Annotated in this window: 47 protein-coding genes, 1 tRNA gene and 1 pseudogene; 26 read left to right on the plus strand and 23 right to left on the minus strand. The window is 69.9% G+C overall.

Annotation, left to right across the window (positions count from 1 at the left end):
* Positions 1–182: 182 nt before the first annotated feature.
* The 4 genes from JGU66_14830 to JGU66_14845 all read left to right on the plus strand — a co-directional run bounded on the left by JGU66_14830 (position 183) and on the right by JGU66_14845 (position 4257).
* Positions 183–1127 carry a UDP-3-O-acyl-N-acetylglucosamine deacetylase gene (locus JGU66_14830; GenBank protein MBJ6762046.1) on the plus strand — a complete coding sequence of 315 codons (945 nt, stop codon included), beginning with the start codon at positions 183–185 and terminating at the stop codon, positions 1125–1127.
* A gap of 56 nt (positions 1128–1183) precedes the next feature.
* Positions 1184–2287 (plus strand): thioredoxin domain-containing protein, encoded by a 1104-nt coding sequence (locus JGU66_14835; protein ID MBJ6762047.1) that lies wholly within the window; start codon positions 1184–1186, stop codon positions 2285–2287.
* Positions 2288–2304: 17 nt separating this feature from the next.
* Positions 2305–3540, plus strand: coding sequence for a DUF4388 domain-containing protein (locus JGU66_14840; GenBank protein MBJ6762048.1), 1236 nt, complete (start codon positions 2305–2307; stop codon positions 3538–3540).
* Positions 3541–3675: 135 nt separating this feature from the next.
* A complete protein-coding gene (locus tag JGU66_14845; GenBank protein ID MBJ6762049.1) occupies positions 3676–4257 on the plus strand; it encodes a hypothetical protein in 582 nt (193 codons plus the stop codon).
* A gap of 24 nt (positions 4258–4281) precedes the next feature.
* On the opposite strand, the gene JGU66_14850 is transcribed toward JGU66_14845, so the two are convergent.
* Entirely contained in the window at positions 4282–5859 is a 1578-nt protein-coding gene (locus JGU66_14850) for a leucyl aminopeptidase (GenBank protein MBJ6762050.1), read from the minus strand.
* A gap of 137 nt (positions 5860–5996) precedes the next feature.
* Here JGU66_14850 and JGU66_14855 point away from each other — a divergent pair, with 137 nt between their 5' ends.
* From JGU66_14855 to JGU66_14870, 4 genes and pseudogenes are all read left to right on the plus strand, one after another.
* Positions 5997–6890, plus strand: a complete 894-nt coding sequence (locus JGU66_14855) for a hypothetical protein (GenBank protein ID MBJ6762051.1) — start codon at positions 5997–5999, stop codon at positions 6888–6890.
* 127 nt (positions 6891–7017) lie between these two features.
* Complete coding sequence (locus tag JGU66_14860) at positions 7018–7800, plus strand: sulfite exporter TauE/SafE family protein (protein ID MBJ6762052.1); 783 nt, start codon at positions 7018–7020, stop codon at positions 7798–7800.
* Between the two features lie 107 nt (positions 7801–7907).
* A complete protein-coding gene (locus tag JGU66_14865; GenBank protein MBJ6762053.1) occupies positions 7908–8279 on the plus strand; it encodes a hypothetical protein in 372 nt (123 codons plus the stop codon).
* Between the two features lie 80 nt (positions 8280–8359).
* A pseudogene (locus JGU66_14870) lies at positions 8360–9253 on the plus strand (hypothetical protein).
* A gap of 66 nt (positions 9254–9319) precedes the next feature.
* On the opposite strand, the gene JGU66_14875 reads toward JGU66_14870, so the two are convergent.
* The 3 genes from JGU66_14875 to JGU66_14885 all read right to left on the minus strand — a co-directional run bounded on the left by JGU66_14875 (position 9320) and on the right by JGU66_14885 (position 12889).
* Positions 9320–10189, minus strand: a complete 870-nt coding sequence (locus JGU66_14875; protein ID MBJ6762054.1) for a tetratricopeptide repeat protein — start codon at positions 10187–10189, stop codon at positions 9320–9322.
* Positions 10190–10191: 2 nt separating this feature from the next.
* Entirely contained in the window at positions 10192–11802 is a 1611-nt protein-coding gene (locus JGU66_14880) for a DUF2083 domain-containing protein (protein ID MBJ6762055.1), read from the minus strand.
* Between the two features lie 310 nt (positions 11803–12112).
* Positions 12113–12889, minus strand: a complete 777-nt coding sequence (locus tag JGU66_14885) for an SDR family oxidoreductase (GenBank protein MBJ6762056.1) — start codon at positions 12887–12889, stop codon at positions 12113–12115.
* A gap of 144 nt (positions 12890–13033) precedes the next feature.
* Between JGU66_14885 and JGU66_14890 the strand changes: the two genes are divergently transcribed.
* The gene (locus JGU66_14890; protein ID MBJ6762057.1) at positions 13034–13507 is read left to right on the plus strand and encodes a MarR family transcriptional regulator; all 474 of its coding nucleotides are present in this window, start codon (positions 13034–13036) and stop codon (positions 13505–13507) included.
* Here JGU66_14890 and fabF read toward each other — a convergent pair.
* A complete protein-coding gene (fabF, locus tag JGU66_14895) occupies positions 13485–14723 on the minus strand; it encodes a beta-ketoacyl-ACP synthase II (protein MBJ6762058.1) in 1239 nt (412 codons plus the stop codon). The two genes, JGU66_14890 and fabF, sit on opposite strands and share 23 nt — an antisense overlap.
* 235 nt (positions 14724–14958) lie before the next feature.
* On the opposite strand from fabF, the gene JGU66_14900 reads away from it, so the two are divergent.
* From JGU66_14900 to JGU66_14935, 8 genes are all read left to right on the plus strand, one after another.
* Positions 14959–15483, plus strand: a complete 525-nt coding sequence (locus tag JGU66_14900) for a PaaI family thioesterase (protein ID MBJ6762059.1) — start codon at positions 14959–14961, stop codon at positions 15481–15483.
* An 8-nt stretch (positions 15484–15491) separates the two neighbouring features.
* Positions 15492–16115, plus strand: coding sequence for a TetR/AcrR family transcriptional regulator (locus JGU66_14905; protein MBJ6762060.1), 624 nt, complete (start codon positions 15492–15494; stop codon positions 16113–16115).
* 146 nt (positions 16116–16261) lie between these two features.
* Entirely contained in the window at positions 16262–17482 is a 1221-nt protein-coding gene (locus tag JGU66_14910; protein MBJ6762061.1) for a DUF1015 domain-containing protein, read from the plus strand.
* A 25-nt stretch (positions 17483–17507) separates the two neighbouring features.
* Positions 17508–18914, plus strand: a complete 1407-nt coding sequence (locus JGU66_14915) for a hypothetical protein (protein MBJ6762062.1) — start codon at positions 17508–17510, stop codon at positions 18912–18914.
* Positions 18915–18981: 67 nt separating this feature from the next.
* The gene (locus JGU66_14920) at positions 18982–19605 is read left to right on the plus strand and encodes a YceI family protein (protein MBJ6762063.1); all 624 of its coding nucleotides are present in this window, start codon (positions 18982–18984) and stop codon (positions 19603–19605) included.
* 36 nt (positions 19606–19641) lie between these two features.
* The gene (locus tag JGU66_14925) at positions 19642–19905 is read left to right on the plus strand and encodes a hypothetical protein (GenBank protein MBJ6762064.1); all 264 of its coding nucleotides are present in this window, start codon (positions 19642–19644) and stop codon (positions 19903–19905) included.
* 102 nt (positions 19906–20007) lie between these two features.
* Positions 20008–20856: a DUF692 domain-containing protein gene (locus JGU66_14930; protein ID MBJ6762065.1), complete on the plus strand. Its 849-nt coding sequence runs from the start codon at positions 20008–20010 to the stop codon at positions 20854–20856.
* Positions 20853–21587, plus strand: coding sequence for a putative DNA-binding domain-containing protein (locus tag JGU66_14935; protein MBJ6762066.1), 735 nt, complete (start codon positions 20853–20855; stop codon positions 21585–21587). The genes JGU66_14930 and JGU66_14935 overlap by 4 nt, the downstream gene beginning before the upstream one ends.
* Before the next feature lie 93 nt (positions 21588–21680).
* Here the strand turns inward: JGU66_14935 and JGU66_14940 are convergent, their stop codons facing one another.
* The 6 genes from JGU66_14940 to JGU66_14965 form a co-directional block, all read right to left on the minus strand.
* On the minus strand, positions 21681–23273 hold the full coding sequence (locus tag JGU66_14940; protein ID MBJ6762067.1) for a hypothetical protein: 1593 nt from the start codon (positions 23271–23273) through the stop codon (positions 21681–21683).
* A 155-nt stretch (positions 23274–23428) separates the two neighbouring features.
* The gene (locus JGU66_14945; GenBank protein MBJ6762068.1) at positions 23429–26209 is read right to left on the minus strand and encodes a hypothetical protein; all 2781 of its coding nucleotides are present in this window, start codon (positions 26207–26209) and stop codon (positions 23429–23431) included.
* A gap of 6 nt (positions 26210–26215) precedes the next feature.
* On the minus strand, positions 26216–27292 hold the full coding sequence (locus tag JGU66_14950; GenBank protein MBJ6762069.1) for a carboxypeptidase regulatory-like domain-containing protein: 1077 nt from the start codon (positions 27290–27292) through the stop codon (positions 26216–26218).
* The gene (locus JGU66_14955; GenBank protein MBJ6762070.1) at positions 27292–28935 is read right to left on the minus strand and encodes a caspase family protein; all 1644 of its coding nucleotides are present in this window, start codon (positions 28933–28935) and stop codon (positions 27292–27294) included. Before JGU66_14955 ends, JGU66_14950 begins: the two co-directional genes overlap by 1 nt.
* 3 nt (positions 28936–28938) lie before the next feature.
* Complete coding sequence (locus JGU66_14960) at positions 28939–29715, minus strand: hypothetical protein (protein ID MBJ6762071.1); 777 nt, start codon at positions 29713–29715, stop codon at positions 28939–28941.
* 4 nt (positions 29716–29719) lie between these two features.
* Positions 29720–30295: a sigma-70 family RNA polymerase sigma factor gene (locus tag JGU66_14965; protein MBJ6762072.1), complete on the minus strand. Its 576-nt coding sequence runs from the start codon at positions 30293–30295 to the stop codon at positions 29720–29722.
* Between the two features lie 164 nt (positions 30296–30459).
* Here JGU66_14965 and serC point away from each other — a divergent pair, with 164 nt between their 5' ends.
* From serC to JGU66_14985, 4 genes are all read left to right on the plus strand, one after another.
* Positions 30460–31551, plus strand: coding sequence for a 3-phosphoserine/phosphohydroxythreonine transaminase (gene serC / locus JGU66_14970; protein ID MBJ6762073.1), 1092 nt, complete (start codon positions 30460–30462; stop codon positions 31549–31551).
* A gap of 42 nt (positions 31552–31593) precedes the next feature.
* A complete protein-coding gene (locus JGU66_14975) occupies positions 31594–32157 on the plus strand; it encodes a chalcone isomerase family protein (GenBank protein MBJ6762074.1) in 564 nt (187 codons plus the stop codon).
* Positions 32158–32373: 216 nt separating this feature from the next.
* A complete protein-coding gene (locus JGU66_14980) occupies positions 32374–34506 on the plus strand; it encodes a M13 family metallopeptidase (protein ID MBJ6762075.1) in 2133 nt (710 codons plus the stop codon).
* A gap of 32 nt (positions 34507–34538) precedes the next feature.
* Positions 34539–34787, plus strand: a complete 249-nt coding sequence (locus JGU66_14985; GenBank protein MBJ6762076.1) for a GlsB/YeaQ/YmgE family stress response membrane protein — start codon at positions 34539–34541, stop codon at positions 34785–34787.
* Between the two features lie 6 nt (positions 34788–34793).
* Here JGU66_14985 and JGU66_14990 read toward each other — a convergent pair whose 3' ends face one another.
* The 3 genes from JGU66_14990 to JGU66_15000 form a co-directional block, all read right to left on the minus strand.
* Positions 34794–35831 carry a PA0069 family radical SAM protein gene (locus JGU66_14990; protein MBJ6762077.1) on the minus strand — a complete coding sequence of 346 codons (1038 nt, stop codon included), beginning with the start codon at positions 35829–35831 and terminating at the stop codon, positions 34794–34796.
* A gap of 39 nt (positions 35832–35870) precedes the next feature.
* Positions 35871–36719: a hypothetical protein gene (locus tag JGU66_14995; GenBank protein ID MBJ6762078.1), complete on the minus strand. Its 849-nt coding sequence runs from the start codon at positions 36717–36719 to the stop codon at positions 35871–35873.
* Positions 36720–36953: 234 nt separating this feature from the next.
* Positions 36954–37026 (minus strand) — tRNA-Gly (locus JGU66_15000).
* A 481-nt stretch (positions 37027–37507) separates the two neighbouring features.
* On the opposite strand from JGU66_15000, the gene JGU66_15005 reads away from it, so the two are divergent.
* Positions 37508–39007 carry a hypothetical protein gene (locus JGU66_15005; GenBank protein MBJ6762079.1) on the plus strand — a complete coding sequence of 500 codons (1500 nt, stop codon included), beginning with the start codon at positions 37508–37510 and terminating at the stop codon, positions 39005–39007.
* A 51-nt stretch (positions 39008–39058) separates the two neighbouring features.
* On the opposite strand, the gene JGU66_15010 is transcribed toward JGU66_15005, so the two are convergent.
* Positions 39059–40915 carry an ABC transporter substrate-binding protein gene (locus tag JGU66_15010; protein MBJ6762080.1) on the minus strand — a complete coding sequence of 619 codons (1857 nt, stop codon included), beginning with the start codon at positions 40913–40915 and terminating at the stop codon, positions 39059–39061.
* A gap of 157 nt (positions 40916–41072) precedes the next feature.
* Here JGU66_15010 and JGU66_15015 point away from each other — a divergent pair, with 157 nt between their 5' ends.
* Positions 41073–41912 carry a discoidin domain-containing protein gene (locus tag JGU66_15015; GenBank protein ID MBJ6762081.1) on the plus strand — a complete coding sequence of 280 codons (840 nt, stop codon included), beginning with the start codon at positions 41073–41075 and terminating at the stop codon, positions 41910–41912.
* A gap of 12 nt (positions 41913–41924) precedes the next feature.
* Here JGU66_15015 and JGU66_15020 read toward each other — a convergent pair whose 3' ends face one another.
* From JGU66_15020 to JGU66_15040, 5 genes are all read right to left on the minus strand, one after another.
* Positions 41925–42314, minus strand: a complete 390-nt coding sequence (locus JGU66_15020) for a zf-TFIIB domain-containing protein (GenBank protein ID MBJ6762082.1) — start codon at positions 42312–42314, stop codon at positions 41925–41927.
* Positions 42315–42449: 135 nt separating this feature from the next.
* Positions 42450–43721: a UDP-N-acetylglucosamine 1-carboxyvinyltransferase gene (gene murA, locus JGU66_15025; GenBank protein MBJ6762083.1), complete on the minus strand. Its 1272-nt coding sequence runs from the start codon at positions 43719–43721 to the stop codon at positions 42450–42452.
* Between the two features lie 14 nt (positions 43722–43735).
* Positions 43736–44620, minus strand: a complete 885-nt coding sequence (gene prmC / locus JGU66_15030) for a peptide chain release factor N(5)-glutamine methyltransferase (protein MBJ6762084.1) — start codon at positions 44618–44620, stop codon at positions 43736–43738.
* On the minus strand, positions 44617–45708 hold the full coding sequence (prfA, locus tag JGU66_15035) for a peptide chain release factor 1 (GenBank protein ID MBJ6762085.1): 1092 nt from the start codon (positions 45706–45708) through the stop codon (positions 44617–44619). The genes prmC and prfA overlap by 4 nt, the downstream gene beginning before the upstream one ends.
* A 313-nt stretch (positions 45709–46021) precedes the next feature.
* Positions 46022–47224, minus strand: coding sequence for a CapA family protein (locus JGU66_15040; protein MBJ6762086.1), 1203 nt, complete (start codon positions 47222–47224; stop codon positions 46022–46024).
* Positions 47225–47287: 63 nt separating this feature from the next.
* Here JGU66_15040 and JGU66_15045 point away from each other — a divergent pair, with 63 nt between their 5' ends.
* Together JGU66_15045 and JGU66_15050 are read left to right on the plus strand one after the other, a co-directional pair.
* Positions 47288–48103: a tetratricopeptide repeat protein gene (locus JGU66_15045; protein ID MBJ6762087.1), complete on the plus strand. Its 816-nt coding sequence runs from the start codon at positions 47288–47290 to the stop codon at positions 48101–48103.
* Positions 48104–48115: 12 nt separating this feature from the next.
* Entirely contained in the window at positions 48116–49489 is a 1374-nt protein-coding gene (locus JGU66_15050; GenBank protein MBJ6762088.1) for an HlyC/CorC family transporter, read from the plus strand.
* Between the two features lie 7 nt (positions 49490–49496).
* On the opposite strand, the gene JGU66_15055 is transcribed toward JGU66_15050, so the two are convergent.
* Positions 49497–50189, minus strand: coding sequence for a hypothetical protein (locus JGU66_15055; protein MBJ6762089.1), 693 nt, complete (start codon positions 50187–50189; stop codon positions 49497–49499).
* 311 nt (positions 50190–50500) lie between these two features.
* On the opposite strand from JGU66_15055, the gene smc reads away from it, so the two are divergent.
* Positions 50501–54103, plus strand: coding sequence for a chromosome segregation protein SMC (gene smc, locus JGU66_15060; protein MBJ6762090.1), 3603 nt, complete (start codon positions 50501–50503; stop codon positions 54101–54103).
* A gap of 136 nt (positions 54104–54239) precedes the next feature.
* Here smc and JGU66_15065 read toward each other — a convergent pair whose 3' ends face one another.
* Positions 54240–55463: a hypothetical protein gene (locus JGU66_15065; GenBank protein ID MBJ6762091.1), complete on the minus strand. Its 1224-nt coding sequence runs from the start codon at positions 55461–55463 to the stop codon at positions 54240–54242.
* A 40-nt stretch (positions 55464–55503) separates the two neighbouring features.
* Positions 55504–56889, minus strand: a complete 1386-nt coding sequence (locus JGU66_15070; GenBank protein MBJ6762092.1) for a sigma 54-interacting transcriptional regulator — start codon at positions 56887–56889, stop codon at positions 55504–55506.
* Positions 56890–56905: the final 16 nt, after the last annotated feature.

The raw sequence follows: 56905 nt of genomic DNA on the forward strand, positions 1-56905 counted from the left end.
TCCAAGGGGTTGGTGGACACACCGGCTCGCTCGGGGGCGAGCGGCCTGTCACAGCGGGATGGCATGCTGATTGCTCTTGTGTGCGGCGCGTCAGACCACTGATGAACGGTAGGGCTCCCATCCGGCCCGGAGTCACACCCAGAGAGCGGCAGCAGCGACGCAGCCATCGAGGCGACACCCACATGTCCCAGTCCTTCCACAGCCAGCGCACCCTCTCTCAGACCGCCACTTTCCAGGGAGTGGGCCTCCACTCGGGTACTCCGGTGACGCTCACCCTGCGCCCCGCGCCGGCGGGCCATGGGATTGTGTTCGTGCGCACGGACCTGCCCCGGCCGGTGTCCATCCCCGCGCTGGCGGAGTACGTGGTGGACACGGCGCTGGCCACCTCGCTGGGCAAGGACGGCGTGCGGGTGGGCACGGTGGAGCACCTGATGTCGGCACTGGCGGGGATGGGCATCGACAACGCGCGCGTGGAGCTGGACGGGCCCGAGGTGCCCATCATGGATGGCAGCGCCGCCGTCTTCGCGCAGGTCATCCAGGAGGCGGGTGTTCGCGAGCTGGACGCGCCCCGCGAGTACCTCGTCATCAAGAAGCATGTGGCGGTGGCGGAGGGTGACAAGCAGGCCTCGCTCGCGCCGGCGCGCCGCTTCCGGATCAGCTGCACCATCGACTTCGAGCACCCCGTCATCCAGGGCCAGTCCTTCGACGTGGAGCTGAATGACCGCGGCTTCTCGCGTGAGATTTCCCGCGCGCGCACGTTTGGCTTCCTGCGCGACGTGGAGAAGCTCAAGAAGCTGGGCCTGGCGCGCGGCGGCTCGCTGGAGAACGCCATCGTGGTGGACGAGGTGGCCATCCTCAACCCCGAGGGCCTGCGCTTCCCGGACGAGTTCGTCCGGCACAAGATCCTCGACGCGGTGGGCGACGTGTCGCTCTTTGGTCGGCCTGTCATTGGACACATGACGGCCTACAAGACGGGCCATGCGCTCAATCACAAACTCGTGCGCAAGGTCCTGTCCGACCCCAGCGCATATGAGATTGTCACGGTGCGCCGGCCCGAGGCGGAGGGCATGGAGTTGACGATGCCTGGCCTCTCGGGTGGTCTCGAATTGGAGCCGCTGGTCGCGTAGTTCCATTTGCTTGCCAGCTCTGGGCGCCTCGACTAAGTCCGCGCCTTATGTCCTCTATGCGCCCCACTCGCGTCATTCTGGCCGCCGCACTCCTTGCGGCATCCCTCACCACTGGCTGCAACAAGGAGAAGGCTCCGGCGACTGCTCCGACGCAGGCGCAGACCGCGCCCGCAGCCGGTGAGATGGCTCCGGACGCCGTCGTCGCCACGTACGGCAACGGCCAGAAGGTCACCTTCTCCGAGCTGAACGAGCGCATCAAGGAGCCGCTCGCGAACCTCGACAAGCAGAAGTACCAGCTGCGCAAGCGGGGCCTGGAGGGCCTTGTCACGGAGCGCCTGGTGCAGGCCGAGGCGAAGAAGCACAACCAGACGGAGGACCAGTTCCTCAAGTCGGAGATCGACGACAAGATCCCCGCGCCTTCCGATGACAAGGTGAAGGAGGTCTTCGAGGGTGCCAAGGGCCAGCTTCCCCCGGGCGCCACCGTCGACCAGATGAAGCCGCAGATCGTCGAGTACCTCACCGGTCAGCAGAAGCAGGAGCGCGCGCAGGCGCTCTTCGACGAGCTCCGCAAGCAGAACAACGTGCAGTACCAGCTGCCCGAGCCCCCGCGCCCGGCCGCCGAGCGCAAGCAGGTGGCCGCGACCGGTCCGGCCAAGGGCCCGGCGAGCGCGCCCGTCACCATCGTGGAGTTCAGCGACTTCCAGTGCCCGTTCTGCAGCCGCGCCATCGCGACGGTGGACCAGGTGACGAAGACGTACGGTGACAAGGTGCACCTGGTGTTCCGCAACTTCCCGCTCGACTTCCACAAGGACGCGCAGAAGGCCGCCGAGGCCGCTCAGTGCGCCAACGACCAGGGCAAGTTCTGGGAGATGCACGACAAGCTCTTCGCCAGCCAGCAGCAGGGCCTGGGCGTGGACAACCTGAAGAAGTACGCCGCCGAGCTGAAGCTGGACGCGGCGAAGTTCGACAAGTGCCTGGACTCGGGTGAGAAGGCCGCGGTCGTGAAGGCGGACCAGGCGGACGGCGCGAAGGTCGGCGTCAACGGCACGCCCGCGTTCTTCATCAACGGCATCATGCTCTCGGGCGCGCAGCCGTTCGAGGAGTTCAAGAGCATCATCGACGCCGAACTGGCGGGCGGTCAGAAGGCCGAGCAGAAGTAGTTCTCGGAGGCCTCGCGGTGGTGGCGCGACCCAAGGCCCTTCCGAAAGTCAGCGGCGAGTCGGTTTCGCTCGAACTCGAGCGACCGCTCGCCGCTGCTGTTTCTGGCGATCGTCCCCTCGCGGCGCACTTCCTCGCGCCCGAGGGGCTCGTCCTCCTCCAGGACTCGCCCGCGGTCGCCGGCTTCTTCGCCGGGAGCCTGGGCACGTTGTCCGTGGAGGAAGCCTTCGCGCACGTCCTGTCCGGCATCCGCACGGGGCAGCTCGTGGTGCAGCACGGAGCGGTGCGCCGCTCGGTATCCTTCCGGGATGGGCAGGTGGTGTTCGCCACCTCCACCGAGCCCTGGGAGCGGCTGGGCACGGTGCTGACGCGCCTGGGGCTGGTGTCCGAGGCGCGGCTCCAGGAGGCGCTCACGCGGGTGACGTCGTCGCGCCGGCTGGGGCAGGTGCTGACGTCCTCGGGCTGGGTGACGGAGGCGAACCTCTACAGCGCCATGACGTACGTGGTGCGCGAGGTGGTGCTCAACCTCTTCGAGATGAGGGAGGGCAGCTTCCTCTTCGTGGAGACGCGCGTGCCGGTGGCGGACGCGGTGAAGCTGCCCGAGCGCACGCGCGACCTGGTCCTCGCGGGCATCAAGCGCGCGGAGGAGACGGTCCGCCTGCGCCGCGGCCTGCCGGATGACCTGTGGGTGGTGCCGGGCTCCGAGGGACCGCTGCCCGGGGACGAGGCCCTCTTCGCGAAGCTGGGCGCGGGCACCTCGCTGGGCGCGCTGCGCGCGGTGTACCCGGGGTGCCAGTACTCGTTCTACACGTGGCTCCAGGAGGGCCAGCGCGGACGCAACCTGCTCCTGCGCGCGCCGGAGCCCGTCGCCTCGGCCGGGCCCGAGGTCGAGGGCATGGCGTGGGAGCTGCTCTCCGCCGAGGAGCGCTACAACCTCCTGCTGTCCCTGGTGCACCGCGCGCTGCGTGACGCGGGCAACCCCGTGGACCTGCTGCGTGGCTTCCTGGACGCGCCACCGCCGGGCCTGGAGAGCGCCTACGCGGGCGTGGCGCTCGGGCCGGACGGGCGCGTGGATGTGTCGCGGCTGCGCGCGAATGTCTCCGGCAGCGGCGAAGCGGTGGGGCGCGCGCTCGCGCTGGAGGCTCTGGACGCGCTGGTGGCCTACGCCCTGTTCTCCGCGCGCAACGTGCTGCCCGCCGAGGTGGCCGAGCGGCTGGCGAACACCTACCGCACCCTGCAGGGAAGCCCCACGTAGCGCCGCGCACGGGGCTGCGCGCGCGAGCTTCCTGCGCCTGACATCCCCACGCCATCCCACCCCTCGGGCCCTGGTTGCCCTCTCGCGGTGTGCGCAGCTTGCCCTCCCAACGGCCTGCGGGCGGGGAGCGGCGACATGGGCGCGAAGTGGGTGTTGCGGTGGGGACTGTTGGTGCTGTGCACGGCGTGTGGCGCGACGCGCCAGCCCGTGGTGCGGGCCGACGAGGGCGTGGGCGGCTCGGGCAGCGCGGGACAGTCTGGCGCGCCTCGCCGCTACGTGGATGAAGACCTCGGCTTCGAGATCATCCGCCCCACCGCCGAGTGGCAGCTCGACGAGATGAACGAGCGCACCCCGGAGGGCCTCTCCATCCCCGTCATCCTGCGCCACCGCTCCTCGGGCGCGCAGGTGGTGCTCCAGGTGGCGCCCGGCGTCGCGACGCCCACGCAGTTCGCCGAGCGGCTGACGGAGGGGCTGCGTCAACAGCCGGGCTTCACCACCACGGATCCGCAGCCCATCTCGCTGTCGGACAACGCGGTGGGCTTCAACTTCCAGGTGGGGGACGGCGTGCGTGGCCGGGTCGCGGTGCGCGAGGGCAACTCGGGCCGCGTCCTCATGCTGCTGGCCACGTGGCCCACCGAGGCGTCCGCGGAGGTGCTGCGCAGCGTGGACGCCCTGCTGGAGGGCGTCCATCCGCTGCCCGAGCCCGACCACGGCTGAGCGCCGTGGCCGAGCGGATTCGAGTTAGCGCGCGGCGGCCTTGCGGGAGGCCTTCGCGGGCTTCGGCGCGGGGGCCTCGTCGTGCGTGTCGGCCGCGCGCTGGCGCACCAGCTCGACCAGGGTGCGCAGACCCACGCCCGTAGCGCCCTTGCCGAAGTAGCCGCGCTCCTTGGGGCTGGTGGACGGGCCCGCGATGTCCAGGTGCACCCACGGCGTGTCGCCGACGAACTCCTTGAGGAAGAGCGCCGCGTTGATGGCGCCGCCCCAGCGCTCGCCCGCGTTCTTCATGTCCGCGACCTCGGAGCGCAGCGCGTCCTTCTGGAGGTCCGACACGGGCAGCCGCCAGAACTCCTCGCCGGCGTTGCTCGCGGCCTCCAGCACGGACCACATGGCCTCGTCGTCCTCGCCGAACGCGCCGACGATGTAGTTGCCCAGCGCGACGATGCAGGCGCCCGTGAGGGTGGCCAGGTCCACGACGGTGGCGGGCTTGTGCTCGCAGGCCCAGGTGAGGATGTCGCCCAGCACGAGCCGACCCTCGGCGTCCGTGTTGGTGATCTCCACCGTCTTGCCGGAGCGCGCGGTGAGGATGTCGCCGGGGCGGTACGCCGTGCCGGAGGGCATGTTCTCGCACGCGCCGATGAAGGCATGCACGGGGAAGGGCGGCTTGAGCGCGCCGATGACCTTCATGGCGCCCAGCACCGCGGCCGAGCCCGCCATGTCTGTCTTCATGTCCACCATGGCATCGGCGGGCTTGAGCGACAGGCCGCCCGAGTCGAAGGTGATGGCCTTGCCCACCAGCGCCAGCGGCGGACGCTTGGCGTCCTTGGCGTTCTTGGGGATGTAGGCCACGTGGATGAGCTTGGGCTCCTCCACGCTCCCGGCCGTGACGCCCAGGAACATGCCCATCTTCAGCCGCTCGATCTCCTTGCGGCCGCCGATGGTGGCCTTGAGGCCCGCGTCCTTGGCGGCCTCCTGCGCGGCCTGCGCGAGCCGCGTGGGCGTCACCACGTTGGGTGGCTCGTTGACCAGGTCACGCGCCCAGTTGACGGCCTCGGCCACGTTGCGGGCCAGGGTGACGGTGCTGTCGAGCGCCTTGTCCTTCTGCACGCCCTCGGGCAGCAGCAGCGCGACGCGACCCAGCTTGGGCGCGCCCTTGTCCTCCTTCGCGGAGGCCTTGTACTTGTCGAAGCGGTAGGCGCCCAGCTCCAGGCCCTCGACCGTGGCGCGAATGGCCTCGTCGGCGTGGCTGGTGGCCGGCACCGCGATGGCAAGGCTCGCGACCTTCAGGCGCTGGGCCGTCTTGGCGGCGCGGCCCGCGGCGAGCCGGAGGACCTCGGGGCGGTAGCGCGCGCGGGCTCCCAGGCCCAGCAGCAGCACGCGCTCGGCGCCGAGGCGGCCCAGGGTGTGGATGACGAAGGACTGCTCGGCCTTGGCCTTGAAGCCTTCCTGTGCGGCGGCGGCGCGCAGCTTGCCCTCAAAGGCCGTGTCCGCCGAGGCCAGCGGCTCGGGCGCGCTCGGCCCCAGGTCTCCCTCGAACAAGGGGATGACGAGCAGCTCTCCGCTCGCGCGCGTGGCGTCGCCGGTGAGGAGACTGAATTGCATGGGAGCTTGGACTCCTGAACGGATGGAAAGGGGATTTCGGAGCCGGCGACTGTATCGCCCAGGTTGTTACGCGCAAAGCGATGGATTTCACTGAGCCATTGCATTGACGCGTCGCGCTGGCTAGCTGTGAGGTCGGGATGCCCACCCTGTTGCTTCATCTGACCGCCATCGAACGGTTGGCCGCCAATCCTGGCAGCCTGCCGCCGGACTGGGTTCGCGCCCTGGCAGAAGACCTTCCGTACGCGCGCTTCGGCGCGGCGCTGCCGGATCTCCCGCTGTGCGCGGGCGTGCGCGGCGGACTCGCGGCGCTGTGGCCCGAGCGCGAGCTGCCGCTGTTCGCGCGGCTGTACCACGAGCGCGCGCCAGTGGGCCTGGGCCTGAAGATGGCGGAGCTGGTGGCGACCGGTGCGCTCGTGGGCACCGAGCCCGGCATGGCGCTGCTCGCGGGCTACTTCACGCACCTGTGTCTGGATCGCCGACTCCATCCGGAAGTGGATCGCCTGGTGGCGCGTCACCGGCGGCGGCCGGACAGCGCGCTGGATGCGCACCGCCAGGTCGAGTGGGCACAGACGCTCTTCTACCTGCGCGAGCTGCACGGCATGGAGCTGCTCGGCACGTCGCGGTTGCGCGAGAAGTTCCAGGTGGTGAAGAGCCCCGGCATCCCGTACCGCGGCATCGGTCGCGGCATCTACGAATTGGTGCGGCTGGCCTCGCAGGAGCGCGTGGGGCAGGCGCCGACGAAGGCGGAAGTGGATGGCTGGGTGCGCGGGCTCTATCTGTCGGGCGTCGTGCTCTCCAGCCCGGTGGGCCGCACGCGGACGCTGCCGGCGTACACGCACCTGTCGTTCCAGGAGCTGTACCGCAACGACACCTTCGACTTCGTTCAAGAGGTGGAGGGTGCGCTGGAACTCACGCGCACGCTCCTTCGCCGGCTCCACGGCTACATGACGCGCGGCACCTTCACGCCGCGCACGCGCGCACGCTTCCTCGAGGAGTTTCCCGAGGGCACCATCGGTGCGAACGCCGCATAGTCCGCGCGGCACTCGCCCTGGAGTGCGACGCGGGCCACTCGGCGCGAGCAGCCGGCCGGGCGGGCCCCATTCCGCGACGGGAATGCCGCTATTCGCACGGGGGAACCGCTCCTATCCTCGGTGAGGAATGACGGTGCTTCTGCTCATGGCGGCGGGTGGTTTGGCGGGTGGCTTGGGCGCATTGCTCGGGATTGGCGGCGGCATCGTCCTGGTGCCCGTCCTGGTGCTGGGGTTCGGCATCCCCATGGAGCAGGCGGTCCCCGCGAGCCTGATGTGCGTGGTGGCCAACTCGTGCGCCGCGGCCGCCAGCTACGTGGAGAACAAGCTGAGCGACATCCGCCTGGGCCTCACGTTGGAGCTGGCCACGGTGCTGGGCGCCATCGTGGGCGGGCTCGTCGCGGCCTATGTCGCCGAGGCCACCGTCGCCATCGTCTTTGGCCTGTTCACGCTCTATGTCGCGCTCCAGATGTTGCTCGTGCGCGCGCCTCGGCAAGAGCCGATGACGGCCGCCAACTACGTGCCCTCGAACTACCCGCTGGGCATCTCGGGCTCGTTCGTGGCGGGCGGGCTCTCCGCGCTGCTGGGAGTGGGCGGCGGACCGCTCAAGGTGCCGTTGATGGCGTACGGCATGCGCGTGCCGTTCAAGGTGGCGAGCGCCACGAGCAACCTGATGATTGGCGTGACGGGCGCGGCGAGCGTGGCGGCGTACGCGTGGCGCGGACACCTGGACCTCACGTTGGTGTCGCCGCTGGTGGTGGGTGTGCTCGGGGGCGCGGTGGTGGGCAGCCGGCTCATGCCGAAGGTGCCCACCGCGGTGCTCAAGAAACTCTTTGCCGGGGTGCTGCTCGGCGTGGCGGGGCAGATGTTGTGGAAGGGAGGGGCGGGATTGTGGCCGAGCGTGTTGAGGTGAGTGGGGGAGAGCCCGAACCCGCCGCCCCGCCTGCGTCCGTGACGGCGGCGGTGGTGACGGCTCCGGGAAGGGGAACGCGCGACGTGCTGCTCACGTCCACGGTGGTGATGCCCGCGGAGCTGGTGTCGGAGCCGGACACCGCCCCGGGCGCGCCCGCCCATGAAGCGCCGCTTCCAGTCGGGCGAGCGGTGGCGGGCGAGCGGTGGGTGGCCCGCGTCCTGCGCGCGGGCGCGGTCATGAGCGGTGGGATGTTTCTCTTATCGCTGGTGCTGGAGGCGCTGCCGCGCTCCCAGGCCGTGCACGTGGCCATCGACTTGTTGCGCAAGGGTGCCGCGTCCATGTTGCTCGTGACGCCCGTGGCGCGGTTGGCTGTGGCGGGGACGCTCCTGGGCGTGCGGGGAGAGTGGCGCTACGCGGCCATCGCGGCCGGGGTGCTGGGGCTCCTGGCCGTGGCGGTGGGCGCGGGCTTCCAGGCCTGAGGGCGAAGAACTTCGCGCGGCCTCGTGCGTGGAAGGGAGCGCGGATTGCTTCCGCCTCTCTTCCCATCCCGAGGTGTCTTGTGCGCGCGCTTCGCCCTGTCCTGGCGTGTCTGGCCGTCGTGTTGTCGTCGTTCCCCGCGGGTGCGCAGTACAACCCTGCCGCGGGCGTGAATGCCCCCGTCGAGCGCGTGCGGGAGCAGGTTCGCCGCGAGGACGGCATCATCGAGACGCGCGAGGTGGCGCGCCCCGCCGCGCGCGATGGCTACGGCAACGCCCTCGGGAATCAGAACGACCTCGCCATCGACGGGGCCTTCGATGGCCAGACGGTGGCGGTGCTCCAGCTCTACACCGGCGAGGGCTTCGACTTCTCGCTCCCCAAGGCCGCGCTCAAGGAGAAGGGCTTCTCGGTCTACCGCTGGGTGAATGCCCCGCCGAAGCCGGCGGAACTGCGCAAGGGCCTCCAGAAGGCCTGCCAGCTGTGGATCATCGCGGATCAGGATCGGCACCTGACGGACGCGCACCTGAAGGTCATCCGCGAGTTCTTCGACGCGGGCCATGGCGTCTACATCTGGGGAGACAACGCGCCCTTCTATGCGGACGCCAACCTGGTGGGCGAGGCGCTGCTCGGGGCGCACATGGATGGCAACGTCGGGGGCGACAAGACGGTGGGGCTCCAGGCCGACTCCAAGGGCCCTGGGCTCTTGCGCCGCCACCTGCTCACGACGGGGCTGGAGTTCCTCTACGAGGGCTTCACCATCGCCACCATCGCGCCCAACCCGCACCTGACGCCGCTGATGTACGGCTCGGCGGGCAACCTCGTGGCGGCCTTCTACGATCGCGACCAGAGGCGGGCCATCTTCGACGGCGGCTTCACGCGCCTGTACACGAAGTGGGACACGGCGGGCACGGCGCGCTACGTGAAGAACGCGGCGGCGTGGCTCGCGAACGCGGAGCGCTTCGGCGACGCGGTGGTGGCCCAGGGGGCGCGCGCGGGGGCCTCACCGCAGCCCCCGTCGCAGCCCTCGCCCCAGCAGTGAGCGCTACACGCCCCGCGCCGTGAAGTGCGCCAGCACGTTGCGCACCTTGGCCACCTCGTCGTGGCGTCCCTGCTCCTCGTAGAGGGGCAGCACCGCCTCGAACTGCGCGCGGGCGGCGGGGAAGTCCTGCAGGTAGTAGCAGGACAGCGCCAGGTCCCAGCGCGCGCGGGCCTCGTAGGTGTGGTCATGCGCCTGCGCGTACAGCTCCGTGGCGCGCAAGAGGTGGGGCCGGGCGCCGTCGTGGTTGCCCAGGAGTCCCTCGGACTCGCCCAGCAGCAGGTGTCCGAGCGCGAGCGCGTCCGGATCATCGCCCTGCTCCAGGAGCGGGATGGCCTCCAGGAAGCGCTTGCGAGCGGGCTCGTACTCGGCCTTCTCCATGCGGATGTCGCCGATGTCGAGCAGCAGCCGGGCCATGCGCTCGGTGTTGCGCGACTGGCGGAAGAGGATGAGGGCCTCCTGGTACTTCTCCTCGGCGGCCTCGGGCTGCCCCAGGGCGCGCAGCGACTCGCCGATGCAGGCGCGGGCCGTGGCCTCGCCTTCGCGGTCCTTCGCTTCGTTGAAGAGGAGGGCGGCCTGGGCGATGCGCTCGATGGCGCCGCGGTGGTCCTCTTCCTGGGCTTTGGCCACGCCCAGGCCGAAGAGGGCTTGTGCTTGTCCGGGCTTGTTGCCCGCAGAGCGGAACAGCTCGAGCGCCTCGTCGTAGAACTGGCGGCTCTGGGCGTGCTCCTCCAGCAGGCCGTGCAACTCGGCCAGGCTCACCAGGCCCTGGCCCACCTGGACGGGCGTGCCAGTGAAGCGCAGGGTGGCCAGCGCGTTCTTCTGCTGCTGGATGGCGTCGCGGATGTGGGCGCGTTCGGTGTCGGAGGGGTGCATGGCTAGGCCTCGCCACCCTTGCGGCGCCGGGACGGCTTGTCCAGCGAATCGTGCTTCTCGGTGCCGTCAGCGCCGTTGCTGTGGGCCGGCTCGTGGTGGGGGACCTTCTCCTTCTCGTGCACGAGCAGCGGAGAGAAGAAGCAGTCCTTCTTCGTGTACTCGTCGAACGCGAAGGCGAAGCGGTAGCTGGCCGCCGCGCGCTGGTTGCAGTCCGTGCGCTCGCAGAACCGGCAGGAGATGCCGCTGGGGATGGCGTCCTTGCGCAGGTCCGTGGTGGGCAGGCCATAGGCCAGGTACTTCGCGTTCTCCGCGTGGGTGCCCAGGCCGATGGAGTACGCGGTGCCCTTCACGATGGAGCCTTCAATGGGCTGCAGCTGCACCTTGGCGAAGCAGAAGTACGTGGTGCCGTCCGGCATCATCGAATACTGCCGCGTGAGCTGGGACGGGTTGAGGAAGGCCAGGTGCACCGCCCACTTGGCGCAGCTTCCGCCGCCCGAGGCGAAGCGGATGCCCGTGCCGCTGTAGCGCTTGGAGATGTTGCCGGCGATGTCCGCGCGCAGGAAGTGGAAGGGGATGCCCTGCCGCTTCGGATCCGACAGGTTGCAGATGCGGTGCGCGACCGTCTCGTAGGTGGTGCCGAAGATGTTGGAGAGCAGCTCCACGTCGTAGCGCGTGCGCTGCACTTCCTTGAAGAACTCGCTGTAGGGCAGCATCAGCGCGCCGGCGAAGTAGTTGGCCAGGTTCACCTTGATGAGCCGCTGCGTCTCCGCGTGCCGCGTGCGCCCCGCGCCGAGGATGCGCTCCACCAGCTTCTCGCGGTCCATCACCAAGAGGCCCAGCGACGTGCCGATCTGGAACTTCAGGGGCTGCTCGGTCAGGTCGGGGGACAAGGTGAGCGTGCGCTCGTCCAGGTCCAGGCGCCGCACCACCGACGAGCCGCTGGTCGCGCGCTCAATCTGCACGCGGAAGCCGAAGCGCTCCTCCAACATGCGCGCGAGCTGGCTGCTGGTGAGCTGCCGCTCCAGCCCGAAGTCGCGGCGCAGGGACTCGGCCTGCTCCTCCAGCTCCGGGAAGTAGTTGCGGTGCTTCTCCAGGAAGTCGCTCACCTCGTCGAAGGGCGAGTAGTCGAAGCGCACGCCCGGGGTGCCGTTGGTGCCCGAGCCGTTCGTGCCCGGGGCGCCCTGGGTGCGCGTGCGCTCCTCGACGTTGAGCTGCGAGAGCACGTTCTCCAGCTGCGTGCGCGTGTTCTTGTAGAGGTTGAAGAGGGCCGCCACCGTGCCGGCGAGCTTGGGCTCGGCGGACAGCGACTGGAGCGACTCCGAGTCGATATCCAGGCTCTTGAGCAGCGGCTCGTCCAGCAGCTTCGCGAGCGCCTCGTCCACGCGGCCTTCGCCCAGCGTGGACATGAACTGCTCGGGGTCTTGATCGAAGTAGCGAAGCGCCTTCCAGAGGAGCGGGAAGGGCATCACCCGCTTCCCCTTCTCGATGAGGTTCAGGTATGCGGGGGAGACGCCCAGGTCCTTGGCCGCGTCGGCCTGCTTGATGCTGCGTGCGAGCCGCAGGCCCCGGAGCTTCAGGCCCACATTGGCGTTGAGTGCGTTGTCGTTGTGCATGGTGCATTCCCCACCGCCGGCCGGGTGAAACGGCGGCGGGCGGGGCTCTGCACCCACTCTGCAAATCGATTTACCGATTTGCAATCAGCGTTTCATGACGCACAGACCCCTGTCGGACGGCGGACGGAGCGGCTGTCCAGCGGTCCGGTGTGGGCAGAAAGGGCCGTAAGTCCATGTCATCACTGGGCTTTCAGGCGGAGTGGGTGTGGGGCGCGCGAGCCTTGTCACACCCTGTCAAACATTTACTGACGCGGCGCGGCGGAGGGCGTCACGGGCTGGTAAATGCCGTCGCGCGCTTTTTACAACCTGCTCAGGCGCCGCCGGCCAGCCGGCCTCCATCGATGGTGACCGTGGTGCCGGTGACGAAGGCGGCGGCGTCCGAGAGCAGCCACGCGACGGTGTGGGCGACCTCGTCGGCCTTGCCGATGCGACCCATGGGGACGGCGCGAGCGATGGGCGCGCGGCGCTCCTCGGGGAGGGACTGGATGCGGTCGGTGAGGATGGGGCCGGGGGCCACGACGTTGATGCGCACGCCGCGCTCCGCGTAGTCGAGCGCGGCGGACTTGGACAGGCCGATGATGGCGTGCTTCGTCGCGCTGTAGCCGGCCATGCCGCGCACGCCCGTGAGGCCCGCGGTGGAGGCCATGTTCACGATGGCGCCGCCCCCCGTCTTCAGCATCGCGTTCACCTCGTGCTTCATGGCCAGGAAGAAGCCGCGCACGTTCACCTGATAGGAGCGGTCCAGGTCGTCCACGGACAGGTCCGCCATCGGGGCCGGCATGTGGCCATCCGCGGCGTTGTTGAACGCGACGTCGAGCCGGCCGAACCGGGCCAGCGTCCGCGACACCAGCTCCTCCACGGAGGCCGCATCGCTCAGGTCCGTGCGCACGGCCAGCGCGGTGCCTCCCGCGCGGCCAATGTCCTCGGCCAGCCGGCTCAGGGCAACTTCGTCGCGAGCCGCCACCACCACCGAGGCGCCCTGGGCGGCCATGACCTTCGCGGTGGCCGCGCCGATGCCGCGGCTCGCGCCAATGAGCACCGCGACCTTTCCGGACAGCGCGAGCGGGGAGGGGTTCGTCGTCGTCATGAATGACTCCTGAAGGGCGCGCGGTGGAGCCCGCGCGCGGTGGCCTCAGGATGGGCAGATGCTTGAAGTCATTCAAGCAATTGCCTGATGAAGTAATGTGAAGACGCGGGGACGGATGGCCTCGGGCTCTGGCAGGCTGGGGTGATGTCAGGCAACTCGACGGGGAAGGCCGCGCTGGCGTCCGAGGTCTGGCGCCATGTCTTCGACTTCTTCATGCACACGCGCCCGCGGCGCGACGCGGTGCTGCGCGACCTGGGGCTCACGCCCAACGACGCGCGCGCGCTCAGTGGCCTGGAGGTGGCGCGAGGCCGCTCGATGCGGGAGCTGGCGGAGGGCTGGGACTGCGACGCCTCCAACGTGACGTGGATGGTGGGCCGCCTGGAGGAGCGGGGGCTGGCCCGGCGCCAGACGGACCCCGAGGACAGGCGGGCCCGCTCGGTGGTGCTGACCGCGAGAGGCGCCCGCGTGCGCCGGCAGCTCGAGGAGGGGATGCATGCGCCCCCCGCCGAGCTGTCCCACCTGGGGATGGATGAACTCGAACACCTGCGCGGCGTGTTCGAGCGGCTGTCCGCGGAGGCCGCGAAGGCGGCCGAGGCTACGCCGCGCGGCGGAAGATGAGCGACACGTTCGTCCCGCCGAAGCCGAACGAGTTGCTCATCACCGCATCCACCTGCTGAGCGCGCGCCACGTTGGGCACGCAGTCCAGCGTGATGCGCGGGTCCTTCCGCTCCAGGTTGAGGGTGGGTGGGAGGATGCCGCGCGTGAGCGCGAGGATGCTGATGACGGCCTCGGCCGCGCCCGCCGCGCCGTTCATGTGGCCCGTCATGGACTTGGTGGATGACACGGCCAGCGTCCGCGCGGCGTCTCCGAAGACGCGCTCCACGCCCTGCATCTCCAGCAGGTCGCCGATGTCCGTGGAGGTGCCGTGCGCGTTGAGGTACCCGATGTCCGCGGGCTTCAGGCCCGCATCGGCCAGGGCTGTGCGCATGGCTCGCTGGGCGCCCTCGTGCTCTGGAGCCGGGGCCGTCACATGGTGCGCGTCCGAGCTGGCGCCGTAGCCCGCCAGCTCCGCGAGGATGCGTGCGCCGCGTGACCGCGCATGCTCGTACTCCTCCAGCACCACCATGCCCGCGCCTTCGGCGACCACGAATCCGTCGCGGTCCACGTCGAAGGGGCGGCTCGCGGCCTGCGGAGCGTCATTGCGCGTGGACAGCGCCTTCATCGCCGCGAAGCCGCCCACCCCGAGCAGGGTGATGGGGGCCTCGGCGCCGCCGGCCACCGCCGCGTCGAAGTCGCCGCGCTCGATGCCCCGCGCGGCCTCACCCAACGCGTGGGCGCTGGTGGAGCACGCGGAGTTCGTCGACCAGGACGGGCCCTTGATGCCGTGGCGCATCGTCACGTAGCCGGGCGCCAGGTTGATGATCATCTGCAGGATGAAGAACGGGCTGATGCGATCCGGCCCCTTCTCCATCGCGCGGCGGTACGTCTCCTCCATGCTGGAGATGCCACCGATGCCCGAGCCGATGATGACCGCCACGCGCTCCGCGTTGGCCGGGGTGATGCCCAGCCCCGAGTCCGCCAGCGCCATGTCCGCCGCCGCCACCGCGAACTGACTGAAGCGGTCCATGCGCCGCAGCTCGCGCTTGTCGATGAAGTCCTCGGGGTGGAAGTCCCGCACCTCTCCCGCGATGCGGCAGTCCAGCCGGCTCGCGTCGAACAGGGTGATGGGTCCCACCCCGCTGCGCCCGTTCACCAGCGCATCCCAGCTCTTCTCCACACCCGTGCCACAGGGGCTGATGAGCCCCAGCCCCGTCACCACGACCCGTCGTCGCATTGCTGACTCCCTCGCATCATGTCCGGGCCAGCCGCCGGCCCGACTCTCGGCCTCGCCCCGGCATGTCGCGGTCCGATACTATGATGGTCATCATTTAATGAAAGAGGCAGGTTTCTTCGAACGATTCGTCGCTTGCTGGGCAAGGAAAGGCCCGGGAGCCCATGTGGGCTGGACAGCCGAGGCGGCGGGTGCGAAATGGGATGATATCCATCATTCCATCCGTGAAGGAGCACCGATGAGCGACGACGTGGGAGCGGTCCGCACGCGCACCGTGACGTGGCGGGACACGCGCGAAGGGGTGAGCGCGGCGAAGACGATGTCGGGCCTGGAGTACCTGCGGGCCATCGCTCGCGGAGCGCTGCCTCCCGCGCCCATCGCGGTGGTGCTGGGCTTCACGGTGAAGGACGTGGCGGAGGGGAAGGTGGTGTTCGAGGTGGCGCCGGGAGAGCACCAGTACAACCCCATCGGCACCGTGCACGGCGGCTTGGCGGCCACGGTGCTGGACTCGGCGATGGGGTGCGCGGTGCACACCTTGCTTCCGGTGGGCACGGCCTACACGACGCTGGAGCTGCATGTGAACTACGTGCGCCCCATCTTGTGGGACTCGGGCCCGCTCACCTGCACCGGCGAGGTGCTCCACCAGGGAGGGCGGGTGGCCACCGCGCAGGGGCGACTGACGGATGCCTCGGGGAAGTTGTATGCCCACGGCACCACCACATGCATGCTGTTGCGCCCTCCTTCGGCCGGAGGACGTGAGTAGGAGGACGAATGCGGTACGGACCCGAGCACAAGCAGGCCACCCACGCGCGCATCCTGGCCGCGGCGGAGTCGCTCTTCCGCACCGCGGGCTTCACTGGCGCCAGCGTGGAGCGGGTGATGCGGGCCGCGGGCATGACGGTGGGTGGCTTCTATGCGCACTTCGCCTCCAAGGAGGCGCTGCTCGCTGAAGCCATTGGCGAGTTCATGCGCAAGACCGAGCCCCGCTGGGTGGGTGGCCTGGAGGACCTGTCGGGCACGGAGTGGGTGGCGCACTTCGCGCGCCGCTACCTCTCGCGACAGAACCGGGACAACCTGGAGACGGGCTGCATGGTCCCGTCGCTCCTGTCGGACCTGACGCGGGGGCCGCCCGAGGCGCAGGCCGCGTTCGCGCAGGGGGTGGAGTCGCTCGTGGCGGAGGCGACCCGCCGCGTGCCGGGCGCGGAGGGCGTGACGGCGCGGCAGCGCGCGCTGGCCACCCTGGCGCTGTGCTTCGGGGCGATGACGCTGGCGCGGGCCACGTCCTCGCAGGCGCTGTCGGACGAGGTGCTCCAGGCGGCGCGGGCCTTTCTGGTGGCGGAAGACAAGGACCCGGGAGAGAGGGCCGCGCGCGCCGTCAAGAAGAAGGCGCGGTGACCTGAAGGCGGCTTCGGGGGTGTCACCCACGGATCAGCCCGTGGGCGGGAAGTGTTGGCCACGATCCAAGACGGGCGCGGGGGCTGTTTGCGAAGCACGTCCGTCCGGTCAACCTGTTGCTTCCTTCCTGCACAGGAGAAAGTCCCGTGGCCGATCTCCGTCCCTTCCGTGGTGTCCGCCCTCCGAAGGCCGTGGTGCAGCAACTCGTGGTGCCTTCGTCCGACAGCATCTCGCTGGAGGAAGCGCGCGCGGACGTGCGCGGAAACCCCCGCAGCTTCTTTCGCATCTGCCGACCCGAGGCGGACCTGGCTCCCGACGCGCCTCGCACCGTGGCGAAGCTGGCGGCGCTCGGGCGCCACAACCTGGAGTCCTTCCTGGCCGAGGGGTGGTTGCGCCAGGACGAGGCCGCCCACTTCTACGTGTACCGGCAGCGCATGGGAGACCACGTGCAGGTGGGGCTGCTCGCCTCCGTGAGCGTGGCCGAGTACGACGCGGGCCTCATCAAACCGCACGGCCCCACGCGCCCGGACACCGAGGCGGTGCGCACGCGCCATGTGGACGCGCTCGGTGGGAACGACGAGCCCGTGGTGCTCGTGTACCGGGCCCGCGACACGCTGGACGCGCTCGTCTCCGAGGCGATGCGGGGCCCTTCCGAGTATGACTTCACCACCGAGGAAGGCATCCGCCACACGTTCTGGTGCGCGCGCCCGGAGCTGAGCGTGCACCTCACGGATGCGTTCCGCGCCGTGCCCTCGCTCTATTTGGTGGACGGGCACCACCGCGCGGCGGCGGCCTCGCGGGTGAACGCGCTGCGCGAGGCGCGCCGCGAGGGCCGAGGGCACTGCCGCTTCATGGCGATGGTGTTCCCCCACGACCAGGTTCGCGTCCTGGAATACAACCGCGTGGTGAAGGACCTGCACGGCATGAGTCCGGGCGTGTTCCTCGAACGGCTCTCGGAGCGCTTCGAGGTGAAGCGAGGCGCCCGGCCTCGGCCGGAGCAGGAGCGCCGCTTCGGCATGTATCTGGAGGGTACGTGGTACCAGCTCACCGCGAAGCCGGGCACGTTCGAGCGGACGCCGCTCGGCCTCTTGGACGTCACCCTGCTGCAGCAGAACGTGCTCTCGTCCCTCCTGTGGGCGGGGGGCCCCCACGCGGAGGGCCGCGTCGAGTCCGTGCCGGGGAGCTTGGGCACCGGCGAGTTGGAGGCGCGGGTGGACTCCGGCCAGTTCCGCGTCGCCTTCGCGCTGTTCCCCGCCAGCATCGAGCAGGTGCTGGCCGTGGCGGATGCGGGAGAGGCCATGCCAGCGAACTCCGTCTGGCTGGAGCCTCGGCTGCGCACGGGGCTGGTGACGCACGTGTTCAGCTGAGCTTCCCGCGTGCGCGAGGGTCGCGATGAGGACGCGCGCTGTCGTCCTCATCGTCGTCCTGGGCTGGATGGCGAGTGCGTGCGCCACCGCGCGCGCGCGCCGTCCGCCGGGCGACCCCACGGCGCTGCGCTACAACATCTCCTGCACGCTCGGACCTGAGCCTGCGCTGGACGTGGAGGTGGTGCTGTTGCCGGGCGGGCCTCGGGACTTCCTCTTCAGCCAGCCCGGTGGCGTCGACACGGTGTGGGCCGCGTTCGAGCACGGCGATGTCCGCGCGCTGCGAGTGACGGCGGGGGGCGTGCACGTGCCCTCCTCGGCTCGCTTCCTGCGCTACCGCTATGCGCCGGACGCGCGGCACCGCGGACACGGCCCGGGGCTGTTCACCGGCATGGGGGACGCGGGTTCATTCCACGTCGCGGGCCGCGCGTACCTGCTCCGGCCTCGTGTGGTGACCCCGGGCTTGCGCGTGGAGCTGTTCGTCGAGGGCGCGGAGGCGCTGCTGCCCTGGGCGCCGAGTGACGGCGGGCTCTATCACCTGCGCGGCGAGGACCTGGTGGACTCGGGGTTCCATGGGTTCGGCGGGCGGCGCTGCCTCGTGCGGCTGGAGAACGCGACCGTGGAGGTGGCCATCCTCGGGCGGCTGACGCAGCTGCGTGATGCGGACGTGTGCGAGTGGATCCGTCAGGCCGCGGTGGAAGTGGCCACCGTGCGCCACGCCTTCCCGTATCCGCGCGTCACGGTGCGCGTGGTGCCGATGCCCGGTGATTCCGACGCGGGACTCTTTGGGATGGTGCTGTGGAGTTCGCCGCCCAGCATCTCCATCCTCGTGGGGCAGGACGCTTCGCGCGAGGCGCTCGGTGGCGACTGGGTGGCCGTGCACGAGATGCTCCACCTCGCGCATCCCGCGCTGCTGCCTCACGTCCCCTGGCTCACCGAGGGCCTGGCCACCTACTACACGGAGCTGGCGCGAGCGCGCTCAGGTCGGCAGACCGCGCAGCAGGCCTGGGCGGAGCTGCTCGCGGGCTTCGAGCGCGGCCGGGAATCGGCCGGTGCACGGACCATGGCGGAGGTGGTGGAGCACGGCGACTACATGTCCACGTATTGGATTGGCGCGCTGTTCGCCCTGCATCTGGACGTGGAGTTGCGGCGCGTCAGCCATGGCACCCGGCGCTTGGAGGACGTGCTGGAGTACCTCGCGCGCCAGGGGCAGACCTCCACGCTGGGCGCGTTCGGCGTCGCGGTGGATGCCGTGGCGGGACAGCCCCTGTTCGATGCGCTCCTGGCCCGGCACCTTCCCCGGCCCGCCTTCGCCGAACTGGAGGGGTTGCTGCAATCCCTGGGGGTTCGACAGGGTCCCCAGGGCGTCACGCTCGCGCCTGCCCCGGAGGGGGCCTTGCGACAGGCGCTGGATGGGGAGCGCCCGAAGCTGTAACCCGCTGCGTCGGACCTGCGTAACGGATGCATCCGTGGAAACACGGCATCCGTAGTGGAGGTCCACCATGACGCGAACCATCCTGGCGCTCGCCGCGGTCCTGGCCTTGACCGCGAACGCGGCCGAGCCCACCCCCGCCGCGCGCTCCTTCATCTTCAATGATCCGAATCACCGGGACACGGTGATGTTCGTCCTCGACGCACCGCTCGAGGTCATCAACGGCCTCTCCAATGAAATCCGCGGGCGTGTGGACGTCCAAGGCACCAAGGTGAGTGGAAAGTTCCAGGTGCCGGTTCGTTCCCTGAAGACGGGCAATGACACCCGGGACGGGCACTTGCAGAATGATCGCTGGCTGGATGCGCAGAAGCATCCGGACATCGTGTTCGAGTTCAAGGATGTAGTGCTCCCCACTGCCCCCGAGGTGGGCAAGCCCTTGAAGGTGAAGGCGAAGGGACAGTTCACGGTCCACGGCGTGACGCGCGAAGAACCCGTCGAGGTCACGGCGACGTTTTTTCAAGAAACGGCTGAGACCCGGAATCGCGCGGCAGGTGAATTGTTACGGGTCCGCGCAAAATTCCAGATTCCGCTGGAGGCCTATGGCGTCAAGCGGACCGAAGCGTTGGTGCTCAAGGTCGGGGAGACCGCAGAGGTCTCCATCGATGCCTGGGGCTCGACGCAATTCAAGCTGTAGTTCCCCCCAACGCAGTACGAAAGGAAGCGAAGCACCATGAACGTCAAGGCTCTTGCGGCGATCGTCGGCACCCTCTCCCTCGGCGCGCTGGCCACCGGCTGTGCGTCCACGAAGTCCGCGGAGGGCCCGCAGGCGGCCTCCTCCGAGAAGGGCGCCGAGGGCAGCTGCGGCGCGAAGGCCACCGAGGCGAAGGGCTCCGAGGCGAGCTGCAACGCCAAGCACGAGGCCACTCCGGCGGCCACCCCGGAGAAGGGCGCGCAGGGCAGCTGCGGCAACGGCTCCTGCGGCCAGAAGAAGTAAGACGTTGGGCCTTCACGGGCCCGCGCGCTGAACTCCGGGCGGTGGGAAGGAAGCTTCCCGCCGCCCGTGTTGTTCCACGCCACCTTGAATCAGGAGTCCCACGTGCCCGCGAGCTATGCGCACAGACATGGGCTGAGAGCACTCGGCGCGGGTATCGGGCTGCGCCGCGATTTCTATGAGGCGCTGCCGCGCACGGAGCGGGCGCTCGACTGGGTGGAGATCATTCCCGAGAACTTCCTCACGCTGGGCGGACGTCCGCAGCGCGCGCTCGACGCGTGTCGCGAGCGCTGGTCCGTGCTGCCTCATGGCGTGGGCCTCAACATCGGCGGGCCGGACGCGCTGGATGAGGACTACGTGTCCCGCCTGGCGGCGCTGGTGCGGCGCGTGGATGCGCCCTTCTTCTCGGATCACCTCTGCTATTCGAGACTGGGCGGGGTGCACCTGCACGACCTCTTGCCGCTGCCCTTCACGGATGCGGCGGTGGAGCACGTGGTGCCGCGCGTGCGTGAGGTCATGGCGCGGGTGGGGCGGCCCTTCCTCCTGGAGAACCCCAGCTACTACGCGAAGATGCCGGGTGGCACGTTGGCCGAGGCCGACTTCCTGCGCCACGTGGTGGAGCAGGCGGACTGCGGGCTGCTGCTCGACGTGAACAACGTGTACGTCAACGCGATGAACCACGGCTATGACCCGCGCGCCTTCGTGGATGCGCTGCCGCTGGAGCGCGTGGTGCAGATCCACCTCGCGGGGCATGAAGTGCGCCCGGACGTGCTCATCGACACGCATGGCGCGTCGGTCTGCGACGACGTGTGGGCGCTGTATCGCTACACGCTTGCGCGCACGGGTGCGGTGTCCACCTTGATTGAGTGGGACCAGGACATCCCCTCGCTCGACGCCGTGTTGGACGAGGCCGACCGGGCACGCATTGTTCTGCGCGAGGAGCCGCGCCGATGAAGCCGGAGCTGAAGCACTTCTTCGACTCGATGGGCGCCTACTTCGAGGGTGCGCCCGAGGGCGCGGGCCTGGAGCGCCTCTATGCCGCGCACCCGGGTTGGGAGACGCCGCGCACGCGCACGTCCCTCTACGGTGGCTTCGTGCGAGGGCATGTCCGAGGCGCGCTGGAGAAGCTCTTTCCGCTGAGCCGCCAGGGCGTGGGCGAGGCGGCGTGGGACGCGCTGGTGGAGGAGTACACGCGCACGCGCCCGGCTCGGCACTATGAAATCAATCGGCTGGGCGAGGCCTTTCCTGGCCATGTCGCGGACCGCGTGGAGGAGCTGGGGTTCGCGCCGCACGTGCCCGCGCTCGCGCGGTTCGAGTGGGCGGACTTCGCCGTGTTCGCCTCGGAGGAGGTCGTGCCCGGCGCGGTGGACCGGCTGACTGCGAACCCGACCCTGACGGTGCTGGAGCACGCGTTCCGCATCTGCGCGCACGTGCGAGCGGGCGATGCGCGCGCGGTGCCCGAGGCGGGTGAGGAGCTGGCGCTGCTGTGGCGTCACCCTGGACAGCTCGCGACGTTCTACATGGAGGCCACGCCCTCCGCGCTCCTGGTGCTGAAGATGGCGGTGGAGGGACTCACGGCTGAGCACGTGGCCGCAGCCACGGGGATGAGCGAAGCCCAGGTGCGCGCCGACGTGGTCCGCTTCGCGCGCGATGGCCTGGTGTTGCTGCCGCCCGAGTCACCGTAGGTCGTTCGCGCTCGGCGTGGAGGCTCACGGGCGTGCGCGATGGATGGGGTTCTGCTGGCGCCTGTGCCTCCGTTGAACACGGGCCTTGTGCGCTCAATGGGATGCCGGAGCTTCGTGGGTGCGCGAGGCGCTCAGCACCGGCGCCTGCTCTGGCTCCAGTCCATCGAAGAACGCGCTGCTGCGGACGGCCGCTCCGATGGGGCTCAGGTTCGGGAAGGACTCCCGACGGTAGGGCACGCCATCGCGGCGCACGTTGCCGAACAACATCTTCACCGGCCCTCCACCGTGCGCGCTCAGCGCCAGTCCCTGCGCGTCCAGTCGCCCCTGGAAACAGTGTCGCGCGATGTCCCTCCACGTCGTGCCATCTGGCGAGCCGGCCCCCGTGGCGCACGTTCGCTCTTTCTCGCGAGTGACGGTCATTCGGAGGAAGGCGATGCCTCGTGTCGAGACCGCCGCCCGCGGGCCACGCGCGGGTTCAACGGCGCGCGTCGTGCCTCCGGTCGAGTCGCGGTATTGAACGCGCAGCGGGTATTTGTCCGCGGGGCGGCACACCGCGAAATAGCGTGCCCCTGGCTCGGTTCCGTCGCGGGCCATCAGGCACCCCTTGGCCCAGGCGTTCACATGGCTGTCCGCGGGATGGACCTGCGCGGTCCACGTGTGAGTGACCGCGTCGGTGCTCGGCTCCCAGGCGAACGCAAAGCTGTCGCGCGTGCTCCAGAGATCTCCCGAAGAGGTCTCCGCTCCGAGCAGGTCGAGCGGCTCGCGATTGCCCGCGCACGGGAGGTCTCCGAGGCAATCGAAGGGCCACGCGGGATGGTGCCGCAGTGAAGCCCACGGAGAAGGCCCCGCGTTCACCTTGTCCGTGGCGAGGTGATTGGCCTGTGCCCTCAGGGCCGCGAACCAGGCCTCTGGCGAGTTCACTCCCCAGACGCGACTGACGAAGCCCTCGGCGTGGATGCGCTCGGCCAGCTTCACGCGGGAGAGCTTCAAGTTGAAGAACACCACGTCCGCTCGCGCGCTCACGCGTGTCGCGTCGCTCAGGTCCGGAGCGATGAACGCCAGTCGCTCCACGGCTTCGGATCCACCGGCCACGTAGGTATCGAGGCGTCCTCCACTCGCCGAGAGCGAGCCCCCGGTGAGGACGACGAGGAACCTCCCGCGCAGCGCGTCCAGCGACGGCCAGCGGCACGCGCCCGTCACGGCACGCTGAAGCGAACTCGCGCCGGGACAGGCGGCCATCAGGCGCGCGGGCGTGACGACCCAAGCGGGGTCCAGGTGCTGGAGGATGCGCGCGTCGAGGTCCTCGGGGCGCCGCGTGCGCTCGAAGCCATCCTTGAGGTCCAGCCACACCGTGACGACTTCATGTCGAGGATGCGCGAGGTGGAATGCGCGCAGCACATCGAGGCAGTCCGAGAGCCGATCGCACGACGTCCCCGGCGCGGAGCTGTCGTGGTAGACGAACCAGTCGCCTGGCGTTCGAGGCCGACCGCCCTTGCCATTGTGCAAGTCCAGCTCGACGGAGCGGATGCCGTGGAACACGAGCTGCTCCAGCAGCGCTTCGTCGCGCTGATAGGCATTGTGCGAGGACTTCTGCCGCACCTCGTTGTAGGGCGGCGCCTCCGTCGCGAGCGCGGCGGTGGCGATGAGCAGCGCAGCGAGAAGGGCCAGCGCGCCGCCGGACATCATGAAGAGGGAGGGCTCCGGAAGACCAAGGCAGGGCCCAGTGTGGCAGACGCGCACGGCCGCGAGAAACGCACGGGGCCTCGGCGGCCTGCCTGCCGACACTCAGCGTCCGCCAGTCATCCCCGCTCCGCGCGAGTGTGGCCCTGATGGGCGAAGCGTCAGTCGCCTTCGTAACGGGAGATGCCGCGCGCGGTGGCGATGTACCGCCCACCCTCGGGCCGCGTCGCGAGCGCGCGCACGTCCGCGTCGAGCAGGCCATCCTGCGTGCCCAAGGGCGTGACGATGTCGCGCGCGAGGTCGTAGCGCACCAGCCCGTTGCGAGTGCCTGCCCACAGGACGTCGACAGGTGCGGCTCCGGCGACGGGATGGCGCTCGAAGAGGAGCGCCTGCACCTGCTCGTCGGGGAGGTTCCAGGGCGAGGCACGCAGCGCGGGACCCTCTTGGCCCAGTGCGCCGAAGCCTCGCCGCGTGCCCACGTAGACCTGTCCCTCGGGGCTCACCGCGACGGACAGGACGTCCACGTCGGGCACCTCTGGGGGCACGTGCATCACCACGGACACGGAGGCCAGCGCGGGCTCGAAAGGTTGCTCCACGCGCAGCGTCACCTCGGCCAGTCCCTCGGGGGTGGCGGCCCAGGCCTTCACGAACGGGCCGGACGTGGACGGCGACAGAACGAGCTGGCGCACCGCGAAGCCCTGGAGCGCCCGACGTCCCACGAGCTGCCCCGGCGCGCCGCCCGCGGAGGGGTTGCTCGCACGCGTGAGGACGAGTCCGTTCTCGGTGCCCAACAGCAGCAGGTCCGGCGTGGCCCGCGCGGCCACCGCGAGCACCTTCTTGTCGGAGAAGAGCAGGGGACCGCCACTGTGGCGCGTGCAAACGAGCCCCACGCACCGCGCCACTCCCGCCTCGGTGCCCACGAAGAGGACCTCGCCCGAGTCCGTGGGCAGCACCGTCAGCGCGCGCGCAGGCGCATCCTGCGGCATGGCCGCGACAGGCGGCATCCCCACCCGGAAGACGGTGGCCGCGGCGCCGTCCACGTAGCGGAGTCCTTCGGACGTCTGCGCCAGCGCGGCCACGGACTTGTCCGTGGTGAGCACCGTCTCCACCAGCTTCGCGCCCGAGGCGCCCATCACCGTGAACGAGGCCGCGCCTCGGCCCACCGCACCGGCCTGATCCGTCGCGCGGAGCACCACGGTGTGTTTGCCCGGCGAGGGCTGCGTCAGGGTCGCGGTCGAGCCCTTGATCGCGAGGGCATCCCCCAGGTTGTCCAGCCACGCCAGCTCGGCGAGGACGCCAGGCGGATCCACATCCTTCGCGGAGCCCACGGCGGTGATTTCACTGCCCACGCGGCAGGGCATGTCCAGGCAGCTGACGCCGGCCTGACGGACCACGCCGATGGTCACCTCGGGCGCGCCGTTGACCGTGACAGGCAGCGTGGCGGAGCACGAGAGCCCGCGCGGATCCGTCACCGTGAGCGTGAGGGTGTGAGGGCCGGGCGAGACGAGCCGGCGCGTCACGGCGCTGGGCCCACCCGCGAGCATCCCATCGCGCGTGGAGCTCCACACGAAGCGCAGCTCGCCCCGAGGATCCTCCGTGTCCAGGGCGGTGCCCTCCAGCGACAGCGGCACGCCCGCGTTCAGCACGGCACCGGACACGGGCGCTTCAATGGCGCACGCGCTGGGCGCGGTGTTGGGGACGACGCGGACGGGCCGCTCCGCGCAGCCTTGAAGCGTGGCGTCATCCGGATCCGCCGCGCAGGCGGAAAGGACCTGCGAGCCCGTCACGTCCAGCGGGATGTTCAACTCGAAACCGGTGCCCAGCGACGCGGGGGATGCGGTGGTCGTCCACGTCGGAGCCAGGACAGCGCCCGTCTCGGGATCCACACAGCGACCCTTCAGCTCCTGTTCACTCCCAGGAGAGAGTCGGGCGCCGTCCTCGCGGGGCAGCGCGATGTCGCACTGGGGCGGAAGGTTGGTGACGAGCCGCACGCGGACGCTGTCCGTGGCCGCATGTCCACTGCCATCCAGGACCCGCGCGACCACGGTGAACTCACCGGGTGTCGTGAAGAGATGCGCCAGCGTGGGACCTTTTCCCAGCGCCACACCTCCGGGCTCCAGCGTCCACGCAATCGTGTCGTCCAGGTTGCCCGGGCCTCCCGGGGCGTCGAAGTCCTGCGCGGTGGCGCGAAAGGAGACCGTCGCATCGAGCGGAGGCGCCGCGCCGCTCTTCACGAAGACCTCGGTGCGCTCCGGGCGGGTGATGAGCACCGCGGGCGCGCGGTTGGAGCGAACTGTCACCGACACGGTGGCCGAGGCGCCCTCGCCCGTGGCCGTGTCCGTGGCCAGGCAGGTGAGCGTGTCTTCACCGGGCACGGTCAACGCCGCGCGCGCCACATCCGCCGAGGCCAGCGGGCCTGACAGCTCCGACGTCCAGCGCACTTCGCCCGAGCCCAGGCGCTTGCCGCTGGCGGAGCGGGCCTCGCACTGCAGCGCGAACGACTCGCCCAGGTTGAACGTGCTGCCAGGGGCCGGGGCGTGGACCGTCACGCTGGGGGCTTCGTGGTCCAACACGCGAACGGTGATGGCGTCGCTGGAGGACAGCCCGCCGGAGTCCACCACGGTGGCCGTCAGGGTGTGCTCGCCGGGAACCAGCAGGGTGGCGGAGGCGTGCGAGCCGCTCGCGAGCTGTCCCGATACGGAGGAGACCCACAGCACGCGTGCTTCCACCGCGTCGCCGTCCTCCGCGTCCGAGACCGTGGCCGCCAGCTCCACCGGTTTCCCGGCGCGGACGAGTGTGTCCACCTGGGGCTGGAGGATGTGCACCGTGGGCGCGTGGTTGGCCGGCGGCGCTGGAGGGGGATGCGACTCACAAGCCCCGAGGCCCAGGAGGGCGAGCAGGAGCAGGGTGGGAGGACGGTGGGGAGAGGGGAGAGCCTTCACGGGGCCTCAGTCAGCGGGCCGGCAGACGCGTCCAGCGGCGGCGCGTCCGCACTTGAGGGGAGCGGGGCAGTCGCGATTCGTGGTGCACGGCACGGTGCAGGCGCCCTCGACGCAGAGTCCATTGAGGAGCCCCTGCTCGCGGCAGCGCGCGTCACCGTCACAGCCCGAGGCCAGGAGGAGGAAGGCGTGGCAGCCCGCGAACTGCGACGTGTCCGGGCGGCACTGGCCTTCCTGGCACGCGAAGCCTGGCGCACAGGCGTGCTCGTCATCGCAAGCGGCCACGCACGCGGTGCCGCCCTCGGGCTGTGGCTGGCAGCGAGCGCCATCCAGGCATTGCCAGTCGCCCTTGCAGGGCGCGCACGTCGCGCTGGGGGCCTCGCAGCGCGAGTCATGGCACGTGAGCCCTTTGCCGCACTGGGAATCTTCGTGGCACTCCACGCACTCGCCCGAGGCGTCGCACACGAGGCCGGGCTCACAGCCCACCGCGCGGCAGTCCGGTCCAGGAGCGGGGTCGCCCAGCTTCAGGTCGACCTTCACTTCCTTCTTTTCGCCCATGCCCACGCACGCGTCGGTCGTCGCCGGAGGCACGTCCGGGGCGGAGACGCTCAGCGTGTAGCAACCGTCGGGCAGGGGACCCAGCCGAAGCCGTCCCTGGCTGTCGAGGCTCAGCAACTGGAAGGGCGTGCCCTCCACGGTGACGCGCGCCGCGTCCACCGAGCCGCCGCGAATCGCCTTCACCCGCAGGTCGAGGAAGCCCGCGAGGCGAGGCGCCAGCTTCTCCAGCGTCACGGACTGTCCGCCCGGCACGTTCACCTTCACGCGCGTCGCCTTCTCCGCGGTGGCGACGACGAACAGCTCCGCGGGGCCCGCCGGAACGCGCTCCAGGACGAACGCGCCCTCCGCGTCCACCTCGCCGCGCACGGAGGGGTCGCCCACCAGGGAGACCCACGCGAGCTGCGAGTCCCACTCGGTGAGCTGTCCCCGGATGGTCCCGGTGCGGAAGGGCGAGTTCTCCAGGTTGCCGCACGCCAGCGCGGCCACCACCAACCCGACGACCGCGGCGATGTGAATGGGCGCGCGCATCAGAACCGATACCCCACTCCCGCATGGCCGCTGGTGAACCCCACCGCCTGCCCCTGGCCGTCCACCACGACGTAGGTGAGCATGAGCTGCGACTGGAGCATCAGCTCCAAGCGCTCACCCAGGCGCCACGCCACGCCACCGACGAGCCCGGGACTGACGGTGAAGTAATGCTGGCCTCCGGCGAAGGACTCCACCTCGAAGGACCGGCTCAGATACAAGGCGGCCACACGCGGGCCGGCGAACAGCGTGAGTCGCTCCCAGCGCCACAGGTAGGGCACCGCCAGGCCCACAGTGAACGTGGTGTAGCCAAAGGGCACCTCACCGCCCGGCTCCAGCAGGAGCCGCCGCCGCCCATGGCTGAAGGCCACGTCCGCGAGCAGCCCGAAGTTGTCGAGCGGCCGGTCCTCCAGCCGCAGCGACACCATGGCCTCCGGCGCGGCGGGGAGCAGGTCCCTGCGGCTGCGGCCATCCACGAAGCTGAACATGCCGCCCAGGAGCGCCAGCGAGCGGTGGGGGAACGTCTCCGCGAGCAGCCGCTCCAGGGGCAGCCGCTCCCCCTCGCGCATGTCCACCTCGCGGTGCACCAGCACGTTGTCGCCCTTGGTCAGCTCCACGGTGCGGCGGCCCGGCACCACCGCCGCGCCTCCCGGCAGGTCGGTGCGCGCCTCGCCGTCCACCTTCAGGGTGAAGCCGTCCAGGCGGGGGTTGTACGAGAACAGCTCCGGTCTGCCCGTTCGGGCGATGCTTCCCGACAGCACCACCGGGTCCGCGCCCACTTCCAGGATTTCGGCGGAGGGCCGCTGGCGTCCCTCGGTGAAGGCGAAGGTGCGGCGGCGCGCGTAGTCATGGGCCTCTGACGCGGTGACCGCGCCGTCGGCGTTGCGGTCCGCGCCTCCCGTGAGGCCCTCGATGAGGAAGTGCGTGTAGATGTCGTTGCGCAGGCCCTCGTCCTCGCGGGCCGTCTCGCCCCAGTCGCAGGCGGCGAAGACCATGGACGCGCGCGAGGACTCCTCCATCGGGCGCGCGTAGAAGCCGGACTTGATGCCGGCCAGCTCCGCCTCCAGCTCCTTGGGCAGCAGCGACTTGCCGCTGCCGCTGTGACAGGTGGCCAGCACGAGCAGGCGCCGGCGGCTGGGGAGTTGGTCGAACTCCGCCTTCAGCACGTCCATGGACAGCGCCGTCTGCGGGATGTTGCGGTACGACGCATCGCGCGTGACGAGGTAGCGCCGCAGCTCGCCCTGGTTGTCGCGGGCCAGCGTGCCGTGCGCGGAGAAGTAGACCACCACCACGTCGTCTGGCCGGTTCGCCTCCTGGCGCAGGCGCCGCACCGCCGCGAGGATGGACGCGCGCGTGGTCTCCTCGGGGCGCGACAACACGCGGACCTGATCGAACCGGCCACGGCGGGGATCTCTCAGCGCCTCGCCCAGGTCGTTCGCGTCCTTCGACGAGTAGCGCAGGTTGTGCCACTGCGGGTCGTCGAACTCGGAGATGCCCACCAGCAGCGCCAGCCGGCGCGGAGTGTAGGCCTCGGTCAGCGTCGCCTCGTCGAGCCGCAGGGGCACCAGACCACCCTTGTCCAGGGCGGCTTGGGGGCCCGCGCACGCGGCGAGCGCCGCGAGCAGGATGGGGACGAGGCGCTTCACGGGTCAGCGGGGATTCTGACCGTTCTGGATGCGGACGTCGAACCGCTCCACCGACAGCGGACCCTCCCGCGGCGGTGTCCCGGTCCTGAGCGCCGTGCCCACCTCGTCGGGGGACAGCGGCTCCTCGCCCGGCGCGCCCACCAGCCACAGCGTCAGCCCGCCTGTCTCGCCCTCCAGGCTCACGCCCGCGAGCCCCTCCGGGCCCTCCAGGTCGTGCGTGCCGGACTCCAGCGCGAAGCGGCCCATCAGCTCCGGAGGCTGGCCTGCTCGCTGCTGGAAGAGCAGGGCGCTGCCCGCCTCGGTCGCGTGGTAGCGCAGGAGCAGCACGTCGCCCTCGGGCACCTCCGCGCCCGGGTCCACGCGCCGCAGGTGGCCGTCCGTGCCGCGCGCCACCACCGCCAGCTCCAACGCGATGCGCCCCGCCGGGCCCTTCACGCCCGAGGTCCGGCCGGGGTCCATCGCGCGAGGCACCAGCACCAGTGCCAGCACACAGGCGGCGATTGCCCCCAGCGCCAGGCCCCAGCGCCGCGGAGTGGGGGCGCGAAGCGCGCGGCGGATCCGCGCCAGTCCCACCTCGTCCAGCGCGGGCGCGGGGCGCTGCGGTCCCTGTCCGAGCAGCGCCGCGTCCGAGAGTCCGTCGAGCAGGCCGGGGCCGTCGTGGGTGGCGAGGAAGTCCTCGCAGGTGTCGCAGGGCTCGGCCAGGTGTTCGCGGAAGTGCGCCACGGCCTGCGGCTCCCCCGCCTCCAGGTCGCGAAGCGCTTGGGTGTCCAGGTGTCTCATGACGTCACTCCCTCCGGCCCGCGAGCACGCGCCGCAGCAGCTCGCGCTTGACGCGGGAGCGGAAGCGCTCCAGCCGCATCGTCACGGCGCTCTTGCCCACGCCGAGTTGCTCGGCGATCTCCCGCGCGGACAGCTCGCCCTCGATGTAGAACAACCGCACCGTCTTCTTCTCCTCGCCCTCGGGCAGCTCGTCGATGAGCTGACGCACCACCGCGATGTCCCGTTCCACCTGGAGCGCCTCGGGCATGGCGGGCACGGACTCCGGTCCCGGCTCCGCGGCATCGTCCTCCACCCGTCGGGCGTGGGCCTTGCGCTCCAGGCGGGTGCGGGCGCGATTGCGCGCGATGCTCAACAACCAGGCCTCGAAGGCGCCCACCTCCTTCAGCCGGGGCAGCGCCCGGAAGGCCCGGACATACGTCTCCTGGATGATGTCCTCCACCTCGTCCGGGTCCAGGGTGGCGAAGCCGGCCACCAGCCGCGCCACCATGGGCCGGGTGTGCCGGTACAACTCGCTGAAGGCGGACGCTTCCCCACGGGCAGCCCTTCGCACGTGTTCCGCCAGACCCTCCGAGGAACCCACCTGACCTCCAGACCCGCGTGACCGAACGCCGGCCACGCCCCTCCGATATACGCCGGCCGGGCTGCGGGGAAGCAGTCAGAGCACTCGCTTCTTCGTGCTGGCCCCCAGGGGGGCCTCGGGGGGAAGAATGCGGGCCTCGCTGACTCCCTCTCAAGGACCTTGCCATGCGCATCATCAACTTCAACCCCGGCCCCGCCGCCATGCCCCTGCCGGCGCTCGAGCGCGCCCGAGACGAGTTGCTCGATTTCCAGGGCTCCGGCATGTCCATCATGGAGCACAGCCACCGGGGCAAGGTCTACGAGGCGGTCCACGACGAGGCCATCTCCCTGCTGACCCAGATGCTGGACATCCCCGCGACCCACCAGGTCGTCTTCCTCACCGGGGGGGCCCACCAGCAGTTCGCGCAGGTGCCGATGAACTTCCTCACCCCGGCCGCGCCCAGCGCGGACTACCTGGTGACGGGCGGGTGGAGTGAGAAGGCCCTCGAGGAGGCGAGGTACTACGGGACGCCGCGCGTGGCCGTCACCACGGTGGGGCCGGACAAGCGCTACACCCGCGTGCCCACCCAGGCCGAGCTGCGGTTGGACCCCGGCGCGGCCTACGTCCACTTCACGTCCAACAACACGCTGTTCGGCACGCAGTGGCACACGTTCCCGGAGGTCGGGAACGTGCCGCTGGTGGCGGACATGTGCTCGGACTTCCTCTGGCGGAAGTTCGACGTGAGCCGCTTCGCGCTCCTGTACGCGGGCGCGCAGAAGAACCTGGGGCCCTCGGGCGTCACGGTGGTGGTCGCGGCCAAGGACTTCATGGCGCGGGGCCGCCAGGACATCCCCAAGGTGTTCCGCTACTCGGTCCACGCGGAGAACAACTCGCTGTACAACACGCCACCCACGCTGGCCATCTACCTGGCCCGCAACGTCCTCGGGTGGATCCGCGACCTGGGCGGGCTGGACGCGGTGGAGCGCCGCAACCGCGAGAAGGCCGCGCTCTTGTACGCCGCGCTGGACAAGCACGCGGGCTTCTACCGCGCCCCCGTGGAGCGCGACTCCCGCTCGGTGATGAACGCGGTGTTCTACCTGCCCACCGAGGCGCTCGACGCCACCTTCGCCGCCGAGGCGCTCAAGGCGGGCATGGCGGGCCTCAAGGGACACCGCAGCGTGGGCGGCATCCGGGCGTCGCTCTACAACGCGGTTTCGGTGGAGGACGTGCGCGCCCTGGTGTCCTTCATGGACCACTTCGTGAAGACTCACGGGTAGGCTGCGTCCAACACGCGAAACAGCCCCACCCTGGAGGAGTCCATGAAGAAAGCGACCCTGTCCGCCCTGTTGCTGTCCCTGACGCTCGCGGTTCCCGCCCTGGCCAAGGAGGTCGCGGGGGTGAGCTTTCCCGACACCGTCCAGGTGGATGGCAAGGCCCTGAAGTTCAACGGCGCGGGGCTGCGCAAGAAGATGATCTTCAAGGTCTACACGGCGGGCCTCTACCTGGAGACCCCGTCCCAGGACGCCGCGCAGGTCATCAGCTCGGATCAGGTCAAGCGCGTGCGGATGACCATGCTGCGCGACCTGGAGAAGAAGACCATCGTCGACGCCATCACCGACGGCTTCAAGAAGAACGCGGGCGCGGGCTTCCCGGCCCTCAAGGCGCGGCTGGACACGTTCGCCTCGGCCATCCCCGACCTGAAGAAGGGCGATGAGCTCATCCTCACGTACACCCCCGGCCGCGGCACGCGCGTCACGAGCAAGTCGGGCCAGGAGATCGACGTCGAGGGCAAGGACTTCGCCGATGCCCTGTTCTCCGTGTGGCTGGGCAAGGATCCGGTGGACTCGAGCCTGAAGGAAGGGATGCTCGGCAAGGACGACTGAGCCTTCCGCCCAGCCCTGGAAGTGAAGACGCCCCGCGACTCCAAGAGGAGACGCGGGGCGTTCTGCTGTGCAGGGGTGTCGCGCCGCGTCGTGCCCCCTGGGGAGAGGATGCGCCGGGGTGCTTGCCGGCCGCGGCAGACTTCTGGAATGAAGGACCCAGTCGGTCGTTGACGCCCGTCTGACGTGGACCACCCCCCCGGCCCCTGTCCCTGCTTCCTGGAGATTGCTTTGAAGAGACTGGCACTGCTTGCCGCCTCCTGTGTTCTCGGCACCGCCTGCAAGACGGCGGAGCCCGCTCCCGAGCCCCCGCGCGCCACTCCGGTGGTCACCGCGCCGGCGTCCCCGCCCGCCGCCGAGGTCGCGGTGGCGGATGCGACCAGGCCGGTGCCTCCGGGCCTGGACCTGGCGGTGATGGACACGTCGGTGAACCCCTGTGACGACTTCTACGCCTACGCGTGCGGCGGCTGGCTGAAGGCGACGGAGATTCCGGCGGACCGCTCGCGCTGGTCGCGCGGCTTCGAGACCGTGGCCGAGCGCAACGAGCAGGTGCTGCGTGACATCCTCACCAGCGCCGCGGCCACCAAGTCCGCCGACCGCTCCACCCAGATGCTCGGGGACTACTACGGCGCCTGCATGGACGAGGCGGCGCTCGAGCAGTCCATGCCCGCGCTCAAGACGCAGCTCGCGAAGCTGTCGTCGCTCAAGAGCGCCAATGACCTGGCCAAGACGGTGGCGTGGCTGCACGCCCGCGGCGTGGACGCGCTCTTCCGGATCACCTCGGATCAGGACCTGAAGGACGCCACGCTCGTCATCGGAGTGGTGGACCAGGGCGGCCTCGGCCTGCCGGACCGGGACTACTACCTGAAGGACGACGCGAAGATGAAGGAGGCGCGCGTCGCCTATCAGGAGCACGTGAAGAACGTGTTCCTCTTGCTCGGGGACAAGCCGGAGATGGCCACGCGCAAGGCGCAGGGCATCCTGGCCATCGAGACCCGGCTCGCCGGCGCCGCGCTGTCCAAGGTGGATCGTCGCGACCCCGAGAAGACCTACCACCGGCTGGAGCGCAAGGGCCTGCAGACGACGGCGCCAGCCTTTGGCTGGGACGTGTACTTCAAGCAGGTGGGGCTGCCCGAGGGTGACGCGCTCAACGTGGCGCACCCGCCGTTCTTCCAGACGGTGTCCGCCATGGTGCGCGAGCAGCGCCCGGGCGACTGGGGTCCCTACCTCGCGTACCACTTCGTGGACTCCGTGCGAGACACGCTGCCCAAGAAGCTCCAGGAGGAGTTCTTCCGCTTCGAGTCCTCGGTGCTGACGGGCGCCAAGGAGGACATCGCGCGGTGGAAGAAGTGCGTGCGTGCCACGGACGCGGCGCTGCCGCACGTGCTGGCGCAGCCGTTCATCGCGCGCACGTTTGGCGCGGACGGCAAGGCCACCACCAGCGACATGGTGGGGCAGATCGAGAAGTCCTTCGAGCGCAACCTGGACACGCTCGCGTGGATGGACGCGGAGACGAAGGCCAAGGCGCTGGAGAAGGTCCAGAAGATCACCAACAAGATTGGCTACCCGGACGTGTGGCGCAGCTACGAGGGGCTGAAGCTGGACCGCGCCTCGTTCCTCCAGTCGTACCTGGCCACGGAGGCCTTCGAGCAGGCCCGTCAGCTTCGCAAGGCGGGCAAGCCGGTGGACCGCGCCGAGTGGCTGATGTCGCCGCCGACGGTGAACGCCTACTACAACCCGGCCACCAACGAGATTGTCTTCCCCGCGGGCATCCTCCAGCCGCCGTTCTTCAACCGCGAGGCCTCGGCCCCGGTGAACTTCGGCGCCATGGGCATGGTGGTGGGACACGAAATCACCCACGGGTTCGACGACGAGGGCCGCCTCTTCGACGCGGATGGCAACCTGAAGCAGTGGTGGACGGACGCCTCGGACAAGGCGTTCCGTGAGCGCGTGGCGTGCGTGCAGCGCCAGTACGACGGCTACACCGCCGTGGACGACGTGAAGGTGAACGGCAAGCTCACCCTGGGCGAGAACGTGGCGGACCTGGGCGGCCTCAAGCTGTCCTTCGCGGCCATGCAGGCGTACCTGGCGGCCCACCCGGAGAAGGCCACCGAGGCCCAGGCGTACCGCTTCAGCCCGGCGCAGCAGTTCTTCCTGGGCTACGCGCAGTCGTGGTGCTCGAAGATTCGCGACGCCGCCGCGCGTCAGCGGGCGCTGACGGACTCGCACTCGCCCGCGTTCTGGCGCGTCAACGGGCCGGTGACGAACCTCCAGCAGTTCCAGCAGGCCTTCTCGTGCCAGGCTGGCGCGAAGATGGTCGCCCCCGCTGCGAACCGCTGCGAGGTCTGGTAGGTCCCGGACCATCCAAGGAGGACGGCATGGGAATGGGAATCTGTTCGTGGCTGGTGCTGGGCGGTATCGCGGGGTGGCTGGCCAGCATCATCAAGGGCACCAACGCCCGGATGGGGCTGTTCGCCAACATCTTCACCGGCATCGTCGGCGCCATGGTCGGCGGCTGGGTGTTCAACCTCATCGGCGGCCGAGGCGTGACGGGTTTCAATCTCTACTCGCTGGGCGTCGCCACGGCGGGGGCCGTCCTCCTGTTGACGCTGTTGAAAGCCATCTCCAAGTAGCGCGGCTCAGAACAGGCTGAGCTGCGGAGAGGCAGGAGGCTTGCGCTCCGGACGCCGGAAGGTGTCCGGAGCCGCCTCGGTGATGGCGGACCCGCGGATGCCCAGCCGGCGCGCCGTGGTCTGGAAGAGCTGGTCGATGCTCTGGGCGTAGAGGCCCTCGCCGCGCATGCGATGCCGGAAGCGCGAGTCATTCAGCTCGCCGCCGCGCGTCTCGCGGATGCGGTGCAAGACACGGTCGGCCCGGAGCGGCAGCTTCGCGCGCAGCCGCTCCTCGAAGACCTCCTTCACGGGACCGGGCAGCCGCAAGAGCGTGTAGTGCGCCCGGGTGACGCCGGCCTCGCGCGCCGCGGTGAGCACGCGGGCGATGTCCTCGTCGTTGAGGCCCGGGATGATGGGCGCCACGGAGACCGCCACGTCGATGCCCGCCTGGACGAGCCGCTCGATGGTGACCAGCCGACGCTGGGGCGAGGCCGCATAGGGCTCCATCGCGCGCGCCAGCTCCGGTTGATGGAAGGGCAGGCTGATGCTGACCCAGAGTCGCGCCTCCCGCGCCAACTGCTGGAGCACGTCCAGGTCCCGCTCGATGAGCACCCCCTTGGTGATGATGCCCACCGGGTTGCGGTACTCGGCGCAGACCTCCAGGCACTGGCGGGTGAGTCGCAGGGACGCCTCCAGCGGCTGATAGCAGTCCGTGACACCGCTGAAGACGACGGTCTCGCCTTTCCAGGACGGGCGCTCGAACGCCTCGCGCAATAGCTCCGGCGCGCGAGGCTTCACCACGATGCGGGTCTCGAAGTCCGTTCCCGCGCCCAGGTCCAGGTACTGGTGCGTGGGGCGCGCGTAGCAGTACGCGCAGGCATGGAGGCAACCTCGATAGGGATTGGCGCTCCAGTCGAAGCCGACGTCCGGGCTGTCGTTGTGCGACAGCACGGAGCGACTGTGGTCCTCCCACACCTCCAGCCGTGAGGGAGGAATCTCGTCGAGGTACTCCACCGCGGTGCTCGCCCAGGGGTTGGGCGGGTTGTCGATGGGACGGGCTTTCACGCCCCTACGGTGTGGCTGAAAGCCCGTTCAGTCAAGCCTTTAGCAGCCCGTGTTGTAGGCGGACAGGAAGAGCGTGCGGTCCGTGGCGTCCACGGTGCCGTTGCCATCCACGTCCGCGGCGAGCTGGCCCGCCTGCCACGCGTTGAGGAAGGCGGTGCGGTCCGCGAGGTTCACGGTGCCGTTCACGTCGTAGTCGGAGGGGCAGAAGAGCTGCAGGTCGAGCGACCACGAAGCGGAGGCCGAGCCGTTGCCCTGGCCCTGGGCGTCCACGAGTGCGGAGACGTCACCCTGGAGGGTGTACTGGCCCGCGGGAATCCAGCCGGTGCGCGTGGAGGAGTCTTCGCCGTCGAGGTTGCCGATGTCGAGCGAGAGGATGGGGCGGGTCGCGGTGATGTCGGCGATGTAGAGCAGGGCGGTGGAGCCGCCGAACTGGTACGCGCCGATGTACGCGTCCGAGGCCGCCTGCGCGCTGCCGGACACGACGTAGCGCGAGACGCGGTTGACGTTGAAGGTCAGGTAGAAGTCCGCGTTGCCCTGGCCCTGGCCGCGCGCGGACGGATCCATGGCGACGCCGCGAGCGGTGGCGGAGACCGACGCGGTGATGCGCGAGGCTCCGATGGTGGACTGGCCCGTGCCGGAGCCATCCGCGTCCACGCGGCTCTTCGAGTCCTCGTACTGGGTGTTGGCCTTCAGCACGATGCTGTCGCTGAACGGCGCGAAGCCGGTGGTGCCGTGGGAGTCCGAGTGGACGACGTTCGTGATGGCATCCACGGCGGAGATGCCGGCGGAGACCGAGCGGCTGCCCTGCACCGGGGTGATGACCTGGGCCTGGGCGGCGGTGGCGACAACGAGGGGGAGAGCACCAACACACATCGACACGAGACGCATGCGTACCTCAGGGGGACTGCGGGGAGAGGCGCGCACCTTACGTTGGTTGCCTGACATTTCGGCGTGCCGTCGTTGTCACGACGTGCGGGGAAGGAATGCGAACTCGCGATCCCAAGCTTGGGAAGCTTGGGGTCACCTGTGCGAGGCGGAGTCCACGTCACCGGGTGTGGCGGAGTCCGCAGAACGAAAAAAGGCCGGTGGTCCTTGAAAGGAACCACCGGCCTTCAGTTCGTGAGCGGCGGAAGGGATTCGAACCCTCGACCCCGAGCTTGGGAAGCTCGTGCTCTACCAACTGAGCTACCACCGCAGAAGTGCGCCGGGTGTACCGCAGCCCTCCGGGACCGTCAAGGACGTTGCGGCCCACCTGAGGCGCGACTTTCAGAATCCGCTGCCTCGGACTTGGGGCGCGCTTCCGCACCTTGGGCGGAGGGCGGCACGCTGTTGAACCGGGGTGTCGGCTGGCGGACCGAACCCCATGCGGACTCGCATCCGTTGCCTCCGGATTGATGGCGCCCAGGAGGCCGGCCGGCGACCTCCACCGCAGGAGGGGATGTGCTCCGGGGTGGCGATGTCGTGTCCCGAAAATGGATCCGTCCGCGGCTTCGTATGGTTGGCGCGCGATGAGCTCCGTTCGGGGCTCTCGATGAATCGCATGCGTCCGCGCGGGCTCCGATACATGGCTCACGCTCATGTATTGCCATGGCCTTGAAAAGACTTTCACAGGCTGGAAGGGCAGGAACCCAGGCGTTCCTCGCTGTCTGGGGCAGTGATATTGGCGACGGATGCGAATGAACAGGCGATGGCTCTCGGTGACGTTCTTGGGAATGGCGCTGGGGTGGGGCGCCTGTGGTTCGGATGAGCCCACCCCTGACGCTGGCGTGCTCTCGGATGGCGGCACGGATTCGGGAGTCTCGGGCGGTCGTGATGGTGGGGGAGACGCGGGGAACACCAGCGGAAGTGACAGCGGTGTCGATGCGGGTACCACGGGCGGAAGTGACAGTGGCGTCGATGCCGGAAGCGATGGGGGCTCGGACGCGGGGACGCAGGTCGACCCCACGCTCGAACAAGGAGACGGCGTCTCGCGGGAGACCGCCACGGTGGGCGGAATCGCGGTGGACCGTTACACCTGGACGGACTCGCAGGGACGTCCGCGCACGGTCTCACTGAAGCGCGAGTCGGCTTCGAGCCACGGCGGCTACGCCGTTCAGCTGACCTATCAAGTGAAGGCCGGTGCGAGCTGGCGCACGGTGACGGTGGACGGCACGACCGGCGGCGAGCGCGGCTACGGCTACTTCGTGGCGCACGAGCTGTATCGGAGCTTCGACAATGGTTCCTCAGGGACCATCGCGGGGCTGCATGGAGAGGACGACTCGCCGCTGGGCGTGGGCTTCGCGGTGCAGGGGACGCACTCGGCCATCACCGCGGGCTCGACTTCCATCAGCCACACCTTCACGACGCGCTATCCGAAGTGGGGCACGCGCGCGGCGATGGCGGATGTGACCGCCACGACTCCGGCGGCGGCGAGCGCGCACCAGAAGTTCCTGGTGCCGGTGAGCATCCGCTGGGTCTTCCAGAAGGGGATGGACTTTCCGCGCATCGACACTCGGGTGGACTTGAGCGAGCCAAGCGCGGGACAGCTCTCCTTCGACATGCGCGGTCCCTATGGCGTCGTCGAGTTCGCGGACTCGGACGTCAACGCGCCACTCAACAACGTGCAGTGGGGGGATGCGCGCGGTCACTTCACCACGCTCGCGCCCGCCGCGGGTTCGCTCACCACGCAGGCGAACTGGACCTGGAACGAGCCCATTGGCTCCGCGCGCAAGTACCACGCGCTGCTCGCGCGGCACTCGAGCACCGGCGTGCTCTATGAAATCGGGCTCGTCGAGATGAAGCTCGGCGCGGACACGGGGCTGGTCCACGGCGTGTACAGCGACAACAACGGGACGACGAAGACCGCGTCCGGTCATGCGCTGCTCAGCGCGGGCTTCTCCGAGGGCGAGTGGTCGTATCAGTCCGCGCAGTACAGCGGGCTGACCAGCTCGTCACCCGCCACGGGGAAGAAGTTCGCGTGGGGGACGAGCCCGTTCTACGGCTCCTCGCTCACCACGGTGTACTTGAGCTCCGACTTCAGCGTGCCCATCGCCGCGTTTCCGGCGTCGCGGCTCCTGATGTCGCGCACGTGCCTGGTGCTCGGTCTCTCCACGTTCACGGACGCGAGCCCGAAGTCGCTCACGCGCGTGACGGCGGAGAATGCTTCGCCCAGCTGCGCGACGGCCGAGCCGCTCTGAGTCCTCGCGGTGCCCTGCGCCCCGGTGGAAGTCCGGGGCGCGGGCTTCGCGCTACTCCGCCTCTTCGACGGTGAGCTGGTACGAGTCCTGGAAGTTGGCCTCGCGGTTCTTCGCGTCGCGGACCTCCAGGACGTAGACGCCCGGCTCGGCGCTGTAGCGGATGACCTCGGGCTGGTCGCCCTTGGCGCGGTCCGCCGTCTGCACGAGTGACAGCTTCCCGTCCGAGCCCACGCGGTGCAGGTACAGGCCCACGTCCACCTTGAGGATGCCCAGCAGCGTGGCCTTCAGGGACGTGCGCACCGGCCGGTCCGACAAGTCCAGTCGGAAGTAGTCCACGTCCTTCACCGGATACACCGTGCCGCGCACGGCCTTGCCGGCCGTGAGGTCCTGCGCGCGGTCCGGGGTGTTGTTGGGCTCGCGCTCCTCGCCGCCGTTGTCCGGCACCGTGGTGACGGTGACGCGGTAGGGCTGATCCGGATTCTCGAAGTCCTTCACCCACTTGCCGTCCACCTTGCGCGACGCGCCTTCCACTCGGAAGTAGCAGGTGTCCTGGCAGGCCACGTTGTTGAGGCGCTCGGGCTCCTTCACCGCGCCGTCGTTGGCGCGCAGCAGCACCGTCTCCGCCTTGCCGTCACCCTGGGGCGGCTCCACCATGGACAGCACGAGGTCCAGTCGGTCGACGCCGGTGACCTCGACCTTGGCGAGCACGGGCTCGCGGGTGCGGAGCACGAAGTTGTCCACGTCACCCTTGGGCGACAGGAAGCCCTCGCGGTAGCCCGAGCCACCCAGCGGCGTGGCCTTGAGCAGCTCGTCGTTGGGCTCCAGCTCCGCGTGCGCGCCCGCCTCCTCCTGGGAGACGGTGAGCGTATAGGGCCGCTCCGCGTTGAACGTGCGGCGGGCCTCCTTGCCGGTGCCGACCCAGCCGCTCTTCACCACGACGTAGACGATGCGGTCCGTGGCGCGCACCCCGATGTTGCGCAGCGCGAGCGCCTCGCCTTCCTTGCCGCGCAGGCTGAACAGCGTCGCCTCCGCCGCGGAGAGCACCGACAGCTCGGGGCGCACGCCCTCGATGGCGGACAGTTCAATCTTCAGCGCGACCGACGGAATCTCCGGCTCCACCGCCGGGCCCGCGTCCGCTGCCGCGGCTCCACCGTCCTCGGCGGGCGTTGCCTCGGGCGCGGGGGCGGGCGGCTCTCCTCCCGCGAAGGTGCCTTCCGCAGCCGGTGCCGGCGCGGCCTCGGTGGGCGCGACGTCGGGCGTTGCGGGCGCGGCGCCGCTGTCGAGCGCGGGCGGCGCCTCGGTGGCGCCGGGCGGCCCGGGAATCTCCACGCGATACCAGTCTTCGTCTCCCGCGTGGCCGAGGAAGGCCGTCACCGGCTGGCCCAGCGCGAGGGCGACCGCGTCCACGGCCCGGTCGTTGGGCTCGTGCTCCTCGCCATCATTGGGCGCGCGGAACTTCACCTGAAGCGTGTAGGCCCCGCCCACGCCCTTGCGCGAGGGGGCAATGCGCACCCAGCGCTCGCCGTCCACATAGAGGTTCGGGAAGCGCTCGCCCTTGCCGTCGCCCTCGCTGTTGACGCTGGCGAGCCGGTTGCGGTCGCGGTCGTAGACCTCCAGCGTGATGTCCCCGCCGGGCAGCCCCGTCACGGACACGTCCGCGATGCGCGGCGCGGAGGGCGCCAGGCGGTACCAGTCCTCGTCGGCCTTGTTGGGCTCGGCGGTGAGGCCAGCCGTCACATGGCTGTCGCGGGTGAGGGTGAGGGCCTGCTCCGGGCGCTCGTTGGGCTCCTGCTCCGAGAGCTGCGCGGGGCCCGTCTCCAGCACTCCTGCGTCGGCTACGGATGCCTCGTCCTTCTTGCAGCCGACCATGGTTGCGGCCAACACGCAGACCCAGCCCCAACGTCGCATCACGTTCTCCTCCGCACAGTCCGCCTTCTTTTCCCCCGGGTGACCGGGTGTCAAGCACCCCCAACCTCGGGCCGGGCGCTTTCATCCCTCCCAGCCGGGCGAGGCGCGGATGCCCCGGATTGGATCACCGCGCCTGGGGCGATCCAAGATGCGACCCATGCGAAGCCTCCCCTGGGTCTGCCTGCTGCTCGCCTCCCCCTCGCTCGCCGCAGCGCCCGCGCCGGGGTATGCGCGGGCAGAGGACTACCTGGAGCGGGAGCAGCACCCCGAGCGCTACGCCCCCGCCAACCTGCTGGATGGGCGGGACAGCACCGCATGGTGCTCGCCCGCTGGGACCACGGCTGTCCCGGTCGTCATCGGCTTCAAGGAGCCCGTCACCGTGGAAGAGGTGCGCGTGTACACGGGCGACGGCACGACTCGCGAGGCCTTCAAGGCCCACGCCCGCGCGAAGAAGCTCGTGCTCACCACGACGGAGGACTCGCGCGGCCTCACCGTGGAGGACAAGCGCGGGCTCCAGCCCGTTCCCCTCAACCCGCCGCTCGTCGGCTCTCGCTTCACCCTGGAGGTGGCGGATCGCTTCCGAGGCGCGGAGGACGGCGCGCCCGTCTGCGTGACGGACCTGGTGCTCTACTCCGGCGGCAAGCCGCTGAATGGCACCTTCCTGGCGTCGCGCCTCAAGTACGACCCGGCCGTGACGCCGTTCCTGGGCACGTGGTTTGGAGGCATGGAGGGCGCGCCCGAGCGCTTCCTGTCCTTCTTCGCGGATGGCACCTGGCGCTTCTCGCTGGAGCCCCTGGAGGGCGGCGAGCACACCGTGGTGACAGGGACCTACACCGCCTCGGGCGGACGGCTGACGCTCGACGTGCCCAAGAAGGGCAAGGTCGTGGTGCGTCTGGAGCGGGTGGGGCCTCGGGACGAGGCCAACACGGGGGGGCGGATCGAACTGGATGGCGCGCTCCCCGAGGAGTGGGGGCGCGCCTTCCGCCATCAGCCCTGAGTGCGCCCGGGCCTACAGGGCCGCCAGCTTCTTCTTGGCACCGAAGTGCCGGAAGAACTCGACGATCTCCTGCATCGCCACCTGGATGTCCTGCGCGTCTTGGAACTCGGACTCCAGGAAGATGCCGCCGCAGGACTCGCAGGTGTCGTAGTGCAGGGGGTGCTGCCGGTCCCCTCCATCCACACGCACCAGATCGACCTGGCACTCGGGGCACTGGCCCGTGAGGGCCTCGGCGTCCATCTTGCCGCCCTGGCTCTCCAGCCCGGGGAGGTTGTTGTGGAGCAGGACCCGGTTCAGGTCCGCGACGTCAATCCAGAGCCCGCCGCACTCTCCACACTTCCGCAACGTCTGATCGTCCCCCTCGAGATCGGCCATCTCGACGTTGCAACCGGGGCAATTCATGGGGCGGTTCATTCTCCTGAAGGGGGGAGCAGTGCTCCCGAGTAGATGGAGAATGATAGGTCGCGCGAAAATTGGGATGCAACCCGTGTGAGGGGTTCTGTTCTCAACGTCGCGTCCGAGACCTTTTGCACCCTTTCAGCCCCGGGCCTTCACCCGGCGGATGTCCGCGCCCAGGCTGCGCAGCTTGCGCTCCAGCCGCTCGTAGCCTCGGTCGAGGTGGTAGACGCGGCTGACCTCGGTCCGTCCCTCGGCCCTCAGGCCGGCGAGGATGAGGGACGCGCTCGCGCGCAGGTCCGTGGCCATCACCTGCGCGCCACTGAGGCCCTTCACACCCTTCACCACCGCGGTGTGCCCCTGGATGGTGATGTCCGCGCCCAGCCGGTGCAGCTCCGGCACGTGCATGAAGCGGTTCTCGAAGATGTTCTCCGAGATGACCGACGTCCCGTTGCTCACCGACATCAGCGCCATGAGCTGCGCCTGCATGTCCGTGGGGAAGCCTGGATGCTCGGTGGTCGTGATGTTCACCGCGGTGGGCGTGCGAGGGGCCTTGCACCTGAGGCCGCCCGCCTCGACGGTGATCGTGCAGCCGGCCTCGCGCAGCTTGTCCACCACGGCCTCCAGGTGCTCGGCCTGGGCGTGCTTCACCAGCACGTTGCCGCCGCTGATGGCGGCCGCCACGAGCAGCGTGCCCGCCTCGATGCGGTCCGGGAGGATGGCGTGGTCCACGGGCTTGAGGCTGTCCACGCCTTCAATCGTGATGACGGACGTGCCCGCGCCCTCGATGCGCGCGCCCATCTTGTTGAGCACCCGCGCCAGCTCCTCCACCTCGGGCTCGCGCGCGCAGTTCTCCATGACGGTGTGGCCCTTGGCCAGCGCCGCCGCCATCATCACGTTCTCGGTGCCCGTCACGGTGATGACGTCGAAGTTGACCGTGCCGCCGCGCAGCTGCTTCGCCCGCGCCTCGACGTAGCCCTCCGTCAGGTGGATCTCCGCGCCCAGCGCCTTGAGCCCCTTGAGGTGCTGATCGATGGGCCGCGCGCCAATGGCGCACCCGCCCGGCATGGACACCCGCGCCCGCCCGAAGCGCGCCACCAGCGGCCCGAGCACCAGGACGCTCGCCCGCATCGTCTTCACGAGCTCGTACGGGGCCTCGGGGGTGATGGGCCCCGTGACGGCGACCTCGCACACGTCCTTCTTGCGGCCGGTGAGCCGCGCGGCCTCGCAGCCCATGGTGCGCAGCACCTCGAGCATGGTGGCCACGTCCGCCAGGTCCGGGACGTTGCGGAAGGTGTGCGTGCCGTCCGCGAGCAGCGCGGAGGCGAGGATGGGGAGCGCCGCGTTCTTCGCGCCCGAGGCCGCCACTTCGCCATGCAGCGGCTGCCCGCCCTTCACGATGATCATGTCCATGCTGTCCGCCGTCCTCAGCCTTGTGGCCCGCTGGCCACGGGCTGTGTCCCAAAAGCCATCCGCTCGCGCCGCTCCAGGTCCTTCTCCACGCGCGCGTCGGAGTAGCCGGCGGCGCGCAAGAGCTCCAGGACCGCGGGGCCTTGCGTCTCGCCAATCTCCATTGCAAGGAGGCCGCCAGGCTCCAGGAACCGCCGAGCGTCCGTCACCACCCGTCGGATGAGCTTCAAGCCGTCCGGTCCGCCGTCGAGCGCCATGTGCGGCTCGTGCCGCACCTCGGCAGACAGGCCCGGGATGTCACCCGCGTCCACGTAAGGCGGGTTGGACACCACCACGTGGAAGCGAGCGTCGGCCGGGACAGGACCGAGCAGGTCGCCCTCCAACACCGTCACCCGGTCCGCCACCTTGAGGGCCTCAGCGTTGGCGCGCGCCACGGCGGCGGCGCCAGGAGACAGGTCCGTGGCGAGGACGGTGGCCTGGGGCCGCTCGGCCGCGAGGCTGATGGCGATGCAGCCGGAGCCCGTGCACACGTCCAGGGCTCGCGAGGGCGCGTCCTTGGGCAGCGCGTGCAGGACGGCCTCCACGAGCAGCTCGGTCTCCGGGCGGGGGATGAGCACGCGCGAGTCCACCCGGAAGGGGCGGTTGTAGAACTCCTTCACGCCGGTGAGGTACTGCGTGGGCTCACCCGCGAGCCGCCGCTCGATGAGCGCGCGGAACGTGCCCAGCTCCTCCTTGGCGAGGGGCCGGTCCAGGTCCACGTACAGCCGCACCCGTCCCGTCTGGAGCACGTGCGCCAGGAGGATCTCCGCTGTGAGGCGCGGAGCATCCACCTGCCGCTTCTCGAAGTGCTGCGTCGTCCAGGTGAGGACCCTGCGGATGGTCCAGGTCTCGCCGCCGCTCATGCTTCGCTGGCGGGCCGTCCGCCGCCCGTCTGAGCCTTGAGGGCCTCAGCCTGGTAGTGGGTCCGGCAGGCCGTGATGATGTCCTCGACCGAGCCCGCCATGATGGCCGGCAGGTTGTGCACCGTCAGCGCGATGCGGTGGTCCGTGAGCCGGTCCTGCGGGAAGTTGTACGTGCGAATCTTCTCGCTGCGGTCGCCGGTGCCCACCTGGGCGCGGCGTGTGGAGTCGCGCTCGTTGCGGATGCGCTCCTGCTCGATTTCATAGAGCTTGGCGCGCAGCATGCGCATGGCCATGGCGCGGTTCTTCCCCTGGCTCTTCTCCTGCTGGCACTTCACCACGATGCCTGAGGGCTTGTGGATGAGGCGCACCGCCGAGTCCGTCGTGTTGACGCTCTGGCCGCCGGAGCCCGTCGAGCGCATCACCTGCATCTCGATGTCGGCCGGGTTCACCTGCACGTCCACTTCCTCGGCCTCGGGCATCACCGACACGGTGATGGTGGAGGTGTGGATGCGCCCCTGCGTCTCCGTGGCGGGCACGCGCTGCACCCGGTGCACCCCGGACTCGTACTTGAGGTGGCTGAACACCGCGTCGCCCGACAGCGTGAGCGTGGCGTCCTTCACGCCGCCCGCGTTGCCCGCGCTCATGTCGATGATGTCCGCCTTCCAGCCCTTGCGGTCCGCGTAACGCAGATACATCTGCATCACTTCTTCGGCGAAGAGGGCCGCCTCGTCGCCGCCCGCGCCCGCGCGGATCTCCAGGATGACGTTCTTCTCGTCATTGGGGTCCTTGGGCAGCAGGAGGATCTTGAGGGAGGCCTCCATCTCCTCGCGCTGCTGCTTCAGGCCCGGCAGGGCCTCGCGCGCATAGGCCTTCTCGTCCGGGTCGGAGCTGCCGAGCCAGGCCTCCACCTCGCCGAGGTCCGCGAGGACCTTGCGGTAGGCGCGGAACGCCTCGACGAGCTTCTCCAACCCCGCGCGCTCCTTGGAGACCTTCTGGAGCTTCGAGGTGTCGGCGAGGATGTCGGGGTTCGACAGGTCGGCGGTGAGGCGGTCGAAGCGCCTTTCGACCTCTTCCAGTTTGTCAATCATCGTCAGTCCCGGGGGGGTATTGCCCCTTTGTCCGCCTGCTGGCAAGGGTGGAGGCCGTCAAGAAACTTCTTGGCCGCTCGGCCAGGGGCATGAAAGAAGATGCCCCGTCGCCGCCTCGTGCGGCCAGTTTCACGCCCAACACGGAGTCCTTCCACATGCCTGCCCAGAAGGGAAATCGTTCCAAGAAGAAGCTGGCCAACCGCGCCAAGAGCCGGAAGTCGCAGCTCAAGCGCCGTCGCGTTCGCGCGAAGCGTGGGCAGCGCAACAACAAGTTCTAGCCCTTCGGCTCCTCCCTCCCTCGGGCGCGTTTGGCTCAGGGGGAGGGAAGCGGCCGGGCCCACGGCTCCAGCTCCGGGAGCATCTTCTCCAGCCCCGTCGAGCTTCGAGCCAGCAGTCGCAGCACCTCCTCCGCATCCGCCCCGCTGACGGGCACTGGCTGCACCGGAAACTCCGGGTAGCGATCCGTGCGCAGGGGCAGCACCTCGCTGGAGAGATAACCGCCCGGAGAGAAGCGCGCCCGCCACAGGGCACTGCGCTTGTCCCGGGGGTTCCAGTTCCCCCCGAAGACGAAGTTGCCCAGGGAGTAGATGACCGGCGCGCCCCGGTGGGACTCCATCGCCTGGAGCACGTGGGGGTGGCTGCCGAGCACGCCCGCGGCGCCCGCGTCGATGGCGGCATGGGCGAGGCGGACTTGATACGGCTCGGGCGTGTAGTTGCCCTCGCGGCCCCAGTGGAAGAAGGGCAGGACGACATCGGCCTGGGCGCGCGCGGCGAGGATGTCCTCGCGCAGCATGCGCTCCATGGCGGCCTCGTCGGAGAAGGTGCCCGCGACGCCGGGGCTCGTGTCGGTGGCGTAGACCTGGGCGGGCTCGATGTTCCTGTCCCCGAGGAAGAAGTAGCCGAGGAGGGCGAAGCGCACGCCGTTGACGGTGAGGAGGGCGGGCTTGCGTGCCTCGGCCAGGGTGCGTCCCGCGCCGAAGTGCGGAATTCCCGCGGCCTCCAGCGTCATCAGCGTGTCCACCAGCCCCTGCGGGCCGTAGTCCATCATGTGATTGTTGGCCAGGCTCACCGCGTCCACGCCACCCGCGATGAGCACGTTCACCAGCTCCGGGCGCGCGCGGAAGTTGAAGTTCTTGGCCAGCTTGTCCTCGCTGGTGGTGTACGGGCACTCGAGGTTCACCACGAACAGGTCGCCGGAGTCCGCGAGCGGCTTCACCTCGTGGAAGCCGTAGGCGAACATCTCCTCGCGCGTGCGGCCCTTGGCCACCTGTTCATCGAAGTACGTCTCGTAGTGGTGGCCCACCGTCACGTCCCCGCCCACCACCAACGTCACGGGCTGGACGGCCACGCCGGCGTCGGGCTGTCCGGTACTGGACCGACCCGGCGCCTCCCCCTCCGAGTCCACGCCGGCATCCGGGGAAAGAGAGGAGGGCGGGGCGGGCGGAAGCTCGGTCGGCGGAGGGGGCCGGGAGTGGCAGGCCGTGACGAGCACGAGGAGCAAGGCGGCGTAGCGCATGGGCGGAGGGAAACTCTACCTTGCACCGGCGATTGCGCGGCGCGTAGATTGCCCGGCGCTCTCATGGCCCGGGACAAGGACAACATCGCTCTGTCGGATGAGCACAACTCCCGCGGAATCGAGCTGGCGGACCGTGGGTGGCTTGACGAAGCCGTCAAGGAGTTCCGCAAGGCCATCGACCTGGATCCCAGCTCGGCTCACGCGCACGACAACCTGGCGACCGTCTACGCGGAGAAGAAGCAGTTCCGCGAGGCGCTCGCCGAGTACCTCACCGCGCTGAAGCTCGAGCCCGACAGCGCCACGGCCCACTACAACCTGGCCTGCTTCCTCTCCACCCATGCTGCCGAGATGGCGGTGGAGGAGTACAAGGAAGCCATCGAGTTGGATCCGGAGTACCCGGACGCCCACCTCAACCTGGGCCTCACCTACGCGGACCAGGGAAGGGTGGAGGACGCGCTGCGGGAGCTGCAGGCGGCCATCGAGTTGGATCCGCAGGACGCCTTCCCTCGGCACGAGCTGGCGGCGCTGATGATGGACGAGGGCGACTACCGCTCGGCCATCACCCAGCTGAAGGACGTGGTGCGGCTGGAGCCGGACAACTTCGAGGCGCAGCTGGACCTGGGCATCTGCTACGCGCAGAAGGGCTTCTACGCGGAAGCGGAGCGGGCCTACGAGCGCGCCCGCGCGCTCAACGCGGACGACCTGTTGCTCAACTACAACCTGTCCGCGCTGTACGCGCTGTGGGGTCGGCCCAAGGACGCCGTGCAGTATCTGCAGAAGGCGCTCGCGGCGGACCGGCAGAAGGTCATGGGGTGGCTGGCGACGGACCCCATGTTCGATGTGCTCAAGGGCGATACCGACTTCGAAGCCCTCTTCTGAAGGGCGATTCCTATGGAATGGGTATTCCTCGGGCTGGCGATCCTCCTGGTGTTCGCCAATGGTTTCTTCGTGGCGACCGAGTTCGCCATCGTGAAGGTCCGCGCCACGCGGCTGCAGTCGCTGGTGGATGAGGGCACGCCCGGTGCTGGCATGGCGCTGCGGATGGTGCAGGAGCTGGACAAGTACCTGTCCGCCACCCAGTTCGGCATCACGCTCGCGTCGCTCGGCCTGGGCTGGTTGGGCGAGCCCGCCTTCGCCAAGCTGCTGGAGCCCTTGCTGGTGCCGCTCGTGCCGGAGGGCGCGCGCGAGACACTGGCCCACTCGGCGGCGGTGGTCATCGCGTTCAGCATCATCACGTTCCTGCACATCGTGCTGGGGGAGCTTGCGCCCAAGAGCCTGGCCATCCAGCGCGCGGAGTCCACCACGCTCGCGGTGGCCCTGCCGATGCGGGCGTTCTACTTCCTCTTCTACCCGGCCATCTCGCTGCTCAACGGGCTGGCCGCGTGGGTGCTGCGAGTGTTCGGTCTGCACTCGGCCAGCGAGTCCCATGACGCCCACAACGAGGACGAGCTGCGCGTCATCCTGCACAGCTCGGCGCAGGCGGGCGCCATCACCACGGCGCGCGCGGAGTTGCTGGAGCGCGCGCTGGAGATGGCGGAGAAGACGGCGCGCCAGGTGATGGTGCCGCGCAATCAGGTGAAGTTCCTCGACGTGGAGGAGCCGCTCGAGCGCAACATCGCGGACGCCCGCGCCGCGGGGCACACGTGGCTGCCGGTGTGCCGGGGCAACCTCGACGAGGTCGAGGGCGTGGTGAACGTGAAGGACCTGTTCTTCCTCCTGTCCCGCGGCGAGCTGCGCAGCTTGTCCCAGGCGCAGCGCCCGGTGCTCTTCGTTCCGGAGAACGTGACGCTGGAGCAGCTGCTCGCGGAGTTCCGCCGGCGCAAGCGGCAGACCGCGCTCGTCGTCGATGAGCACGGTGGCACCTCGGGCCTCGTCACCATCGCGGACGTCGTGGCGGAGGTGGTGGGTGACGTGGCGGAGCTGGGGCGGCGCGTGGAGGAAGTGCGCGCGCTGCCAGGTGGCCGCTTCGAGCTGCCGGGCACCGCGCAGCTCGATGACCTGGAAGAGCAGCTCGACGTCACCTTCGACCTCAGCGAGGACGAGAAGGGCGAGGTGACGACCATCGCGGGCTACCTGATGGCCAAGCTGGGCCGCGTCCCCGAGAAGGGTGACAGCCTCAAGCTCGACATGTGGCGCATCCAGGTGGAGGACGTGGAGGGGCCTCGCGTGGTGCGCGTGACGGTAGGGCCGCAGGCCAAGGCCACCCCGCCGCCCCCCGCGCGTTCTCCCGAGGTTCCGCCAGCCTCCGGCGAGTCGACCTCGTAGGCGCGACTCAGCCCTTGGTCGCCGCCTTCTTTCGGGTGGCGCCCTTGCGGTTCGCGGGCTCGACCTTGGGCTCGGGGCGCTCAATCTGAAGCAGCTCCAGGTCCGTGTTGCCGGCGGTGGAGATCTTCACGATGCCCACGCCCGGCGCGAACCAGATGAAGCTCTCCAGCGTGCGGCCCTGCGCGCCGGGACGGCTGGCGCGCGCCGTGGTGAGGTTGCGCACCTTGAGGGCCTTGAAGCGGCCCGCGCCCACCGTCACCTCTTCCTCGCCCACCACCGTGGCTTCCTTGTCGAACGTGGTGGCGATGATGGGGCGCAGGCCATGCGGTCCGCCCTTGCCCGGTGGCGGCTGAATCTTGACCGACAGGCTGTTCTTCCACGTGCCGCCGGGGACCATGACGGATGGCGCGGGCACCGCGACGCCTTCAGCGCTCACCACCTCCACGTTCATCCCTGAGGCGGACAGCAGCGTGCCCTCCAGCCCACCGAGCGCGGTGTTGACGCCCTCCGCCGAGCAGGTGACCTCCGTCTGTCCGTCGCGTCCCTTGAGGCTCACCGCGAGCGTCCCGTGGAGTCCTTCCGGCACGGGCGTGACGTCCTTCGTGGCGAGCACCATCCGCGACGAGTGTCCCGCCCGGTAGGTCAGCCGCAGGCCTTCCTCGAGCGGGAACCACGGGTTGGGACAGGCCGCTACAGGCATGTCGGACCGGGGTGCTACGTCCGGAGTCGGAGAAGTTCCCACGAGAAGCGACAGAGCAAGCAGGGGGTGGAACGTAGGTCGCCTCCGAACAGGTCCACGAGAAGGTAGGGTGGCGCGCCGACGTGGCAAGCCCCCGCGCGTCGTGTGTCCGCGGCGCGGCAAGCAGCCGAACGTAGGGTCATGCGTGGCATGGTCACGCTTGATCGTCCGGAGTGCGACTGGTACTCCTGCCGATCGCTGCGGGGCCGATTTTTCGGCCTCGCGCTCACTTTCAACCCGCTTCACCGTCCCTCCATCAGGAGTCCGCTGGCATGCGAATCAAGCGCCTGGACATCACCGGCTTCAAATCCTTCATGGAGCGGAGCGTCTTCACGTTCGACGACGGCGTCACGGGCGTCGTGGGCCCCAACGGCTGCGGCAAGTCGAACGTCGTGGACGCCATCCGCTGGGTGATGGGCGAGCAGAGCGCGAAGAACTTGCGCGGCCGCGGGATGGAAGACGTCATCTTCAACGGCTCCGAGTCCAAGCAGCCGCTCAACATGGCCGAGGTGTCGCTCACCTTCCTCGTGGACGACACGGACACGCTGTCGCCGCAGTACCAGGGGTTCTCGGAGATCACCGTCACGCGGCGCCTGTTCCGCAACGGTGACTCGGAGTACCTCATCAACAAGACGCTGTGCCGCCTGCTGGACATCACCGAGCTGTTCCTCGGCACGGGCGTGGGCACCAAGGCCTACTCCATCATCGAGCAGGGCCGCGTGGGCCTCATCGTCTCCAGCAAGCCGGAGGATCGCCGGCACCTCTTGGAGGAGGCCGCGGGCGTCACCAAGTACAAGGCCCGCCGCAAGGCCGCCGAGCGCAAGCTGGAGGCCACCGAGGCCAACCTCCTGCGCGTGGCGGACATCACCAACGAGTTGGAGAAGCGGCTCGAGGTGCTGTCGCGCCAGTCCAAGAAGGCGGAGAAGTACAAGAAGCTCAAGGCGCGCATGCGGGACATCGACCTGCACGCGGCCAGCCACCGCTACCTGGAGCTGGTGGGCGAGAAGAAGGTCCTCCAGTCGCGGCTGGAGAACCTGGGCTCCGAGGAGCGCGAGAGCCTGGACCGCGTGAAGGAGCTGGAGGAGGCGATTACGCGCCGCCGCGCGGAGCTGGAGGCCGAGGGCGCGGCGCTGCAGCAGCTCGCCAGCGAGGTGCATTCGCTGGAGAGCGCCGTGCAGCGCGATGCCCAGGACCTGGCCTACGGTCGCCGCGACCTGGAGGAGACGGGCGCGCGCGTGGCCCAGTCCCAGGCGGAGCTGGACGGGCTCCTCGCCCGTCAGGCCGAGATGGCGGACACCATGGCGGCCCGCGAGGCGGAGCTGTCGGGCATCGCCGGGGCGTGGAAGGAGGACGAGGTCGCGATGCAGGTGGCGCAGGAGGAGCAGCGCCGCGTCACGCACCTCCAGACGGAAGTGGCCCTGCGGTTGGAGCAGGAGCGCGCGGGCCTCGTCGCCGTGGCGGCGCGGCTGGCCAACCACGAGAGCAACCTGGTCAACCTGGCCCGGCAGCGTGGCGACCTGGAGTCGCGGCGCGCCAAGCTCCAGGGCGAGCTGGACGCCCTGCGCGCCCAGGAGCAGTCGTTGGATCAGGTGCGCACCGACGCGGCCAAGCGCGTGGAGGACACGCGGCACCTCGCGCACGAGCTGGCGGAGCGCAAGGGGCAGGAGGAGGAGGCGCTCAACCGGACGCGCGCGGACTTCGCGGAGAACGAAATCCAGGTCATCGCGCTGCGCGAGGAGCTGAGTGACAAGCGCAGCCGCCTGGGGTCGCTGCAGGACATCCAGAAGAACTACGACGGCTTCGACCGCGGCGTGCGCGCCGTCATGGTGCGCGCGGCGGAGGCGGCTCGCGAGCAGGGCATCTTCGGCCTGGTGGCGGACGTGCTGAACGTGGCGCCCCGGTATGAGCGCGCCATCGAGGCGGCCCTGGGCGAGCGGCTCCAGCACGTCATCGTCGAGAGCCGCGACAAGGGCGTGGAGTTGGTGGAGTACCTCAAGGGGCACTCGGAGGGCCGCGGCAGCTTCCTGCCGGTGCCCATGAGCGAGACCCTGCCTCCGCCGGTGACGCCGGACTTCAGCCGCGCGGGCGTGCTCGCGCACGCGCTGAGCGAGGTGACGTGCGAGGAGGCGCTCCAGCCGGTGGTGCGGCTGCTGCTGGGCGACGTGGTCATCGTGCAGGACGTGGCGGTGGCGCGCGCCTACGCGGAGTCCAGCGGCCTGGCCTGCACGCTGGTGACGCTGGAGGGCGAGGTCTTCCGCGCCGACGGCACCATCATCGGCGGTGAGCGAGAGGGCGCGGCGGTGGGCGCGCTCCAGAAGAAGCGGGAGATCGCCGAGCTGGCCGCCGAAGTGGCCCGCGTGGAGGAGCGCTACAACGAGATCCTCACGCGGCACTACTCGCTCCAGAAGCAGATGGGGCACACCGAGGGCGTCCTCAAGGGCCTGGGCAAGGAGCAGCACGCCGAGGAGGTCAACCTCGCCAGCCAGGAGAAGGACCTGCACAAGGCCAGCGAGGACCTGGCCCGGGTGCGCGAGCGCCTCCGCTCGCTGGAGACCGAGGCGTCCCAGTTCGCGCAGAGCCACACAGCGCTGGTGAACGAAGAGGAGACCAGCCGCGGCGAGGTGGCCCATGGCCAGGCGGACCGCGAGGCCCGCGAGGAGCGGGTGCGCCAGCTCGCCGGGGAGATGGAGAGCCTGCGCCAGCGCGCGGACGCGGCCTCGGCGGAGCTGACCGGGCTGCGCATCAAGGTCGCCGCTGGCAGTGAGCGCGGCGAGGCGGCCCGCAAGGAGCTGGAGAGCCTCATCACCCAGCGCAAGGACATGGAGTCGCGCACGGGCCGGCTGCAGTCCGTGGTGGCCGAGGGCCGCGCGAAGGCGGCCGAGCTGGCGCGCCGCACCGAGGAGCTGGAGGCCGCGCGGGAGAAGCGCGCGGGCGAGCACCGGGTCTCCGCGGAGCTGATGGAGGCGCGCCGCGCCGCGCATGTCACCGCCTCCGCCGAGGTGCGCGATCAGGACACGCAGTTCCGTGAGCTGCGCGGCCGGGTGGAGGAGCTGATGCAGGGGCTCTCCACCATCAGCCTGCGCGAGCGCGAGATTGCCCTGGAGCTGGAGCACCTGGGCGCGGGCATCCGCGAGCGGCACCAGGTGGAGCTGGCCACGGAGCTGCACCGCTACCACCTGCTGGCGCCCCTGTCGCCCGAGGTGGAGGGCGAGCTGAAGGACCTGCGCGCCCAGGTGGAGAAGATGGGGGAGATCAACCTCACGGCCATCGACGAGCACGCGGAGCTGACCAAGCGCTTCGACTTCCTCTCGGCACAGCGTCGCGACCTGACGGACTCCATCAGCCAGCTGAAGGAGGCCATCGTCCGCATCGACGCCACCAGCCGCGAGCGCTTCAAGCAGACGTTCGACGTGGTGAACGACAAGTTCCAGGCCATCTTCCCGCGCCTGTTCGGCGGTGGCCGGGCCAGCCTGGTGCTGACGCAGGACGGGCCCAATGGCGAGCCGGGCGTGGAGATTGTCGCGCAGCCGCCGGGCAAGAAGCTCCAGAGCGTCAACCTGCTCTCCGGTGGCGAGAAGGCGCTCACGGCCGTGGCGCTCATCTTCGGCATCTTCCTCATCAAGCCCACGCCCTTCTGCCTCCTGGACGAGGTCGACGCGCCGCTGGATGAGGGCAACGTGGGCCGCTACAACGACATGGTGAAGGAGATGAGCCGCCAGTCGCAGTTCATCCTCATCACCCACAACAAGCGCACCATGGAGATCGCCGACACGCTGTACGGCGTCACCATGGAGGAGCCCGGCATCTCCAAGCTGGTCAGCGTGAAGATGCGCGAGGCCTCCGCGCACAACGACGACAAGGTCTCCGCGGCGTAGCGCGGAAGGCGGTGTCCCGGGCCCTCCTGGCGGGCCCGGCGCGGCAGAGCTCGGCGACGCGGAAAGACAAAAGGCGCGGGCCCCGGTTCGGGTCCCGCGCCTTCGTCATTTCAGGCCGGAGCGAGGCTCCGTGCGACTACTTCTTCTTGGCCGGAGCCGGGGCCGGGCTGTACGTCTTCTTGGGGCACACGGCCTTGTCCGCCTCGACGCCCTGCTTGGCGCCGGCCAGCGCCTTCTGCGTCTCGGCGAGCGAGGTCTGCGTGGCCGTCTCGGCCTCGGCCCAGGCCGGATCCTTCGGCTTGAGGTCCTGCTGCACGAGCGTCAGCTGCGCCTGCTCCACGTCCTGCTGCGCCTGGATGGCGTCCGCGGTGCTGCTGGAGGCCTTCACCAGCGTGTTGCACTTGGACTCGAGCTCGTCGAAGAGCTTGTAGTCCTTGGTCTTCTTGTAGCGGTCCACCACGGCGGCGTACGCCTCGGCGGCCGTGCCGCGCGTACCGCTGGCGATGGCCACGTCCGCGGCGCGCTGGGTGCGCACCAGCTCCAACTGGAAGAAGCGCAGCTCCGGCGGGAGCGCGGTGGCCATGGCGGCCGGCGCCTCGGAGTTGTAGTTGACGAAGCGGTAGGGGACCTTCAGCGTGTCCACAGACAGCTTCGCCGGAACCGCGGCCAGCTTGAGCTTGAGGCACGAGGCGAGCTGCTCACCCTCGGTGCTGCCGGCGGGCTCGAAGGTGATCTCCGTGGCCGTCGGCTGGCCCTTGGTGAGCGTGACGTGCGACTGCAGCACGGGCGGCGTCTGCGTCTTGAAGGGCGCGTAGCACTCGCACCAGGACTTCTGGGCCAGGCGCACCGCACCGGCGAAGTCCGAGCCGTCGTTGATGCCGTAGGTGACGGAGTTGTTGCCGGAGGCCGTCATCTCAAACGGGATGCTGGCCGTGACGGGCTTGGCGCCGGCGGGCAGCGGGGCGGCCTTCACGCGCGCGTCCACCACCTGCTGGATGCACTGCTTGCCCTCGGGCGTGAGGTTCTCACCCTCGACGGTGTTGGTGGCGCTCTCCGGCGTCACGGTCGTCTTCACCGTGAGCTTGGTGGTGGCCGCCGGACCGCGGTGCTTCGGGTCCACCAGACACTCCAGCACCTCCGGACGGGTGGAGAGGATGGCGCCCAGGAGCGCGCTGTCGTTGACCGGCTGGGGCAGCGTCACCTCGCGCGGAAAGCACGAGACGAGGTCGAACGGAGGCTGGTTGGTGATGCGCAGCTTCTCCTCGGTGGACAGCTTCTTCTGCTCGCCGCCCTCGGTCTTCTGCTGACCGGCACAGGCGGTGGTAAGGACGATGGAGGCGATAGCGAGACGGCGCATCATGACGTGGGGTTCTCCCTCGGTTGGGACAGCAGGGGGGCGCTCACTTCTCCAGGCCCTCGGCGTTCTTGAGGTCCTTGAGACGCAGCCCGTTCTTCTTCAACAGTCGATAGAGGCTCTGCATGGACAGGCCGGTGCGCTGCTCGGCGGCCTTCATGTCGAAGCCCACCGAGCGCATGACCTCGGCGAAGTACAGGCGCTCGAAGTCGGCCAGCACGCGGTCCTTGGCCTCGTGGTACGGCATGCCCGACACCAGGGCGGAGACGCTCGTCTGGGGCGCGGCTCCCTCGGGACGCACGGACGACTGCGCGAGGAAGTCCAGCCAGCTGCTGTTGCCCGTCTCCTGCATGAGGGCCCCGCGCTCCAGCACGTTGCGCAGCTCGCGCACGTTGCCGGGCCAGTCGTAGCCGTCGAAGAGGGCGAGCGTCTGCGGCGTCAGCTCCACGGTGCTCTTGAGGCCGCGCGAGAGCGCCTGGGCCAGCGCCGGGATGTCGTCGCGGCGGGTGCGCAGGGGCGGCAGGCGCACGCGGGCCACCGCCAGGCGGAAGTAGAGGTCGGCGCGGAAGCGGCCCTGGCGCACGTCCTCCTCCAGGTTGCGGTGCGTGGAGGCGATGACGCGCACGTCCACCGCCACCGGCTGCCCGTCGAGCGAGGGCACCTCACGCGTGTCCAGCACGCGCAAGAGCTTGCCCTGCACGGACAGGGGGAGCTCCCCCACCTCGTCCAGGAAGAGGGTGCCGCCGCGCGCCGCCTCGAAGACGCCGCGCGCGGCCTTGTCCTCGCCCTCGTTGGCGCGCAGGCCGCCGAACAGCTCGCGCTCGGCCTTCTCCTCGGAGATGAGGTTGCAGTCGACGACCTTGAAGGCGCCGTGGCGGCGCACCGAGTGCTGGTGCACGGCGCGGGCGGCCAGCTCCTTGCCCGTGCCCGTCTCGCCCTCCAAGAGCAGGTTCATGTCCTCGCGGGCGATGCGGCGCAGCTCCGTGAAGACCCAGCGCATCTTCTCCGAGCTGCCCACGAGCTGCCCGAAGGACTCGGCGCCCGCCACCTCCACCTCGGTGGGGCGCGGGGCCAGGCGCACGGCGAGCTTCGTCTTGCCCAGCTCCACCTTGTCGCCGCTGGACAGGTAGGCCTGGACGACCTGCCGGCCATCCAGGAACGTGCCGTTGCGGCTGCCGGTGTCGCGCAGCATCAGCCCGTGCGTGGTGCGCTCGATTTCCAGGTGGCGGCGGCTCACCGTGGTGTCACCCAGCACCAGGTCGCTGGCGGGGTCCGAGCCAACGCGCACGAGCGCATCCCGGGTGACGACCTTCTTGCCCTTGTCCGGGCCGGACACCACTTCCACGGTCCACTCGTGGATGGGGATGCGTGTGGCGCGTCCTTCCTGCTCGGTCTGGACGGTCTCGGTGACCTCGGGCCTGGATTCGATCATGGGCGCTCGCCCTTCC

The organism is Myxococcaceae bacterium JPH2, from assembly GCA_016458225.1.
Lineage (GTDB): Bacteria > Myxococcota > Myxococcia > Myxococcales > Myxococcaceae > Citreicoccus.

Coding starts and splice junctions, on each gene's coding strand:
- JGU66_14975 (MBJ6762074.1), top strand. CDS start 31,594: ATGAAGAAAGCGACCCTGTCCGCCCTGTTGCTGTCCCTGACGCTCGCG.
- JGU66_14995 (MBJ6762078.1), bottom strand. CDS start 36,719: ATGCGTCTCGTGTCGATGTGTGTTGGTGCTCTCCCCCTCGTTGTCGCC.
- JGU66_15055 (MBJ6762089.1), bottom strand. CDS start 50,189: ATGCCTGTAGCGGCCTGTCCCAACCCGTGGTTCCCGCTCGAGGAAGGC.
- JGU66_15040 (MBJ6762086.1), bottom strand. CDS start 47,224: ATGCGCTACGCCGCCTTGCTCCTCGTGCTCGTCACGGCCTGCCACTCC.
- JGU66_14880 (MBJ6762055.1), bottom strand. CDS start 11,802: ATGCACAACGACAACGCACTCAACGCCAATGTGGGCCTGAAGCTCCGG.
- JGU66_14915 (MBJ6762062.1), top strand. CDS start 17,508: ATGAGGACGCGCGCTGTCGTCCTCATCGTCGTCCTGGGCTGGATGGCG.
- JGU66_15010 (MBJ6762080.1), bottom strand. CDS start 40,915: ATGCGACGTTGGGGCTGGGTCTGCGTGTTGGCCGCAACCATGGTCGGC.
- JGU66_14920 (MBJ6762063.1), top strand. CDS start 18,982: ATGACGCGAACCATCCTGGCGCTCGCCGCGGTCCTGGCCTTGACCGCG.
- JGU66_14905 (MBJ6762060.1), top strand. CDS start 15,492: ATGCGGTACGGACCCGAGCACAAGCAGGCCACCCACGCGCGCATCCTG.
- JGU66_15005 (MBJ6762079.1), top strand. CDS start 37,508: ATGAACAGGCGATGGCTCTCGGTGACGTTCTTGGGAATGGCGCTGGGG.
- JGU66_15065 (MBJ6762091.1), bottom strand. CDS start 55,463: ATGATGCGCCGTCTCGCTATCGCCTCCATCGTCCTTACCACCGCCTGT.
- JGU66_15015 (MBJ6762081.1), top strand. CDS start 41,073: ATGCGAAGCCTCCCCTGGGTCTGCCTGCTGCTCGCCTCCCCCTCGCTC.
- JGU66_14950 (MBJ6762069.1), bottom strand. CDS start 27,292: ATGCGCGCGCCCATTCACATCGCCGCGGTCGTCGGGTTGGTGGTGGCC.
- murA (MBJ6762083.1), bottom strand. CDS start 43,721: ATGGACATGATCATCGTGAAGGGCGGGCAGCCGCTGCATGGCGAAGTG.
- JGU66_15050 (MBJ6762088.1), top strand. CDS start 48,116: ATGGAATGGGTATTCCTCGGGCTGGCGATCCTCCTGGTGTTCGCCAAT.
- JGU66_14940 (MBJ6762067.1), bottom strand. CDS start 23,273: ATGATGTCCGGCGGCGCGCTGGCCCTTCTCGCTGCGCTGCTCATCGCC.
- JGU66_14860 (MBJ6762052.1), top strand. CDS start 7,018: ATGACGGTGCTTCTGCTCATGGCGGCGGGTGGTTTGGCGGGTGGCTTG.
- JGU66_14885 (MBJ6762056.1), bottom strand. CDS start 12,889: ATGACGACGACGAACCCCTCCCCGCTCGCGCTGTCCGGAAAGGTCGCG.
- JGU66_14850 (MBJ6762050.1), bottom strand. CDS start 5,859: ATGCAATTCAGTCTCCTCACCGGCGACGCCACGCGCGCGAGCGGAGAG.
- JGU66_14985 (MBJ6762076.1), top strand. CDS start 34,539: ATGGGAATCTGTTCGTGGCTGGTGCTGGGCGGTATCGCGGGGTGGCTG.
- JGU66_14875 (MBJ6762054.1), bottom strand. CDS start 10,189: ATGCACCCCTCCGACACCGAACGCGCCCACATCCGCGACGCCATCCAG.
- JGU66_14935 (MBJ6762066.1), top strand. CDS start 20,853: ATGAAGCCGGAGCTGAAGCACTTCTTCGACTCGATGGGCGCCTACTTC.
- JGU66_14835 (MBJ6762047.1), top strand. CDS start 1,184: ATGCGCCCCACTCGCGTCATTCTGGCCGCCGCACTCCTTGCGGCATCC.
- JGU66_14960 (MBJ6762071.1), bottom strand. CDS start 29,715: ATGAGACACCTGGACACCCAAGCGCTTCGCGACCTGGAGGCGGGGGAG.
- JGU66_14925 (MBJ6762064.1), top strand. CDS start 19,642: ATGAACGTCAAGGCTCTTGCGGCGATCGTCGGCACCCTCTCCCTCGGC.
- fabF (MBJ6762058.1), bottom strand. CDS start 14,723: ATGCGACGACGGGTCGTGGTGACGGGGCTGGGGCTCATCAGCCCCTGT.
- smc (MBJ6762090.1), top strand. CDS start 50,501: ATGCGAATCAAGCGCCTGGACATCACCGGCTTCAAATCCTTCATGGAG.
- JGU66_15070 (MBJ6762092.1), bottom strand. CDS start 56,889: ATGATCGAATCCAGGCCCGAGGTCACCGAGACCGTCCAGACCGAGCAG.
- prmC (MBJ6762084.1), bottom strand. CDS start 44,620: ATGAGCGGCGGCGAGACCTGGACCATCCGCAGGGTCCTCACCTGGACG.
- prfA (MBJ6762085.1), bottom strand. CDS start 45,708: ATGATTGACAAACTGGAAGAGGTCGAAAGGCGCTTCGACCGCCTCACC.
- JGU66_14855 (MBJ6762051.1), top strand. CDS start 5,997: ATGCCCACCCTGTTGCTTCATCTGACCGCCATCGAACGGTTGGCCGCC.
- JGU66_14830 (MBJ6762046.1), top strand. CDS start 183: ATGTCCCAGTCCTTCCACAGCCAGCGCACCCTCTCTCAGACCGCCACT.
- JGU66_15020 (MBJ6762082.1), bottom strand. CDS start 42,314: ATGAATTGCCCCGGTTGCAACGTCGAGATGGCCGATCTCGAGGGGGAC.
- JGU66_14890 (MBJ6762057.1), top strand. CDS start 13,034: ATGTCAGGCAACTCGACGGGGAAGGCCGCGCTGGCGTCCGAGGTCTGG.
- JGU66_14845 (MBJ6762049.1), top strand. CDS start 3,676: ATGGGCGCGAAGTGGGTGTTGCGGTGGGGACTGTTGGTGCTGTGCACG.
- JGU66_14900 (MBJ6762059.1), top strand. CDS start 14,959: ATGAGCGACGACGTGGGAGCGGTCCGCACGCGCACCGTGACGTGGCGG.
- JGU66_15045 (MBJ6762087.1), top strand. CDS start 47,288: ATGGCCCGGGACAAGGACAACATCGCTCTGTCGGATGAGCACAACTCC.
- JGU66_14865 (MBJ6762053.1), top strand. CDS start 7,908: ATGCCCGCGGAGCTGGTGTCGGAGCCGGACACCGCCCCGGGCGCGCCC.
- serC (MBJ6762073.1), top strand. CDS start 30,460: ATGCGCATCATCAACTTCAACCCCGGCCCCGCCGCCATGCCCCTGCCG.